The 57,671-nt window shown below is 36.9% G+C and carries 49 protein-coding genes, 4 pseudogenes and 1 other annotated feature (1 of these 54 running past the window's edge); of the genes and pseudogenes, 39 read left to right on the forward strand and 14 right to left on the reverse strand.

From position 1 onward, the window contains the following. Positions 1 to 138: 138 nt before the first annotated feature. A pseudogene (locus AO843_RS24025) lies at positions 139 to 1,500 on the reverse strand (IS3 family transposase). A 274-nt stretch (positions 1,501 to 1,774) separates the two neighbouring features. Here AO843_RS24025 and AO843_RS12360 point away from each other — a divergent pair. From AO843_RS12360 to AO843_RS12395, 9 genes are all read left to right on the forward strand, one after another. Then, positions 1,775 to 2,443: a GntR family transcriptional regulator gene (locus tag AO843_RS12360; protein WP_054611409.1), complete on the forward strand. Its 669-nt coding sequence runs from the start codon at positions 1,775 to 1,777 to the stop codon at positions 2,441 to 2,443. Continuing rightward, a complete protein-coding gene (locus AO843_RS12365; protein WP_054611410.1) occupies positions 2,427 to 3,098 on the forward strand; it encodes a DUF2848 family protein in 672 nt (223 codons plus the stop codon). The genes AO843_RS12360 and AO843_RS12365 overlap by 17 nt, the downstream gene beginning before the upstream one ends. A 17-nt stretch (positions 3,099 to 3,115) precedes the next feature. Then, positions 3,116 to 4,384 (forward strand): MFS transporter, encoded by a 1,269-nt coding sequence (locus AO843_RS12370; RefSeq protein ID WP_054611411.1) that lies wholly within the window; start codon positions 3,116 to 3,118, stop codon positions 4,382 to 4,384. Between the two features lie 5 nt (positions 4,385 to 4,389). Next, complete coding sequence (locus tag AO843_RS12375; protein WP_082389456.1) at positions 4,390 to 5,550, forward strand: nitrilase-related carbon-nitrogen hydrolase; 1,161 nt, start codon at positions 4,390 to 4,392, stop codon at positions 5,548 to 5,550. Between the two features lie 823 nt (positions 5,551 to 6,373). Next, positions 6,374 to 7,066, forward strand: a complete 693-nt coding sequence (locus AO843_RS12380; RefSeq protein WP_054611412.1) for a Crp/Fnr family transcriptional regulator — start codon at positions 6,374 to 6,376, stop codon at positions 7,064 to 7,066. A 71-nt stretch (positions 7,067 to 7,137) separates the two neighbouring features. Beyond that, complete coding sequence (locus tag AO843_RS12385; RefSeq protein WP_054611413.1) at positions 7,138 to 8,331, forward strand: adenosylhomocysteinase; 1,194 nt, start codon at positions 7,138 to 7,140, stop codon at positions 8,329 to 8,331. 216 nt (positions 8,332 to 8,547) lie between these two features. Next, entirely contained in the window at positions 8,548 to 9,540 is a 993-nt protein-coding gene (locus AO843_RS12390; protein WP_054611414.1) for a Gfo/Idh/MocA family protein, read from the forward strand. 167 nt (positions 9,541 to 9,707) lie between these two features. Beyond that, complete coding sequence (locus AO843_RS25125) at positions 9,708 to 9,836, forward strand: integrase (RefSeq protein ID WP_082389458.1); 129 nt, start codon at positions 9,708 to 9,710, stop codon at positions 9,834 to 9,836. A gap of 309 nt (positions 9,837 to 10,145) precedes the next feature. After that, positions 10,146 to 11,297 carry a copper amine oxidase N-terminal domain-containing protein gene (locus AO843_RS12395; RefSeq protein WP_082389459.1) on the forward strand — a complete coding sequence of 384 codons (1,152 nt, stop codon included), beginning with the start codon at positions 10,146 to 10,148 and terminating at the stop codon, positions 11,295 to 11,297. On the opposite strand, the gene AO843_RS25580 is transcribed toward AO843_RS12395, so the two are convergent. Then, the gene (locus AO843_RS25580) at positions 11,294 to 11,437 is read right to left on the reverse strand and encodes an IS3 family transposase (protein ID WP_156313965.1); all 144 of its coding nucleotides are present in this window, start codon (positions 11,435 to 11,437) and stop codon (positions 11,294 to 11,296) included. The two genes, AO843_RS12395 and AO843_RS25580, sit on opposite strands and share 4 nt — an antisense overlap. A 371-nt stretch (positions 11,438 to 11,808) precedes the next feature. Beyond that, on the reverse strand, positions 11,809 to 12,015 hold the full coding sequence (locus tag AO843_RS12400) for a hypothetical protein (protein ID WP_054611415.1): 207 nt from the start codon (positions 12,013 to 12,015) through the stop codon (positions 11,809 to 11,811). Positions 12,016 to 12,644: 629 nt separating this feature from the next. Here AO843_RS12400 and AO843_RS12405 point away from each other — a divergent pair. From AO843_RS12405 to recQ, 5 genes are all read left to right on the forward strand, one after another. After that, on the forward strand, positions 12,645 to 14,531 hold the full coding sequence (locus AO843_RS12405) for an FAD-dependent oxidoreductase (protein WP_054611416.1): 1,887 nt from the start codon (positions 12,645 to 12,647) through the stop codon (positions 14,529 to 14,531). A gap of 71 nt (positions 14,532 to 14,602) precedes the next feature. After that, positions 14,603 to 14,822 (forward strand) — a binding site (T-box leader). A 45-nt stretch (positions 14,823 to 14,867) separates the two neighbouring features. Next, positions 14,868 to 16,541, forward strand: coding sequence for an arginine--tRNA ligase (gene argS, locus AO843_RS12410; RefSeq protein ID WP_054611417.1), 1,674 nt, complete (start codon positions 14,868 to 14,870; stop codon positions 16,539 to 16,541). A 118-nt stretch (positions 16,542 to 16,659) separates the two neighbouring features. Then, the gene (locus AO843_RS12415) at positions 16,660 to 17,835 is read left to right on the forward strand and encodes an MFS transporter (RefSeq protein ID WP_054611418.1); all 1,176 of its coding nucleotides are present in this window, start codon (positions 16,660 to 16,662) and stop codon (positions 17,833 to 17,835) included. A gap of 254 nt (positions 17,836 to 18,089) precedes the next feature. Next, positions 18,090 to 19,193 (forward strand): TcaA NTF2-like domain-containing protein, encoded by a 1,104-nt coding sequence (locus tag AO843_RS12420; protein WP_054611419.1) that lies wholly within the window; start codon positions 18,090 to 18,092, stop codon positions 19,191 to 19,193. 7 nt (positions 19,194 to 19,200) lie between these two features. Then, positions 19,201 to 20,973, forward strand: coding sequence for a DNA helicase RecQ (gene recQ / locus AO843_RS12425; RefSeq protein ID WP_054611420.1), 1,773 nt, complete (start codon positions 19,201 to 19,203; stop codon positions 20,971 to 20,973). Positions 20,974 to 21,048: 75 nt separating this feature from the next. On the opposite strand, the gene msrA is transcribed toward recQ, so the two are convergent. Continuing rightward, positions 21,049 to 21,570 carry a peptide-methionine (S)-S-oxide reductase MsrA gene (msrA, locus tag AO843_RS12430; RefSeq protein ID WP_082389460.1) on the reverse strand — a complete coding sequence of 174 codons (522 nt, stop codon included), beginning with the start codon at positions 21,568 to 21,570 and terminating at the stop codon, positions 21,049 to 21,051. Positions 21,571 to 21,744: 174 nt separating this feature from the next. Here msrA and AO843_RS12435 point away from each other — a divergent pair, with 174 nt between their 5' ends. The 3 genes from AO843_RS12435 (at position 21,745) to AO843_RS12445 (ending at position 24,417) form a co-directional block, all read left to right on the forward strand. Beyond that, positions 21,745 to 22,695 (forward strand): LCP family protein, encoded by a 951-nt coding sequence (locus tag AO843_RS12435; protein ID WP_054611421.1) that lies wholly within the window; start codon positions 21,745 to 21,747, stop codon positions 22,693 to 22,695. A gap of 64 nt (positions 22,696 to 22,759) precedes the next feature. Continuing rightward, complete coding sequence (locus AO843_RS12440) at positions 22,760 to 23,959, forward strand: AI-2E family transporter (protein ID WP_054611422.1); 1,200 nt, start codon at positions 22,760 to 22,762, stop codon at positions 23,957 to 23,959. Positions 23,960 to 24,051: 92 nt separating this feature from the next. Then, positions 24,052 to 24,417: a cupin domain-containing protein gene (locus tag AO843_RS12445; protein ID WP_054611423.1), complete on the forward strand. Its 366-nt coding sequence runs from the start codon at positions 24,052 to 24,054 to the stop codon at positions 24,415 to 24,417. A gap of 54 nt (positions 24,418 to 24,471) precedes the next feature. Here AO843_RS12445 and AO843_RS12450 read toward each other — a convergent pair whose 3' ends face one another. Then, positions 24,472 to 25,647: an aminotransferase class I/II-fold pyridoxal phosphate-dependent enzyme gene (locus AO843_RS12450; protein WP_054611424.1), complete on the reverse strand. Its 1,176-nt coding sequence runs from the start codon at positions 25,645 to 25,647 to the stop codon at positions 24,472 to 24,474. A gap of 292 nt (positions 25,648 to 25,939) precedes the next feature. Here AO843_RS12450 and AO843_RS12455 point away from each other — a divergent pair, with 292 nt between their 5' ends. Beyond that, positions 25,940 to 26,755, forward strand: a complete 816-nt coding sequence (locus tag AO843_RS12455; protein ID WP_054611425.1) for an ATP-binding protein — start codon at positions 25,940 to 25,942, stop codon at positions 26,753 to 26,755. 47 nt (positions 26,756 to 26,802) lie between these two features. On the opposite strand, the gene AO843_RS12460 is transcribed toward AO843_RS12455, so the two are convergent. After that, positions 26,803 to 27,597 carry an enoyl-CoA hydratase/isomerase family protein gene (locus tag AO843_RS12460; protein ID WP_054611426.1) on the reverse strand — a complete coding sequence of 265 codons (795 nt, stop codon included), beginning with the start codon at positions 27,595 to 27,597 and terminating at the stop codon, positions 26,803 to 26,805. Between the two features lie 360 nt (positions 27,598 to 27,957). Between AO843_RS12460 and AO843_RS12465 the strand changes: the two genes are divergently transcribed. Beyond that, positions 27,958 to 28,833, forward strand: a complete 876-nt coding sequence (locus AO843_RS12465) for a tyrosine-type recombinase/integrase (protein ID WP_054611427.1) — start codon at positions 27,958 to 27,960, stop codon at positions 28,831 to 28,833. A 45-nt stretch (positions 28,834 to 28,878) separates the two neighbouring features. On the opposite strand, the gene AO843_RS12470 is transcribed toward AO843_RS12465, so the two are convergent. The 3 genes from AO843_RS12470 to AO843_RS12480 all read right to left on the reverse strand — a co-directional run bounded on the left by AO843_RS12470 (position 28,879) and on the right by AO843_RS12480 (position 32,204). Further along, positions 28,879 to 29,733: a transglutaminase family protein gene (locus AO843_RS12470; protein ID WP_054611428.1), complete on the reverse strand. Its 855-nt coding sequence runs from the start codon at positions 29,731 to 29,733 to the stop codon at positions 28,879 to 28,881. 61 nt (positions 29,734 to 29,794) lie between these two features. Continuing rightward, the gene (locus tag AO843_RS12475; protein ID WP_082389461.1) at positions 29,795 to 30,760 is read right to left on the reverse strand and encodes an alpha-E domain-containing protein; all 966 of its coding nucleotides are present in this window, start codon (positions 30,758 to 30,760) and stop codon (positions 29,795 to 29,797) included. Beyond that, a complete protein-coding gene (locus tag AO843_RS12480) occupies positions 30,714 to 32,204 on the reverse strand; it encodes a circularly permuted type 2 ATP-grasp protein (protein WP_054611429.1) in 1,491 nt (496 codons plus the stop codon). Before AO843_RS12480 ends, AO843_RS12475 begins: the two co-directional genes overlap by 47 nt. Before the next feature lie 75 nt (positions 32,205 to 32,279). Here AO843_RS12480 and AO843_RS12485 point away from each other — a divergent pair, with 75 nt between their 5' ends. From AO843_RS12485 to AO843_RS12495, 3 genes are all read left to right on the forward strand, one after another. Then, positions 32,280 to 32,693 (forward strand): hypothetical protein, encoded by a 414-nt coding sequence (locus tag AO843_RS12485; protein ID WP_054611430.1) that lies wholly within the window; start codon positions 32,280 to 32,282, stop codon positions 32,691 to 32,693. A gap of 339 nt (positions 32,694 to 33,032) precedes the next feature. Continuing rightward, on the forward strand, positions 33,033 to 33,995 hold the full coding sequence (locus AO843_RS12490; RefSeq protein ID WP_054611431.1) for a tyrosine recombinase XerC: 963 nt from the start codon (positions 33,033 to 33,035) through the stop codon (positions 33,993 to 33,995). Positions 33,996 to 34,050: 55 nt separating this feature from the next. Then, positions 34,051 to 34,566, forward strand: a complete 516-nt coding sequence (locus tag AO843_RS12495) for a DinB family protein (protein WP_054611432.1) — start codon at positions 34,051 to 34,053, stop codon at positions 34,564 to 34,566. A gap of 52 nt (positions 34,567 to 34,618) precedes the next feature. Here AO843_RS12495 and AO843_RS12500 read toward each other — a convergent pair whose 3' ends face one another. Further along, entirely contained in the window at positions 34,619 to 35,530 is a 912-nt protein-coding gene (locus tag AO843_RS12500) for a copper amine oxidase N-terminal domain-containing protein (RefSeq protein WP_054611433.1), read from the reverse strand. Positions 35,531 to 35,794: 264 nt separating this feature from the next. Here AO843_RS12500 and AO843_RS12505 point away from each other — a divergent pair, with 264 nt between their 5' ends. The 4 genes from AO843_RS12505 to proS all read left to right on the forward strand — a co-directional run bounded on the left by AO843_RS12505 (position 35,795) and on the right by proS (position 40,186). Then, the gene (locus tag AO843_RS12505; RefSeq protein ID WP_004230023.1) at positions 35,795 to 35,944 is read left to right on the forward strand and encodes a hypothetical protein; all 150 of its coding nucleotides are present in this window, start codon (positions 35,795 to 35,797) and stop codon (positions 35,942 to 35,944) included. A gap of 198 nt (positions 35,945 to 36,142) precedes the next feature. Then, positions 36,143 to 36,313: a hypothetical protein gene (locus tag AO843_RS12510; protein WP_054611434.1), complete on the forward strand. Its 171-nt coding sequence runs from the start codon at positions 36,143 to 36,145 to the stop codon at positions 36,311 to 36,313. Positions 36,314 to 36,702: 389 nt separating this feature from the next. Continuing rightward, entirely contained in the window at positions 36,703 to 38,418 is a 1,716-nt protein-coding gene (locus AO843_RS12515; RefSeq protein ID WP_231630135.1) for a putative bifunctional diguanylate cyclase/phosphodiesterase, read from the forward strand. 331 nt (positions 38,419 to 38,749) lie between these two features. Beyond that, on the forward strand, positions 38,750 to 40,186 hold the full coding sequence (proS, locus tag AO843_RS12520) for a proline--tRNA ligase (RefSeq protein WP_054611436.1): 1,437 nt from the start codon (positions 38,750 to 38,752) through the stop codon (positions 40,184 to 40,186). A 43-nt stretch (positions 40,187 to 40,229) separates the two neighbouring features. Here the strand turns inward: proS and AO843_RS12525 are convergent. Then, positions 40,230 to 40,884 (reverse strand): annotated as a pseudogene (locus tag AO843_RS12525) (HAD family hydrolase). Between the two features lie 474 nt (positions 40,885 to 41,358). On the opposite strand from AO843_RS12525, the gene AO843_RS12530 reads away from it, so the two are divergent. From AO843_RS12530 to AO843_RS12550, 5 genes are all read left to right on the forward strand, one after another. Further along, positions 41,359 to 42,045 (forward strand): Dph6-related ATP pyrophosphatase, encoded by a 687-nt coding sequence (locus tag AO843_RS12530; RefSeq protein WP_054611438.1) that lies wholly within the window; start codon positions 41,359 to 41,361, stop codon positions 42,043 to 42,045. A gap of 297 nt (positions 42,046 to 42,342) precedes the next feature. After that, positions 42,343 to 42,669 (forward strand): ArsR/SmtB family transcription factor, encoded by a 327-nt coding sequence (locus AO843_RS12535; protein WP_054611439.1) that lies wholly within the window; start codon positions 42,343 to 42,345, stop codon positions 42,667 to 42,669. Beyond that, positions 42,666 to 43,076 (forward strand): SRPBCC family protein, encoded by a 411-nt coding sequence (locus AO843_RS12540; RefSeq protein WP_054611440.1) that lies wholly within the window; start codon positions 42,666 to 42,668, stop codon positions 43,074 to 43,076. Before AO843_RS12535 ends, AO843_RS12540 begins: the two co-directional genes overlap by 4 nt. Before the next feature lie 120 nt (positions 43,077 to 43,196). Then, a complete protein-coding gene (locus tag AO843_RS12545; RefSeq protein WP_054611441.1) occupies positions 43,197 to 46,364 on the forward strand; it encodes an ATP-binding cassette domain-containing protein in 3,168 nt (1,055 codons plus the stop codon). A gap of 248 nt (positions 46,365 to 46,612) precedes the next feature. Further along, positions 46,613 to 46,825, forward strand: a complete 213-nt coding sequence (locus AO843_RS12550; protein WP_054611442.1) for a hypothetical protein — start codon at positions 46,613 to 46,615, stop codon at positions 46,823 to 46,825. A gap of 7 nt (positions 46,826 to 46,832) precedes the next feature. On the opposite strand, the gene AO843_RS12555 is transcribed toward AO843_RS12550, so the two are convergent. The 3 genes from AO843_RS12555 to AO843_RS12565 are packed head-to-tail and all read right to left on the reverse strand — an operon-like array spanning position 46,833 to position 50,608. Next, positions 46,833 to 47,957 carry a Ger(x)C family spore germination protein gene (locus AO843_RS12555; protein WP_054611443.1) on the reverse strand — a complete coding sequence of 375 codons (1,125 nt, stop codon included), beginning with the start codon at positions 47,955 to 47,957 and terminating at the stop codon, positions 46,833 to 46,835. Further along, positions 47,944 to 49,065, reverse strand: coding sequence for a GerAB/ArcD/ProY family transporter (locus AO843_RS12560; protein WP_054611444.1), 1,122 nt, complete (start codon positions 49,063 to 49,065; stop codon positions 47,944 to 47,946). Before AO843_RS12560 ends, AO843_RS12555 begins: the two co-directional genes overlap by 14 nt. 16 nt (positions 49,066 to 49,081) lie before the next feature. After that, complete coding sequence (locus tag AO843_RS12565; protein WP_054611445.1) at positions 49,082 to 50,608, reverse strand: spore germination protein; 1,527 nt, start codon at positions 50,606 to 50,608, stop codon at positions 49,082 to 49,084. A gap of 485 nt (positions 50,609 to 51,093) precedes the next feature. On the opposite strand from AO843_RS12565, the gene AO843_RS12575 reads away from it, so the two are divergent. From AO843_RS12575 to AO843_RS12605, 8 genes and pseudogenes are all read left to right on the forward strand, one after another. Then, the gene (locus tag AO843_RS12575) at positions 51,094 to 51,975 is read left to right on the forward strand and encodes a GNAT family N-acetyltransferase (protein ID WP_054611447.1); all 882 of its coding nucleotides are present in this window, start codon (positions 51,094 to 51,096) and stop codon (positions 51,973 to 51,975) included. Between the two features lie 147 nt (positions 51,976 to 52,122). After that, on the forward strand, positions 52,123 to 52,665 hold the full coding sequence (locus AO843_RS12580) for a glycoside hydrolase family 73 protein (RefSeq protein WP_054611448.1): 543 nt from the start codon (positions 52,123 to 52,125) through the stop codon (positions 52,663 to 52,665). 11 nt (positions 52,666 to 52,676) lie between these two features. Then, positions 52,677 to 53,025 (forward strand): annotated as a pseudogene (locus AO843_RS25585) (response regulator transcription factor); the annotation flags it as partial. A gap of 77 nt (positions 53,026 to 53,102) precedes the next feature. Further along, a pseudogene (locus AO843_RS25590) lies at positions 53,103 to 53,315 on the forward strand (helix-turn-helix domain-containing protein); the annotation flags it as partial. Further along, complete coding sequence (locus AO843_RS12590; RefSeq protein WP_054611450.1) at positions 53,312 to 54,652, forward strand: sensor histidine kinase; 1,341 nt, start codon at positions 53,312 to 53,314, stop codon at positions 54,650 to 54,652. The pseudogene AO843_RS25590 and the gene AO843_RS12590, both read left to right, overlap by 4 nt. Positions 54,653 to 54,736: 84 nt before the next feature. Then, a complete protein-coding gene (locus tag AO843_RS12595; protein ID WP_231630136.1) occupies positions 54,737 to 55,027 on the forward strand; it encodes an NIPSNAP family protein in 291 nt (96 codons plus the stop codon). 109 nt (positions 55,028 to 55,136) lie between these two features. Then, the gene (locus tag AO843_RS12600) at positions 55,137 to 56,432 is read left to right on the forward strand and encodes a helix-turn-helix domain-containing protein (protein ID WP_054611451.1); all 1,296 of its coding nucleotides are present in this window, start codon (positions 55,137 to 55,139) and stop codon (positions 56,430 to 56,432) included. Between the two features lie 292 nt (positions 56,433 to 56,724). After that, positions 56,725 to 57,671, forward strand: the 5' portion of a protein-coding gene (locus AO843_RS12605; protein ID WP_054611452.1) for an APC family permease. The gene runs 625 nt beyond the window's last position; the window shows 947 of its 1,572 coding nt (coding positions 1–947); its start codon is at positions 56,725 to 56,727; its stop codon lies off the right edge, out of view.

The following is a 57,671-nucleotide window of genomic DNA, read 5'->3' on the forward strand; positions in this document are numbered from 1 at the left end:
AAACAGAGGTATATGATGTTGAATCACAATAAAGATGTTACATTATGTATTTTATGTTTAAAATGAATTTTTCTTATTCCATTAAAGCGCGCTTTTCCGTAATTGAAGTGACCCCAAAAAGTTAAACACTATATTAAGTTAAGCAGCTATGCAGGATTGAATTCGGTATTGTACCGGACTCAATCCTTTTAATTTTCCTTTGATACGATTGTGATTGTAGTATTCGATATACAGTTCAAGCTCACGCTTGAAGTGAACCATACTCTCAAATTCTTGTATATATAATAACTCAGATTTTAATAAACCAAAAAAGTTCTCAATTACTGCATTATCTAAACAGTTGCCTTTACGAGACATGCTTTGGCTAATACCCTGCTGTTTTAAGGTGTAAGAGTATTGTTTCATTTGATAATGCCAACCTTGATCCGAATGTAAGACAGGGGCATCTCCTTCGGATAAGCAGTTAAAAGCTTTGTCTAACATTTTCGAAACAAGTTCATATGTAGGACGGTTTTAAATATTATAGGCGATAATTTCACCATTAAATAAGTCTAGTACAGGGGAAAGATATAACTTCTCGCCAAATAAATGAAATTCAGTTACGTCCGTTACCCACTTTTCATTTGGTTTTGTGGCACCGAAATCACGTTTAAGAATGTTTGGCACAATTTTACCTATCTTGCCTTTATAAGAACGGTATTTTTTCATACGTACAAGCGATTTTAAACCCAATTTTTTCATTAGCTGTTGAACTTTTATGATTGATCAGGAAGCCTTGATTACGTAATTCTAACGTTATTCGGCGATAACCATATCTTCCCTTATGGTCGTGAAAGATAGTAGAAATCAACGATTTCATTTCGGCATATTTATCAGGTTGGTCAAAGCGACTTGTCCAGTAATAATAAGTACTACGTTTTATGCCAGTTAACTTTATTAACTCTTTTACGCTAAATTGATTCCTTAGTTCATAGACTACTTTCGCCTTGTCTTTCGTTGTAATGTTTCCTTTTCTTGAACTAAGGCATTCAACTTTTTTAGAAAGGCATTCTCCATACGTAAACGCTCATTCTCTGCTTGTAATGCCTCTAAAGAACCTTCTTCGAAGATTCGATTCTTAGCTTTTTTTGGGTTATCCTTCTTCAACTTTGTATGCCCCTTTTTCTTAAGAAATAGGGAGTCTACACTTTCATTTCCAATACTAATGCGCCATTTTCTAATTGTACCTGGAGTAGGTAAATTAAAATGTAGTGCAGCCTCGAAAGAAGACAACCCATTCTCGTTCATATAATTGAGTATGTATAGTTTATCTTCAAAAGTATAACGTGTATAGCTCTTTTTAAGAGATTCTGGTCCATGGAAATGATATTTTTCAATCCAAAAATTAAGCATTTCAGTAGTAGTTAAATTGAGTGATTTAGCAATTGAAGTAAGGCTTTCATCACCGTTTTCAAAACGAGTAATCGCATCTATTTTCTGTTCAAGAGTAATTCCTGCCATAAAAAAGGCACCTCCAAATGTTAGAGTCGTGTCTAACATTTGGGGTGCAGATCAAAGCACGGAGAGTGCCTTTTAGATTAATTAGAGTTCGAAACTATCAATATTTATTTTAGGTTGTTGATTATCCTTGTATGAAAAAGTCTTTCAGTTGATATTTATATGCTATTAGAACTTTTTGAAGTTATATTATTTACTAAATTTCAATTTATAATTGACCGAATTTTATAATTGTTGTAAAATCTCTGGTATACCACATACCACGGGAGGGTGGCCGATGAAAAAAATAGAAACAGGTATGGCACTCAGAGATATAGCTTTTAAGGAAATTAAGAAATCCATTTTGAACTATGAACTATTGCCAGGGCAAGCAATATATGAAAGAGAACTTAGTGAAAAGTTAGGAATAAGTAGAACTCCTGTAAGAGAATCTCTGTCGTTGCTAGAAAGGGAAAAATGGATAATTTCAAAACCACGAGTTGGTACGTTTATTAAAGAAATTACAGAAGAAGATGTCATTGAAGTAATGGAAATAAGGATGATTTTTGACCGTTTTGCACTTGAGAAAATATGTGGAACTATTACTTTAGAACAAATAAATGTTTTAGAGAAGTATGTCAAAGAACAAGAAAATAATAGAACAGATCAGCAAAAATTTATTGAGTTGGATAAGGAGTTCCATGCTCAAATCGTTTCATTAACTAAAAATGAGCAAATAGAAAAGTGGTTTGAGGAAATTGGAGATAAGATAAGATGGTTTGGGTTAAAAGCTATAACTGAAAAATCACGCATTGAAGAAACAATTAGTGAACATAAAGAAATTATAAAAGCTTTAAAATCACAAGATATAAATCAACTATTATTAGCATCAAATAGCCATGTGGAAAATACGAAAAAAGAAGTTATTAATCAATTAAGGAGCAATTTAAATGAAGAAAATAATTAATTTACACCTTATCAATGGTGAGGTGAGAAAACATGAAATTGACATTAATAAAGTAATTGTTGTGGGTTATGGTGGAAGAAATATCGATAAAATCCAAGAACACATAGATGAATTAAAAGAATTGGGAATTGCACCTCCACCAAGTGTTCCTATGATATATCCACAAAACATAGAACAACTTAACTTTTCTAATGAATGTCACGGTAGCAAATTTTCTTCTGGAGAGGCTGAATATGTATTATTTCATGATGGACAAGAATGGTTGTTTACCCTAGGCAGTGATCATACTGATAGAGAAGTAGAAAAAGAAAATATTTTAAAGTCTAAATTAATATGTGATAAACCACTAGCATCCGATTTTTGGAGACTGAAGGATTTAATAGAAGACTGGGATACTATTATTTTACGTTCCTATGTTACTTCTAATAGTGAAAGGCTTTTATATCAAGAAGACACTTTAGAAGCACTTTTAGAAGTGGATACTTTATTAGAAAAACTGAACAAGTTAGGGGAGATAGATTTAGAAAATACAGTTATTTATTCAGGTACTGTACCTACAAAAAATGGTTTTGTTTTTGGTGAAAAATTTGAATATGAAGTCGAACAGCCGAAGCTAAACAGGAAAATAAAACATCATTATTCTATTGTCAATTAAGTAAGGGGGGAGCTTTTTTGAAAGAAAAACCAACAAAGGTTAGATGGGGACTAGCATTCTTTTTCTTTATCATCGGTGTAATCGCTTACATGGATAGATCAAACATATCAATAATAGCAAAACCGATGATGGATGATTTGGGTTTAGATAAAGTTCAGTTCGGGATGCTTGCATCATTATTCTCATTAGGTTACGCGTTAGTTCAAATTCCGGCAGGTCTATTGGCAGAAAAATTTGGCCCAAGAAAAATGGTCACTTTTGCATTAGTATGGTGGTCAGTATTTACTGGTTTAACTGGTTTAGTTAAATCTCACGGTCTATTGTATGCAGTGAGATTCTTATTTGGAGTAGGAGAAGGACCAATGTTTCCGGCAAACGCCGTATTCAATACAAATTGGTTTAGACGAGATGAAAAGGCAAGAGCATCTAGTGCTTTATTAGCAGGTTCCTATTTTGGACCCGTTATAGCCCCTATCGTCACGGTTTATATCTATCAATATTTTGGTTGGCAAGCTGTATTTTACATTTTTGGGTTGTTAGGAATTATTATAGCAGCCGTATGGTGGGTTATAGCTAGAGACTATCCTGAAATTCATAAATTGGTTAACGAAAAGGAAAAAGAATATATACTAGAAGGCAGAGAAATTGTTAATACGACTAAAGCTAGAGCACCTTGGAATACATTTTTGAAAAATTATAGATTTTGGGCAATAGGTTTGCAATATTTTGTTGTTTTGTATATCATTACGTTCTTTTTAGTTTGGTTACCTACCTACTTACTAGAAGACAGAGGATTTTCATTAAGTAAAATGGGATTTGCTGCGAGCCTACCTTGGCTAGCAATATTGATAACTGTAATGACTGGTGGTATTCTTTCTGACTACTTAGTACGTAAAGGTTTTTCAAAGCAAATATCAAGATCCTCTTTAGCTATATCAGGTTTAATAGTATTTATTATTTCAATGTACTTTGCTGTTATGACAGTATCGCCTTATATGAATGTTTTTTGGCTATCATTATGCTTGGGTTCACTAGGATTTACAGTGGTGTGTTCATGGGCGTCTGCTACAGACCTAGGAAGAAACTTTTCAGGATCTGTCTCGGGTTGGATGAATTTGTGGGGAAATTTAGGAGCATTTGTATCACCATTGTTATGTGGTTGGTTAGCAGAAAAGTTTGGCTGGAATATCACATTAGGGGTGACTGTAATTCCTGTATTCATTGCAGCTATCTTATGGTTGTTAGTGAAACCAGATACTTCATTACTAAATACACTTGAGGAGTGAGCAATATGAATTACTTAGTATTTCAAATGGAACTAGAAGTAGGAAACCCAGAAAAGAATAGAAATATCATTGAACAGTGGTTAGAAGCTAACTACTATGATGACTTAGATATTGTAGTTCTACCAGAAATGTGGTCGACGGGCTATGCATTGAAAGAATTAAAAGAAATATGCAGAGTGGATGGCAATCAATCTATTGAATTTTTACAATTACTTGCTAAAAAGTTTAATGTAAATTTGGTGGGTGGCTCGATTGCTTTTTTAGAAGGTCAAGACATCTTTAATCGAGCGATTATTGTAAATCGACTGGGTGAGATTGTTCATACATATGACAAGATGCACCTTGTTCCAATGTTAGATGAGCCAGAGTTTTTAACAGGTGGGCTTAATCAAGTTGAAGTATTTGAGCTTGAAGGTGTGAAGATGGGCGTAATAATTTGCTACGATCTAAGATTTCCTGAAATTATACGTGATTTAGCATTACAAGGTATTCAAGTACTCCACATCGTAGCAGAGTGGCCATTAGTAAGAGAAACACATTGGAATACCTTACTTCGTGCACGCGCAATTGAGAACCAAATGTATGTTGTTGCATCAAATGTAACCGGGACAAAGTTAGGTGTAGAATTCGCAGGTTGCTCTCAAATTATAGACCCTTGGGGAGACATTGTTCAAAAATTAGATCAAGAAGTTGGCGAATTAAAAGCAACTTTAAATTTAGAGACAGTCCCGCAAGTCAGAAATGATGTGCCGATCTTTAGTAGTCGTGTACCATCACTTTATAGGTCCAACCAAAGATACTTCTTAGACAAGATAGAGAAAATATTGAGACCTGAAATTGAATTCACAGACTATAAGAAATTTAAACTTGAACCAATTGAAGGGTTGGTAAAAGGGCTGTCACAAAGGGTAATTTCAGAGAATTCGTTAACACAGGAAATGGTTCGTATTTTGGAGTTCGCCCCCGGTACAGACACGACGCCTAATGGTGTTCAAATACATCATTATTGGGAAGAGTTATATGTCATTGAAGGGTCTGTCATAGATTTAACTTTAAATAAGGTTTTCACTGCGGGAATGGTGGCTTCACGTCCACCTGGTATGAAACATGGTCCATGGAAGTCAACGGAAGGTTGCGTAATGTTTGAAGTACGATACAATCGATAAAGATTAATTAAATAATAATTCCTATAATCTGTTTATTGAACTGACCCAAAATACGAGATAAATAAAAACACCTTTCGTTGGATACCAAGAAATCAACGTTGAAGGTGTTTTTCTTATGTGAAAAAGGGTGAACCTTAATTTAAAGGTTTCCCCATATTTTCTTTCTAAAATCAACATTAGAGTTTTACAAAGCCAATAATTTGAGAAATAGACATTTTGTTTATTCGGAACAATATTCTTTATCTCAAACTAAATAATTCGTTTGTACGCTTCTATCGTAGCAAAATGCATGCCTTCATGATATAAACAAAAACTGAGTAATTCTTCAATGGTTGTTAAAGTAAAGACCTGTTGACGTAGTAAATGGCTTCTCTAAAACTTCTTTTAACCGAAATTCCAATGTTTGTTCGATCCTGTCTAGTTGCTCCTCCAATAATTGTATTAGTTCTTTAATCGTTGGTAATACTTTTTCTCCACAATCAGTTGGTTTAGTACCAGTACTAAATAAATCAGAAAAGCAAGGGTTGAATGTTATTAATTGTACTTTCCAAGCTAACTTTAAAGGGATTCAAGAGAAACTCTTTTGACAATACATCATAAAAGAGCATTATGGATGTGTAAACAAATAAAAAACTAGGTACATTCGATTATTACTTTTAGCTCTCATGATTAACCAATAGGATTATTAGTGATTCAATCGTTTCTATATTTCTGGAAAAATTTTTTATTAGATCGTAATTGCTAAAAGTATTTTTAAAAACAGGACAAGTGTCCTTTTTTATCTTTTGAAAGGGTAATAAAATTCTCAATAGTAGGTGATATGATGAGCAAAATGATATTAGATCAATTCATTGATAAACATGATTGGTTACAAGAGATGTGTAGGAACATGCCAGAGGATATTAAATTGCATTGGAAAATTAGAAATTACAAAATTGGAGAACAGGTGTGCGAGCAGGACATGGAGGTTACGCATTTTTATATTTTGGTTACTGGTGAATTGGCCGTGGAAAGACAATTCACAGATGGCAATGCATATACTTTGTCGACAATGCAGCCTGGATTTGTAGTTGGTGACATAGAGATTTCTCTGAACATGCATTTTATCAATCGAGTTTACGCCATTCAACAATCTACTGTACTACTTATTGAAACAAAAATTTATAAAAACTGGGTTATGAACGACCCGTATTTTTTGAGAAGAATCAATTACCAGTTAGCAAAAAAACTATATGTAGCTGGTCAAAAAACGATTTCAAGTAATTTTCACACAGTTCGTAAAAAAATTCTTGTCTATTTCTACGATTTTTTCCAGTCATTCAGTTCCATAGCACAAGATTCCTATGTACTAGTAGTTTCTCGTGAAGATATTGCTAAGCATTTAGGTGTATCAGTCAGAAGTATAAACAGGGTCATTAAGGATTTGAAAGATAAAAAAATTGTAAGTGTAAAACATAAACGTCTTATTTTTAATGAGTATAGTCGGAAACAAATTTCGCAAGAACTAGCAGAATAGGCTGCAATATTAAACTACAGGCACAAGTTTTAACAAAAAAATATTAGATATTAAAAGGAGCGAGAATTTAAATGATTAATGAAAATACGATTACTGAAATGATAGCTACAGGCAAAAAGTCGATTTATTGGACTGAAATTAATATGAACTTGCTTCAAGAAATTAAAGAAAGCTTTCTTAAGACAAAACCTTTACAAGGTTTAACAATTGGCATGTGCTTACATGTGGAACCAAAAACAGCAGTTTTGTGTAAAACCCTTAAAGCTGGTGGTGCCAATGTTATTATAACTGGCAGTCCTGGAACCACAAAGGACGATGTGGCGGCAGCGATGGCGGACGAAGGTATCAAGGTTTACGGTCAAAGAAGCGATGGCCGAGAGGAACATTTACAAAATATTCAAAGTGTATTAAAACACCATCCTCAGATTTTAATGGATAATGGTGCTGATTTAACAAGAGAGTATATTAAGCATTATAATGCCGAAGGACTGATCGGTTGTACAGAGGAAACCACGACGGGAGCAAATCTCTTGCGAGAGGATTTAAAAGGGAAATTTCCTGTTCCCATCATTGTTATTAACGATAGTCCATTAAAACAAGTTATTGAGAACGAACATGGTGTTGGTCAAACAATCGTTCAAGGCTTTATGCGAACGACTAACTTAATCGTACCAACAAAACGATTCGTAGTTATAGGATATGGAACTTGTGGCCGTGGTGTTGCTAGATATTTACGAAGTCTTGGAGCACAGGTAACAGTGGTCGATCAGAATCCAATTGCGGGTTTAGAGGCAGCTTTGGATGGATTAAGAGTTGCTCGTTTGGAGGATACATTGGCATACGGACAAGTATTTATCACTGTTACGGGACGTCCTAACATTATTTTAAAAGAACATATCGATAAGATGAACGACGGTGCCATTCTTGCGAACGCAGGACATTTCTCATGGGAAATTGATTTGGAATATTTAGAAAGTGAAGCTGATACAATTGATAGACTAAGCCCTGATATCGAACAGTTTACGATGAAGGACGGTCGTCGAGTTATGTTACTCACTAAGGGTGAGATGTTGAACCTGGCTCAAGAAGGTGGAGGCGGAAATCCTGTGGAAACGATGGATTTAGGGTTTGCTTTACAGGCGTCTTCTGTATTGTATTTGGTAAAACAGCACGCTCAAATGGCAACAGGGCCACAGCCAGTTCCTCACGAGGTGAACATCAAAGTGGCCAGTAACATGTTAAAACAGTTAAGTCTTCCATTGTAAAATAAAGCATATATCCATTTTATAGCATCGACTTAGTTTAATATTTTTCTAAAAAAACTTATAATCAATATAGAACATCAAAAAAATTAAGGAAGAATGAAAGCTGTTCTGATTTTATCACCTTAAAGTAAACATTGTTAAATAGGCTACAGTATTATGTAGTTAAGATTGGACACAAATAACCATTAAAAGAATAGACAAATAGGAGCGATTAAAGTGAAAAAAGCCAATCTTTGTTTTATAGGTGCAGGTTTTCATGCATCTACAAATATTTATCCTTCTGCTATAGAAGCAGGAGCGGAAATACAAGCTATTTCGACACGAAATATCGATCGTTCTAAAGCTGCTCTTCAACGCTTTGGAAGTAATGGTACACCCTATGATGACTATAAAAAGATGTTAGAAAATGAAGACTGCGACGGAATTGTTGTGGTTGCTCAGCCTGAAGATCATCCTTCTCTAGTGTTAGATTGTATCAAAGCTGGGAAAAATGTATTTGTAGATAAACCTCTTGGGATGAGTGCTGAAGAAGCTGCTGAAATTGCAGATGCTGCTGAAGAAGCAGGTGTAGCATTAATGGTTGGATTTATGAAACGCTATGCTCCTTGTTACACAAAGTTAAAAGAGTTAATTACAGATGGCAAACTGGGTACTGCGCGTTCATTTCAAGCAAGATTTGCAGTGAACAGTACACCATTTTGCAAAAATGAAGAACAATTTATGAAGTTTGCTGCTATACATATTGTTGATCTTGTACGTTATTTGTTTGGTGAAATTGTACAAGTAACAGGTTTTAAAAATAATGACAATGAGTGTATCTCTCAGAGTATTTCATTAAAGTTTGAAAATGGTGTCGTTGGTAGTCTTTATTTTACAGGAATGACGGCTTGGTCGCGTGAAAGTGAAAATATGCTTGTAACGTTTGATAGCGGATTTGTTTTTGCAGATGAAGTTAATACACTTACAATTCATAAATCACAAACATTTGATAAACTACCATGGAAATCTCTTGAAGAAGCAGACACTGTATTTACACCATCTGCATCACCTATGTCTGGAACCTATAGAGACCTTTATTTACGCGGTTTTGTTGGAGAAATGGCTCATTTTATAGATTGTTGTAAAAATGGTAAAAAGCCAATTTCAAATGGACGTGATAATGTTAATACAATGGCACTCTGCGATCTTATTCTGTCTAAGTTGTTGTAGGAACCCTATTATGGGTGTTTTTGACCTTTCACTCGAAAAGGAGAAATAAGAAAAAGAAGCAAGTTTCCCTTTTTGGGACTGCCCCCAACAGTATAGACAATAATAAAAGCATCTTCGATTGAATAAGGGTTTAGATACCTAAACTTCAATTAGGAGGTGTTTTTTCAATGAGTACAAGAGTGAGTTATCCATATGAAATAAGAATGAAAGCCATTGAGATGCGACTAGCAGGTATATCAATGAAACAGGTTTTAAATGAATTAAATATACGGCATAGAACACAGGTGGAAACATAGATGCGTTTGTATAAAAAATGGAGAAACACAACCTGTAGGTAAATAATATACGTTCCATAAAGGTCTTGAATATGAGAGTGAACAAGCAAAATTGGAAGCTGAACATCCTTGTTAACACTTTCAATTTTTTCGTAGGTATTACCAAAATAGTGGTATACAGAACTATAGATTCAGGTGATCAAGGTAACTAACCGTGGTGTAGCAACTACTGATGAAAAAGTGTATAATTTATATAAATAATCCTTATATTGGTTATGTAGACGTATATGCATCTCTAACATAAGGAAATCATCGTTGAGGGGTATAAGAATGAGGATTAGAACCATCATCATAACATTATTAACTTGTTCATTGATCTTGCCTTTTAGTCAAACTGCTCAAGCAGCAAATCTTAGTGAACATTATTATGACATTACAGATAATGATCTTAATAACAGTATCATTATGTCGCCTGAAAGCTCAAAGGCATTTGTAAATGGTGATCTGGTTTCAGCAGTACAGCCAATTGTAAAAGATGGAAGAACCTTAGTACCACTTCGATTTATATCCGAAGGGTTTGGTGCAAAAGTAGATTTCGACGTTAAAAATAATACTATAACTATTAAATATTCTGATAAATCAATAACCTTGAAAATAGGGACCAAGGCTATTTATGTTAATGGTCAACATATTCAAATGGACGTTGCTACAAACCTTTATAATAATTCAACCTATATTCCTTTAAGATATATTGGTGAGGCTTTTAATAAAAAAGTAGTATATTTAAAGAATGAAGACATACAACCATATAGTTTGATTATTATAAGGAATATAAATGCTCCAGAGCTTGAAAATCTTAAACTTTTACGTATTTGTGAATGGCTATTTCAAGGGAAATCAATTGTCTATAGTGATCGTTTTATGGCAGTGATCAAAGAAAAAGGTCAATTATTCTTTAGTAATTATTATTCTGATTTCGAACCCTTTGTTTATCAGGAATTTGTTGAGGACAAAAATATCGTTAAATTAGGGGATATATGGTTTAAAACAGATAGGGGCAATTTTTATTTGAACTACGCTTATGCGACTACAAGAGAATTTATTTTATATTATGTGGATGGACAAGCTATTACAAGAGTAGCCATTGAAAAAGCACCGATTAAGGCTGTGAAAGCTTATCAGAATAATGTATATTATCTAACAAGGTATGAGCGAGGTATAGCAAATCCTCATGAAACGAGTAACTTAAAATATGCAACACTAAAAAATGGGCATTGGGTTTCTGATTATTTAGGCATGCCTGGATTTTATTATGGTTTTGATACTTTAGGTAATTCATATAACTGGAAAATAGATGATAAAGGCATCTACATTTTTGGTTATAATAGATTTGGAGATTTAAGCTCATCTGAAAGAAAAACTACTTTTGGTAATTACAGGGTAGACTTTAGTGGTCATAATCATGAGGTAGTGAACCCTTAAAGTTTGCGTTTTGATGATGCAACGAAATGGCTGGTTTGGGTTCGGTATTGTGCGGGACTTAAGCCAGTCAATTTTTGCATAATCCGTTCGTTATTATTGTAATCGGTGTATTTCCTCCATTTGATGCCAACTCTTCTAATCCAGTTTGCTTGGGACTCCTGCTAATCACACTTCAATGGCCTACACACATAATGTTTTTATGCGCTCCATACCTATGCCTGTTTCTTTAAGGAACAAATTTTAATTCTATTCAAAATTGCATCCTCGTAAATTATGGGTTGGTATTAAATTTTCAATTTTTTGTTTGTTTATAACAACCATCTTAGTATTCTTTAGAGCAATTTAACAAGACAGTGAGCATGGATAGGGGAGAAGGGGTATATAAGTTGTCTGAATGGCACTACTTTGTATATTTAGGGAGACCGGAATGGTTGAGAAATCATAACAAAAGGACTTGTGTGCGATTTTACTCACAAGTCCTTGAATGGTGGAATGTTTTATAGTAGTGCACTTAAATTTTATTGCGTTTCTTTTTAGTATGAACCTTAAACCAAATAAAATATAAGATATTAATGAGTGATAAACCTAATGAAACAAACCTATTTTGTTCATAGGGTAAAATAATAAAAAGGATAATAGCTACTATAATTGCAGGTAATACTGTGTAAAACCAGACTCGCACTGCTTTATTATTAAAAGAAACTTCAAATCGCTCCAAACCATCACCTCATCTATTAACCATACACACATTTTTGTTCAGCTAGTTGAAAATTCTATCTTTATAGAAATCATAACATAGCAAAATTCTAATTGGAAGGTAGATGGTAAATGTAGGACTAAAGAGATGAATTGCCATTTGCTAAACATTAACTGAATAAAGATGTAGTGAAAAAAATCTTTTTTTGCTGTAACTTTCTCCGAAGTTGATACGTCTACATAGTAGTGCATTTAACTATTTTTGAGAAAGAATAGAAAAATGACATCATTTACCATGGGGATTTTAGTTGCATATTGACAAAATTATCGACTAAAATAATACTGAATGTTTTTTTTGTCGGGTGAAATTCTATCCCGATCATCTACTGGTGCCCACAAGCCCATCCCCGTTTTGAATGCCAATTATAAGTAATGAACCTTGTCTGCAAATCGGAAAGAAAATATCCCAAACCTCTATTAAGATGGTATACATTTATCCTTTGCGATAATTTCATAGGAAAAGTTCTGTAGAAAATTACATGCCTTGTGGTAGTAGGCAACGGAACAAATAGGACATTCAGCTCTTTAATGAGGTGGAAATGATGATAGAATAAACATGTTATTGGAAATATTAACTACCGGAGGTATATTATGGGTAAAGGCTTATTAAGGACAGCCACTGCTATCGTAGTAGTTTTACTTGGGTTTGGAAGCTACTATTTTATTAAAGAAATAACGAACTCTATGGCATACAATAAATTAGTGGATGAGTATAAAAAGCCAGTACCAATTAACAATATAGAGTCTGAATATGATGTGATTGTCATTGGTGGTGAGCCTGAGGGTGTCGCTGCAGCGGTTGCTTCAGCACGTAATGGGGCTAAAACATTATTGGTAGAAAAACGAGAAGAATTAGGTGGATTATTTACATACGGTATGCTAAATTTCCTGGATATTCCACGTGATGGTCGTAATAACTCCATCAGTGAAGGTATTTTTAAAGAATGGCATGAGCTTGTTAGGGGCAATGATGCTTTTGGTATCGTAGGGGCTAAGGCTGCGTTTAAAAAGCTGATCGATGAGGAACCAAATCTAACATTGTCGGTGCAAACAGAAGTAGTCAAAGCGAATCTTCAAAAGCAACAACTAACGTCTGTTGAGTTGAAAAATGAATACGGTACATATGTCGTAAAAGGAAAATCATTCATAGATGCTACACAGGATGCGGATTTTGCTACGATGTCTAAAGTTCCTTTCTTTGTCGGAGGAGAGGATATAGGGATTAAGGATAAACGTATGGCTGTGACATTAATGCTTCATTTGAAAAATGTCGATTGGGATCAAGTGAAAAAAGCGGCTAATTCAGAAGTATTTGGCGGTGCTAACTTGAATCATACCGTGATGTGGGGTTTTACAAAGCTACATGATGAATATAAACCATTGCAAGAGGGTACAAGATTACGAGGGTTAAATTTAGCGCGAGTTGATGATGAATATTTTATTAATGCTTTACAAATTTTTGGAATTGATGGCTTGAATGATAATTCGAAACAGGCTGCCATTGCTGCGGGTAAAAAGGAAACACTGCATGTACTAAAATATTTACAGGAAAACTTCCCTGGATTTGAAAAAGCAGAAATTGTCAGCTATCCAGAAGAGCTATATGTACGAGAAACGAGACATATTTGGGCTGAATATCAATTACCAATGGCCGATATTTGGCAAAATCGTGATCATTGGGATAGCATTGGGATAGCCTCCTATCCAGTAGACGTACAAGCACAAACACCTCATGATTATGGTTATGTCATTTCCGCACCAAAGCAATATGCCATTCCATTCCGATCTCTAGTACCAAAGGAAATTGATGGCTTACTTGTCGTTGGACGTTCTGCAGGTTATTCTTCACTTGCAGCGGGTAGCGCTCGTATTGTCCCAACAGGTATGGTGACAGGTGAAGCCGCGGGGACAGCCGCAGCACTAGCCCTTAAACAAGATGTAACTTTTAGAGAAATGAGCAAGGATAAAAAGATAATTGCTTCCTTAAGAAAGCAGTTAAATAAACAAGGTGCCTATGTCGATTCATTTTCTGTAGACTATCCTTATGAAGGCGAATGGTATGATAAAGCCATTCAAACATTAGTTAACTACGGTCTTGTTGTAGGTGGTTATGATAATGAATTAAAGGTCGACAGTAAAGCAACGAAAATTAAGTTTGCTAAAATGTTCAAAGAAAGTATGATACGAGCAGGCAGAGAGAGTACAACCGACAAGAGCGACAAGCTGGAAATTGTCATTAACAAAGTGTATAACACTGGAGATGAAGCTATTACGAGAGATGAAATGGCGCAATATTTGGCGGATGTTCTCATTGGTGAATCCTCTGCAAAAAGCTGGGAAAGCTTGATTGACAAAGGGATTGTTACTGAAAAAGTAGCGAAAAAAATGAAAGACAATAAACAACTGAAATTAAAAGAGATGTATGCCGTCATGGCAGATGTCATTCACTATGTAGAAAAGGAACGTTCCTCTAAATGAGGAGCGTTTTTTTTGACAAAAAAATGATTGACGCCAAGAAGTAACTCCTGTAAAATATTTCGAAATAATAGAAAAATTCAATGAAAAAGAGAGTAATTGGTGGGACTACTGGAAAGCGAGTTAGGGATGGTGTGAGCCTAACACAGAAACCATGAATGAAGCGCACTTTGGAGAAGGTTCTCGAACTAATAGTAGAGAATAGCGGGGCGTCACCTCGTTAACAATGGAAAGTGGTCATGATGAATGGCAACTAGAGTGGTACCACGGGATAACTATGCTCTCGTCTCTAATTATAGAGGCGAGGGCTTTTTTTATTGAATTAAAAGGAGGATATAAATGAATAAACAAATTGCCGAAAGTATTGCTGCAATCGTAAATCGTCAGTTGTCAGCTCAGGACGTTGAACAATTATTAGAAAAACCAAAAAGTTTAGATGTTGGTGATGTGGCATTTCCATGCTTTGTCCTAGCTAAAATATGGAAGAAGTCACCTCAACAGATTGCAGCTGATATGGCGGGTCAATTGCAAAATGATATTATCCATCAAGTGCAATCCGTAGGTGGTTATGTCAACATCTTTTTAGATCAAGCAAAAGTGACGCAACAAGTATTGAGCCGCATCATGCTGGAACAACATAATTACGGTACAAATCAAACAAAGATGGGAACCGTAGTCCTAGACTTTTCTTCTCCAAATATTGCTAAGCCGTTTTCCATGGGGCATTTACGTTCAACTGTTATCGGTAATGCTTTAGCAAATATTGCCGTGAAAAACGGTTATCAAGCCATTCGTATCAATCATTTAGGGGACTGGGGCACACAATTTGGTAAACTCATTGTTGCTTATCAATATTGGGGTGATAAACAAGCCATTACAGCATCTCCAATAGAGGAGTTATTAAAGATTTATGTCAAATTTCATACAGAGGCAGAGCAAGACCCAGCTCTGAATGAAAAGGCACGTGCTGCCTTTAAAGCATTAGAAGATGGTGATTCAGATGCGCTAGCGTTATGGCAATGGTTCCGAGATGTATCATTAGATGAATTTCAGACTATCTATCAGCTATTAGGCATTAATTTTGATGCGTTTACAGGAGAAGCCTTTTACAATGATAAAATGACACAAGTTGTGACAGAACTACAAAACAAAGGACTCCTAGTGGAATCGGATGGTGCATATGTAGTAGAGATGGAGGAGATGCCTCCTTGTTTAATAACGAAAACAGATGGTGCCACACTGTATGCGACACGTGATTTAGCTGCAGCCTTTTATCGTCAACAACATTACCAACCAAACAAAATTTTCTATGTGGTTGGCAATGAACAGTCCCTTCATTTTAAACAATTATTTCAAGTAATAGAAAAAATGGGGCATGCCTGGGCGGAGGATTTACAGCACGTACCATTTGGGATGATGTTGAAGGATGGTAAAAAAATGTCCACCCGTAAAGGCAAAGTGGTGTTATTAGCAGATGTGCTAGCAGAGGCGATTGCGACGGCCAAGCGCAATATAGAAGACAAAAACCCTCATTTACAGCAGAAAGACCGTATAGCACAACAAGTAGGAGTTGGAGCGGTTATTTTTAATGATTTAAAATACCATCGTCTAAACGATATTGAATTTTCCATCGAGCAAATGATGAACTTTGAAGGAGAAACAGGGCCCTATGTGCAGTACACTTATGCACGTATTTGTTCCATTTTGGTAAAAGCTGAAGCACCATCTCAGATTGTGAAATTTTTGTCATTAGGACAACAAGCTTGGCCAATCGTTTTATTATTGGAACAATTTCCTAAAGTGTTGGCCACTGCTTTTAATCAGGCTGATCCATCCCTAATTGCAAAATATGCATTACAGCTGGCACGTTTATTCAATAAATATTATGCTCAACAAAAAATATTAGCGGACGATGCCAACCAAGCTTCACGTTTGGCGCTTTGTCATTGTGTAGCATTGGTCTTAAAAGAATCATTAGCTTTATTGGGTATTGAATCACCAGAAAATATGTAATGAAAAGTCATTTTAAGTGAAGGATCCAGTCATTGACCAAATATAGAAAACATGGTAAAAGGATAGAGGAATAAAAGTTAACTCTTCCATTGAGTGGCAGGAGAGAGGATCAAAACAAATGGCTAAAAAACAATGGAATATTTCACTCATCTTAGTAGTGGTTAGTATATTTTTTGTGGCACTGAATATGAGACCCGCAGTAACGGGGATAGGACCCCTCTTTAATGTCCTGATGTCGGCCTTACATGTATCCAATACCAGCATGAGCTTTCTCACGTCTATTCCCGTTTTTTGCATGGGCTTATTTGCTCCTATTGCTGTACCCATTCAACGCAAGCTTGGAACAAAATCAGCAATCATGCTGTTAATGGTTATTCTCATCGCAGCGAATGGGCTACGATTTTTGCAAGAAAGCTATTTTTTACTGGTCATCACTAGTTTTGCGGCAGGCTTGGCCATTGCCATGATTGGCCCTATACTAAATGCGTATATCAAGAGAAAATTTCCCCAACGTTTTACGACTGTTATTGGCATTTATTCATTTGGTATTGGCGTAGGTGCCACTTTAAGTGCAGCGTTGACTGTGAGCTTTTATCATACATTTAGTAATAACTGGACGTCCGCACTAGGGATGTGGGCCTTGCTGGCAATTGTCGCGCTTATAATTTGGAGCTGGGCTATCCCAAAGAAACAGGGTGAGGATGTTCAAGAACTGGCTAATAGTGAACAGGCCCGTAATCCTTGGACAACTGGGCGTGCTTGGTCGATCTTATTGTATTTTGGTTTACAAACATCGTTGTTTTTCTCCATGATGTCGTGGCTCACACCGCTTTTACAAGATAAAGGCATGACGCTTGAAGCAGCGAGTATGATGCTGACGTTTATGTCCATTATACAAATGATCGGTAATATTGCTGTGCCGATACTCATGGAGAAATGGTCAAGTCGATTAGTATGGATAGTGGCATTAGGATGTTTAGGGGTAATTGGTTTTACATTATTATGGCTTTCGTCTGGTACTTATTTATGGCTGGCTGTATTCTTAATCGGCATTGTCTTAAGTGGACTATTTCCGATTGGCTTGTTGTTACCGCTTGATGAGGCCAAAAATGATCAGGAGGCCAACAGTTGGTCATCGATGGTGCTTGCAGGTGGCTTTATGTTAAGTGCAATCATCCCGATTATGATTGGCGTTTGTTATGACATGACAGGCAACCATACATGGACATATGTCATTTTCTTAGCATTAATGGGTGGAATAATCGCCACAACATGGCTATTACGAAAAAAATAATTCGAGAAGACATGCAAATCATCACGCATGTCTTTTTTGATGAAAAATATTTTGAGAACCTAAAATCCATCCATTCTCACAGCAAATCGGGACATCCACAAATTTTTGTAGGTAGAATGAAATAGAACTTAAGCGATTACTGTGTTTTACTACTAAGGTTAAATTAATAATATTATTATGTAAACTTGAAACATCCCAAGTCCTTGATTATGATAGACAAGAGAGAAAGTTGAAAAGAAAGTTTTGGTGAAGGTATGTATAAAAAAATGCTCGTAATAGGAGCTGCTGCATTACTAATGACAGGTTGCGAAAGTCAAATAGGTGCAGGCTGGTTTCAAACAGAAAAATCAGAGGTGTCGACAAAGGAGACAAAGGACAAACAAGAAGAAAAAATAGTGCCAGAGGTCAAGGTGATAGGTGAGCATGGAGTAGGTGCAGGCATTATCATTCGGCAGGAAGATGATCAACTTTATATATTAACAAATGGCGCACTTGTTGCCTCAAAGCCAACTGCCCTCGTTCAATTTGGTCAGGACAAGCTAGTCGAAGCAAATGTTCATTATATGTCAACTGCTCATAATGTTGCCCTTTTGCAAGTAACCTCTCATGCGAATGTACAGGTACCAAAAATGTATGAAGGGGAGCTAAATCAGTTGGCAGTTTATGTAAATGGCTTACCCTATACCATTCAAAAATATCAAGATAAAATAGCTGCCTATTACATTGATGTGCAAGAACAGCTGCCTTTAGGAAGCCCTGTGATGGAGGCGGAAAATGGGGCCATTGTGGGTCTTTATTTTAATCGACAGCAGCAAGGAGAAGCACAGCCATACATAATGCCAATAAAGGAAATTCAACCATTTTTGCAGAAGTGGTTGGAGGATGGCATGAAAGCAAGTGTACGCCTATCCCAATCCCAAAATTTATATTCATACATTGAACAGGGTGACAAAGAAGCCGTACAGCATGCTATCGACCAATACGGTGAAAATATTTTTGCCTATAATATAGATGAAATCAAACTTTTTTTAGATACATTTCATAAGCATTTAAAAGGGGCTGTGACTATTCAAGATGCAAGTGTCATGGAGCCAATTGTAGGATCAGAGGAATTGCAAGACACCTTGGCTAGCATGGTTGCCTACTATGCCTCTAAACAGGCTAAAATTCATTTCTCTAACACAGACATTCAAGATATCAGTATGGAAGGTCAGCGGCTTAAGGTTCGAGCTAAAACCGAATATGTATTGACCAATGCCGCTGGACAGGAGGCACTTGCCCATTCCATCATGCTTTATGAAATTATGAAAAATGAACAGGACGAGTACAAGCTATTACGTCTAACTACTGAGGAGTGAACTTTGCATGGAACAAGCGAGACAAATGCTACAGCATCATTTTGGCTATGAAGCCTTCCGGCAAGGACAAGCCCAAATTATTGAACAAACATTACATGGACAATCAAGCCTGTGTGTGATGCCAACAGGTGGAGGGAAGTCCATTTGCTATCAGATTCCGGCGTTAATGCTTGAGGGGCTAACAATCGTCATATCGCCACTCATTTCTTTGATGCAAGATCAGGTGGAAGCTTTACGAGCAGCAAACATTCCTGCTGCCTATATAAATAGTACATTAACAGCACAAGAAGTGGATGAAACGATGCAGTTGGCTAGTGCAGGATATTTAAAACTACTATATATCGCACCTGAGCGACTCGAAAGTGCTTCCTTCCTTCAAGCATTGTCATATTTATCTGTACCCTTAATCGCGGTTGATGAGGCACACTGTATTTCACAATGGGGTCATGATTTTAGACCAAGTTATCGCTCTATTCAAAAGCTCTTTACACTGTGGTCGCAGAAGCCAGCTGTTTTAGCGCTTACTGCCACTGCGACACCAGCTGTCTGTGAGGATATTCGTCAATTATTAACGATTGAAGAAACTGCAACAGTGATGACAGGCTTTACACGTGATAATTTGGCCCTCACAGTCTTAATTGGTGAAAATAAAGAACGCTATATTAAAAATTACCTACTTAAAAATAAACAGGAAGTTGGTATTATTTACGCCGCAACAAGAAAAGCGGTCGACGCGATTTATGACATGCTCAGTCGTGCAGGAGAAGCAGTAGCCAAATATCATGCTGGGTTATCAGAGGATCTGCGAATGGCAGAGCAGGAACGCTTTTTAAAAGATGAGGCACGTATTATGGTGGCAACTAACGCTTTTGGTATGGGGATTGATAAAAGTAATGTGCGCTTTGTATTGCATTATCAAATGCCTCGGAATATGGAGAGCTATTACCAAGAAGCGGGGCGGGCTGGTCGAGATGGCCTACCAAGTGCCTGTATATTACTGTATGCTTCAGGCGATGTCCAAACTCAACGTTTTCTCATTGACCAATCACAAGATGAGGCACGAATACCACAGGAATTAGGGAAGCTTCAAACAATGGTCGATTATTGCCATACAGAGGGCTGTTTACAAAATGCCATTTTAGCGTATTTTGGTGAAGTACAAGAGGAGCCTTGTGGTCGTTGTAGTAATTGTAATGATGGTCGTACTGTGATGAATGTGACTGAAGATGCACAGAAAGTCCTGGCTTGTGTTGTACGGATGGGACAAAAATTTGGCAAGACGGTGGTGGCGCAGGTATTAATCGGCTCCAAAAATCAAAAAATAACCGAATTTGGTTTTGGACGTTTATCTACCTATGGCATATTGAAGGGACATTATTCATCTAAAGATGTCTCAAACTTTATTGAATTTTTAATTGCTGAAGGCTTATTAGCTGTGAAGCATGGCACCTATCCAACGATTTATGTATCAGCAGAGGGCAAAGAAGTTCTACTAGGGCAACGACAAGTGATGCGTAAGGAAGCAGTTACGGTTAAGAAACTGGTAGATAATGATCCTTTATTTGAACATTTACGGGTGTTGCGAAAAGAAATTGCAGATGAAGAGAAAGTGCCACCATTTGTTGTATTCTCCGATAAAACATTGCGCGATTTATGTGATAAGAAACCTACAGTGCTGGACGATTTACGCCAGGTAAGTGGGATTGGTGAAGTGAAATTTGATAAATATGGCAGGCGTTTCTTTGAGGCTCTGCAATCGTTTTTAGAAACATCCAACTAGGATAATTTGGCGATTAAGCACGTATTTTCACAAAAAAGAGGTGTCTCAATTAAATGTTGAGACACCTCCATTTGTTTATTTATCCCAATGTTTAGTAATAAAGGCATCACGCCCTGAAATGGCACGGTCTTGCTGATAGTGATCAGCTTCTTTTTTATAGTAATCTTGGTGGTAGTCTTCCGCTGGATAGAAGCGTTCGGCATCACGAATTTTGGTTACAATAGGTTTATCAAAGCGTCCACTAGTGGCAAGTTTTTCTTTAGAGGCCTCGGCGATTTGCTTTTGTTCATCCGTGTAAGTAAAGATGGCCGTTGAATAGGACTCTCCACGGTCATGAAACTGTCCAAAAGCATCAGTAGGATCGATTTGCATCCAATAAATTTCTAGCAGTTGTTCGTAGCTAAAAATGGCAGAGTCGAATTCAATTTCGACTACTTCTAAATGACCAGAAGTCCCTTTCTTCACATCTTCGTATGTTGGGTTTTCTAAATGGCCACCCATATAACCAGATGTGACTTTATGTATACCATCCCACTCGACGAATGGTTTGACCATGCACCAAAAACAACCACCAGCAAATGTAGCTTTTTCTATCATGTAAATCATCCTTTCTTTTGTGAAAATATTATAGCATTATTTGACGGAAAAACTGAGCATTTGGGTGTAAAATAACAATGAGATAGAAGATGATAGGACTTTTATCAGCCAAATGAAACTTTCCAGCTAATCAATCGTTACATTAACTATAAAAAAATAGAGGAGTTAGTCATTATGGAAGAGCAAGATTATACAAGACGCTCACAACGTCCTAAAAAGCGAAGACTACGTAAAGGAAGAGCATTTTTCACATTACTATTACTCTGTATCATTGCCATTGTTGGTTACTCTATTATGCAGTATCGCAGTGGACTGGAACTTGCCAATCAAACGCAAGTCGAGAAGGAAGACTTTTCGGGTGATACGATAAAAGACGACATTGAAAATTATTTAATCCTCGGTGTCGATACACGTGGGGAGGAAAAATCTCGCACAGATACGATGATGGTATTATCTTGGAATAAATCAAACAATGATATTAAACTGGTGTCCTTTATGCGGGATATTTATGCGGATATCCCTGGCTATCAATCCTATAAGCTCAATACAGCTTATTACTTAGATGGTGTACAGCTGCTCAAGGATACTTTGACAAATATGTTTGGCCTACCGATCCACCATTATGCACTTATTGATTTTAAAAATTTTGAATCGCTGGTAGATATTTTAGCGCCAAATGGTGTGGAGATGGATGTAGAGAAGGATATGTCCGAAAATATTGGGGTAGAGTTAAAGCAAGGTGTTCATCACTTAAATGGACAGGAATTACTAGGTTATGCACGATTCCGTCATGATGCGGAAGGTGATTTTGGTCGTGTAGCGCGTCAGCAAAAAGTCATCGAGGCTTTAAAAAATGAGCTTATAACACCTAAAAATGTGTTGCATTTACCAAAATTCGTAGGGGCAGCACAAGGCTATATCACAACAGATTATTCTTCTGCTGAAGAAATGCAACAAGTGCTTAAATTGCTATCAAAAGGCAAAGTGAACATTGAAAAAGCAACGATTCCAATTGAAGGTAGCTATCAATTCCAAAACTTTAGTCATGCAGGCGATTCGATCGTTATAGATGTAGAACAAAACAAAGCCTTTTTAAGTGATTTTTTAGGCATTTCATTGGAGTGATGTTTCGCAAAAACCAACATTATCCTGTAATATAAAGGTAGAGCTTTTGGATTGGGGTGGATATATGGAAAAAGAAAGACCAAAAGAACGTTCAAACCTGTTAGCAACTAAGTTTATTCGTTTCTTAGGTGGTAGAAACCTGTTATTTACGCTGGTTATTTTATTATTAGTTGCATGTGTTATTTTTATGTTTAATCAAGTTTCCTTTATCTTTACCCCGCTTCAAGTATTATTTGAAGTAGTCATTTTACCGGGAGTACTTGCTGTCATTGGTTACTATTTATTACGCCCTTTGTTAGCGATGCTTGTACGATGGCGGATCCCAAGAATATGGGGTATTTTAATACTCTACATTGCAGTAATTGGTGTCATTACATTACTCGTAGTACTGGTCTATCCATTTTTACGCGATCAATTCACCAATCTAGCACAGGAATTCCCAGAGTATTTCGTGGCATTTACGCAAAGCATTGTTGAATTCCTAAATCATTCACGTTTTAATGAGTACTTAGAAAATAGTAGTTTCAATTTTGATGAAGTTCTGAATAACTTCACGACGGATATGGTGAAGACTGTCAAGGATTTGGCTACCAATGTTGCACAAGGTGTGGCATCTGGTATTACTGGCTTCCTATCAACGTTAACAGGCATTGTTCTATCGCTTGTAACAGTTCCATTCATTTTATTTTATTTACTAAAAGAGGGCGAAAAGTTACCGAAATTTATGTTAAAAGTTTGCCCACCACGTATGCGTAAAGAAGTTACTGAGATTTTCCATGATATGGACAAGCAAATTAGTTCTTACATACAAGGGCAAATTTTAGTATCTATGTGTATTGGAGCAATGGTTACGATTGGCTTCTTAATTATTGGTATGAAATATGCTTTATTGCTCGGCTTCCTTGCCATGATTACAAGTGTGGTGCCTTACTTAGGCCCCGTCATTGCGATCACACCAGCCGTCATTATTGCTCTCGTCACATCCCCTTTAATGCTGATTAAGCTAGCGATTGTATGGACAATAGTTCAGTTAATTGAAGGGAAATTCATTTCTCCACAAATTATGGGGAAATCACTCAGTATCCACCCGATTACGATTATCTTTGTGTTATTAACGGCCGGCTCGCTATTTGGTGTCCCTGGTGTTATTTTAGGGATTCCAGGATACGCAATCTTTAAAGTGCTTGTTACTCATTTATTCAAGCTATTTAAACAGCGCTATAATCGTTATGAAGACGACGTTCATCAAAAATATGATGCATGATAAGAAACAGCAACTGTCAATTGGCAGTAGCTGTTTTTTTTAGTTGTGTGATATCCTATTAGTAGATTCATCAAAAGGATGGGGGAAAGGAAATGTCATACATACCGATTAATATACAAGAAAAATTAGCGAAATTTCATGAGCACTGGTCGCCAAAAGTTATTGCCGAAATGAACGATTATCAATTCAAACTCGTCAAAGTATTGGGTGATTTTGTTTGGCATAAACACGAAGATACAGATGAAGTGTTTATCGTCATTGAAGGTGAGCTAATCATCGAATTCCGCGACGGGGAAGTAAAATTACGTGAAGGAGAAATGTTTGTGGTCCCACGCAATGTTGAACATAAACCTTACGCTGAATCGGAGTGTAAAATTTTGCTGGTAGAACCTGTTGGGGTCGTCAATACTGGCCAGGAAAAATCAGCGCTGACTGCTGAAAATGATGTTTGGATTTAACAAGTAAAACCCTTCTAACACAAAGTTAGAAGGGTTTTTATCAGTTGCTAAAGCTTATCTTTGTGGTATTAATTGTACCTGGGCTAATCGATCAACAGCTTCCTGGAGGATTTCTGCTGGTTGAACCAATGCTAAGCGTAGATAACCTTGTCCTGCCGTTCCAAACACGGTACCAGGAACAGTAACAATGCCGACCTGTTCAATCAATTTAAAGGCAAGCTCTGTGCAGTCAATATCGTATGGATATTTCGCCCAAACGAACATGCCACCATTGGAAGGGGCTGCGTCCCAACCTAATGCTTGTAAGCCATTCATAAGTGTTCTATGACGCTCTGAGAAAGTTGCTCGTAGGCTTTCCGTTATTTCTTCAGCGTGATCGAGAGCAACCACTGCTGCATCTTGAATAGGCTCAAAAATACCGAAGTCTAAATTCGATTTTAATTGCTTTAAAATTGCGATCATTTCAGCATTCCCTGCAATATAGGCAATACGGGTTCCTGCAAGGCTAAAGCTTTTGGAAAGTGAGTTAATTTCCATACCTACCTCTTTTGCACCGGGAGTAGAAAGGAAACTGATCGGGCCATCGCCGGTAAAATAAAACTCAGAATAGGCAGCATCATGGAGAACGATGATGTTATATTTTTTTGCAAACGCAATGACTTTTTCAAAATATGCTAAAGATGGCATTGCCGGTACTGGATTTCCAGGTAAGTTTAAAATCAATAGCTTTGCTTTTTGGGCAATATCTTCTGGTACAGCCTCTAAGTCAGGTAAATAGTTGTTGTCAGCTGTTTGAGGCATGTAGTAGGGTGTTGCACCAGCTAAATGAATGCCTGCGTCATACGCAACGTAAGCTGGATTTGTGGATAGCACAATGTCTCCTGGATCACAAAAGGCCATTGGAAGGTGCACTAAGCCTTCTTGAGAGCCAATGGTTTGAATGATTTCTGTAGCAGGATCTAATTCAACGTTGCTACGGCGCTTATAGTAGCGACTAACTGCCTCATAAAAACGCTGTGTACCTGTCAGTGTATAGCCATATGATTCAGCTAAACCTGCTCGATAAGATAGATGCTCGCGAATTTTGGCATGAGGAGGAAGATCCGGGCTTCCTAAGCTTAAGTCAATCAGGGTCATGCCCTTTGCTTGCTGCTCTCTCGCAAAATTTTTCAAATCTCCGAAAATTGCTGGTGTAAATAATGACATTTTTTTAGATGGTACGATTTTCAAGACTAGTACACTCCTTGTAGTTGTATAACAGAATAGTAGTTCACATTTTATCATACTAAAGCACAGAAAGGGACAGATATTCTGAAAAAAGAAAATATTTATATAATGAAGAGGATGTGCGTATAGGCTAGCGAAAATAGATTGCCTAATGTTGGGGAAATCTACTGTAAATACCGTAAATGTAGAAGTTGTATTATACTTAACATAAAGTTTTCGGAGGGGAACCTTGTTGCGAACCGATTGGTCAAACAACAAGATAATGAGAAGTTAATTAATTAGGGGGGAGAGGGCTTTGAAGGTTTATTCGTTAAGTGGACCAAGTGGCACAGGAAAAAGTACAAGTGCCCTATCTTTTGCCCATAAGATAGGGGTACAGGCGATTATTGATGATGGATTACTCATTGTAAACGGCGTGCGAGTCGCAGGAGTTTCTGCCAAGTTTGAAAAAAATACAATTACCGCTGTACGGCGTGCCATTTTTTCGGATCAGGAGCACCGTGAGGCTGTAAAGAAAGCGCTAGCTAGCCATCGTGTGGAGTCTATTTTGCTTATTGGGACGTCCACGAAAATGACAAACAGTATTGCCAAGCAGCTGGAGCTGGGACCTATCGAGCATTATTATGATGTGGAAGATGTTCGTTCCTTTAAGGACATTCAAAAAGCTCGCTTTATCCGCCAAACGCAAGGGAAGCATGTGATGCCGATTCCCTATCGACAAGTGGAGCAAAATTTCTTTAAACGACTAGTGCAAAGGGGGATGGAGATTTTTTCAACAAAACGTGAAAAGATTGGGGAAACAACCATTGTTCGTCCTGATTTTCAACGGGAGTATATTGAAATTAGCAAGCATGTATATGTCCAGTTGCTTACCTATTGCTGTCAAAAACACGATTTTGTACAAAAGGTGGAGCAAGCCCAATTTGTGCTAGGTGATCAGGTCCAAGCCATATTGACCATCCAGGTAAAGTTGCCGATTGATTATCCATTAGCAGCACGTTTATATGCCTTACAACAAGATGTGCAAACGGAGTTTTATCAGCATTTTGGCTATGAATTGGATGCAATCCATGTTCATGCCAAGTCAGTAATACAAAAGAAAAAGTCATAAAAAAACAGGTACTCCTGTCGCGCCTTGGCGAAAAGAGTACCTGTTTTTTATTTAGGTTGACGCGTAAACTGTGGCTGGCGCTTTTCAACGAATGCCAGGCAGCCTTCTGTAAAATCACTACCTACAAATGGCGTGGAGCCTTGCCATAAGGTTGGAACACTATCTAAACATTCTTGGACGGATTGCTTCACCGCCAGTAAGGATTCTGGTGACATTCCCGCCACAAGCTTACCCATGCGGATCATGTATTTATTTAAATCCTTTTCAGCTACTAGGTAGTTGAGCATCCCGTGCTTATAGGCTTCCTCTGCTTTAAACATTCGCCCCGTAAAGACTAAGTCCTTTGTTGTGGCAGGGCCAACGAGTTGTACTAAACGCTGAGCAAATTTATTATTTAAGGTGATGCCTAATTTACCAACAGGAATCCCGAGTTTCGCTTTGTCAGAGCCAATACGGATGTCGCAGGCTAACGCCAATTCCAAGCCAGCACCCATCGCAGGACCGTTAATGACACCAATCGTAGGTATCGGCAAGCGCTCAATTGTGGAAATGGTTTTTTCCATATGTATAAACGCCTCCTCAGCCTTATCGAGAGAGATGGCATTAAATTCTTTAATATCGGAGCCAGCTGTGAAGTTTTGGCCAGAGCCTCGTAAAATAAGTACTTTATTTTTCGGATTATCTAATACTTGTTGGGCAATTTTTGCTAATTGATCCCACATATTGGCGGTTAACGCATTCTTAGCTTGTGGACGATGGATCGTAATAATGGCTAGCCCAGCAGTTTCTTGATATATGATTTTTGCATCTTCTGCTTCCAGTCGAGTCGTCTTTACTTGCATATCAGAGAGCCTCCTACATGTTCGTATATACCATTATTATATAACACAATGAATGATAAACACGAAATTATACGAATTTTCATATAAAATTGCATTGTTATATAAAAATAGATGGAATAGATAGCATTTGTTCTACAATAGGGGAGCGGAATTTACTATTGTAAGAAAGCAAAAGATGTGAGAAACTAGTACGCGAACATATGTTTTTACTTACGTAAGGAGCATTTAAATGAGCGTAGCAGTGATGAACCTTAAATACAGATTATCCGACATTACAAAGTAAAAATAGAAAAAGAACATACGCACCCAAAATATAGTAAACTATAATTATAAAACGCTCAGCATACAAGGAGGGAACTTGTGATCACACTTAAGGATGCATGGAATAGTTATGTATTACTGCTGCAGTCATTAAAGAAAAGTGCAGCCACTATGAAGCAGTACAACATGGATGGTCAGCACTTTTTATCGTTTGCCCATGAAAAAAAATATTTGTATGTCGATCATCAAATTCATGAGTTATTACAAATTTATTGCGACTATTTAAAGGAAACTTACAGCAATATCAATACATTTAATCATAAAATAGCAACTTTACGTGGTTTTGTAGACTTTATTTTCTTACGAGAATGGGTGGAGCCTTTTGATTATCAACATATTTTACAGCCGAAGAAAAGGAAAAAAGAGGCGCTACAAGTACTGACAAACAAGGAAATCGGACAAATTGCTAATGTTTGGCCAATTTATTTTCAATATGCAAAAACACAGGAGCATGCATGGCTGGCGAGACGCAATGGTAGTATTGTTCAGGTTTTGATGGAAACAGGTTGTAAGCCCGCAGAGCTTGTACGCATGAAATGGGCTCATTTTCATAAAGAAAACGCAACTCTTTATATTGCTAATCGAAATGGACGTCGTGAAATAAAGTGTTCGTCCATACTAATGGACATGCTTGCACATTATAAGGAAGAAACAGAAGACATGCATGAGCAAGAAATAGGGGAATGGGTGTGGGTGAGTGAGACAAGCTTGACAAAGCCGATTACGACAAAGACAGTGGAACGTATTTTTCAAACGATGTCAAAGGATATTGGAAAGAATGTGAGAGCGACTGATTTGCGATATACCGTTATGCAAAGGGCTTTCCAACAGGAAAAAACGCTTGAACATATTCAGCAAGAAATGGGCTATGTCCGCAAATGGGTGCTAACAGAAAGACAGCAACGCCTTGAATAAAAAAAGTGCAGCAATCGCGTTTTCTTGCCATTACTGCACGTCTCATTACAAATGATTTAATGCTTTGACACTTACTTTGACCGTTAAATCATGTTTGCCTCCCGAATAAACCCCTTCAACTGGGCTTATATCACTATAATCCCGACCAATACACAAAATAATATGATTTTCTAATACTTCCACATTATTTGTGGGATCAAGGCCAATCCAGCCAATACCTGGTATCATTACTTCTACCCATGCATGTGTCGCAATATCGCCGATGAGCGCTGAATTTTCATCGACATATAAATAACCACTAACATAACGAGCTGGAATTCCTTTAGAGCGCAATACACCAAGCATAACATGAGTGAAATCCTGGCAAACTCCACGCTTTAGCGCAAAAGCCTCACTGGCAGTGGTTGTAACATCTGTTGCTGACGGGTCGTATTCAAAGCTAGAATATAAGTATTGCATTAAATTAAGCGAAAAGAGGACTGGATTTTCAGCATGACCAATTGCATGAAAAACTTCCTCTAATTGTTGGTCTGTCATAAACGTAAAATGAGTTGTCTTTAAGTAAGGAAGATAATGTTCGTAAAATAGCTGTGAGTGAAAAATTGTCTGCATTTCGGGTGAATATTGAATTCGATGAATAAATGGCGCACGCTGGATACTTACAATTGACGATGTATGAATTTCGAGTACTTGATGCTGCTCAGGAATATAAAATGAACCTACTGTATTTCCCCAAATATCCGTATGTTCACGGGTAAGAGAAGACGGGGTAATCGCAATTCGATAGGATAACAAACGTTGACGCTCGTCACTGCGCGGCTTTAAGCGAATTGTATTCAAGCTTTGATCGACTTCAGATTCGTACTGAAAAATATTTGTATGTTGAATTTCAAATTTCATCGTGTCCGCTTCCTTTTGCTTACTGACTTGCCTGTTGACAGGGAGCTGTGATGGTTTCCTTTCAAGGTTGTACGCTGGGTTCATATAAATGATAGATTGTCGAGAATGTTTCGCTAAATGCTATCCATTGACTCAATCTTTCCTCCATTATTATGATGGCTTCCTCAACGTTCATTGACCAGAAATCAATATGATCAATTGCTAAGACAAAGCTTTTGATGGTCGAATGAAGCGTTAAAAATCTAGGCGACAAAGGATCATGTTCGATAGCTGTAATGGCTTCTTCCATTTTCTTCAGACAAAACATGACTGAGCAAGGATAATGCTCATCTTGTAATAAGTATCGAATGACCGACAATAGATTTGTTTGGCGATACTTCTGCAAAAATGATTCCTTTGCGGCTGAAAGCTCCAACAAAAATGTGCCATCAATCTCATTAAGTGAAAGGCGTGTCATTTTCTGTTGTTCGAGAATTATTAATGTCATCCGAATTGTTTTTTCTGCTCGTTCCAACCATTGCCCAATCTGCATGAAATAAAAGGGGAGATCCCGATCCATCGTGCTCTCGATCAGGCCAGTCACCATCCATAAAGTCTTCCGAACTTCCTGTAAAAACGCTTGAAGATCAATTAATGGGATAGGCCGATCCATTGTTAGTATGGCCTGTTGCTTTGTTAAATAAAAGGTATTTTGTATTTCCCATAGCTCTGCTGGTATACTATCTCGCGTAACCCGCGCATTTTCTCGAATTGCCCTTAACGTAACATGGAGGGCGTTGCCATTTTTCTCAGAAAACAGTAAATAATCAATCAATGGGTTAACACGTATAGCAGTATAATTGGCTAAGTACTCCTCCTTTGATGCGCAAATATTTAAAACAGCTTCCCAATGATCAATATAATCATGTTCCTGTCCAGATTGCTCCAACATATTCAACAGCTGTACCTGTAATATATGTGCATTGGTTTGTGTGCGTTCACTATACCTTGCCATCCAGTATAACGCGTCGGCTACTCGACTCAGCATGCTGCAACTCCTCCTTTAATATCCATGTATCCTTAGCACCACCGCCTTGTGATGAATTCACGACTAGTGATCCTTCTTGTAACGCCACTCGAGATAAACCTCCTGGCAATACATAACAATCCTCACCCTTTATGACATAAACTCGTAAATCCACATGGCAAGGATAGAATCGCCCATTTTGAAAGGCTGGCGCTCTGGACAATTTGATGGTTGGTTGGGCAATATATTGATAGGGATGTTTCATAATTTTTTCCTTAAACAAAGCGATTTCTTTTTCACTTGCATGGGGGCCAATCAGCATATCATAGCCACCAGATGCACTTACATTTTTAATGACTAGCTCCCTAATATGCTCCAGCACCCATGCTCGTTGCTGATCATCTTTTAAATGATAAGTTTTCACATTCGGTAATATCGGCTCTTCCTGTAGGTAATAACGAATCATGTCAGGGACATATGCATACATCGCCTTATCGTCTGCAACACCGTTGCCAACAGCATTTAAAATGGCCACATTTCCTGCTTGATAGGCTTCCATTAGGTGAGGAACACCTAATAAAGAATCTTCACGAAATGCAACTGGATCTAAAAAATCATCATCGATACGACGATAAATAATATCGATTTGCTGTAAACCGTAGATGGTTTTCATATAAACTTTCAAATCCTGCACTACTAAATCGCGGCCTTCTACCAGTTGAATCGTTAAATGCTGGGCTAAAAATACGTGATCATAATAGGCTGAATTGTACATACCAGCTGTTAGCAGCACAGCTTTTGGTTCCCGCTCTTCTGTCATAGTGGATGGACGATGTGCAAGAAGGGCTTTTTTCATATTAGCCATCTGCTTATCAAGAGATACTATTGTATGCTTCGAGAAAAATTCAGGATATACCTCCTTCATTACATCACGATTTTCAAAGACATAAGAAATGCCAGAAGGATTCCGTAAATTATCCTCCAATACAAAATAATCACCATTTTCATCCCGTATTAAATCGATACCAGCTAAAAATATATGATTGGCTATTGGCACCTTGAGCCCCAGCATGGTTAATGAGAAGTATGGATTGTTTTCGACAAGCTGTCTAGGGATATGGCCATCACGAATGATCCTTTGCTGATCATACACATCTTGTAAAAAAAAATTTAGCGCTTCCACACGTTGTTTGACACCTGCCTCAATAATTGCCCACTGAGATTGAGGAATAATAATAGGTACGCAATCAAAGGGCATGGTACGCTCGGTTCCATCTTGTGCACCATAGACAGTAAATGTAATTCCTTGTCTAAGAAAGCTTGCTTGTGCTTGGCGATATTTCTCTTCAAGTTGCTCCTGCGAAAAAATGGATAACTTATGATGAAAAGATCGGTAATGAGGCTTTGGTTGATTGCCATCAAACATTTCATCGAAAAACAGACTAGAATCATATAAATTCATCATATGGATCCCTCCGAATTTAAGTAGTGATAAAAACATGTTACACTGTGTGTAAATACATAAAAGGAGCTAACAATCATGACAATCATTAATTTAATGCAAGCTTATGAACTCGATAAACTATCTAAATTAAATTATTCAGACGAGGAAATATTAGGCGCTTTACGAGCGGGGAATGTATCAGCTTGGCAGGAGCAAGTACCAAACTATGAGTTTAGTGAAACAATGGCACTTTTCCAGGTAGGAGAACAAGATTTCTTAGATGCGTTACATGGCCATTATCGAATTAAGTATGTAACATTGCCTGGCATCCAACGTTTATTGCACCTGCGCTTTAACCTTGAAGAAGGAGTGGATTACCAACTTTTAGAAACTGGTATCCAACACTTAACGTGTGATGAGGAAACGGTCACAAGACTTCAGCAAATGTTATCGACAAACTGGTTACTAACAAAGCAAGCCGATAATAAGTACTCGGTTTTTGTAAAATAATCATTTTATCCAAATAATTCCATGCGCGTTGTGAGACGAATCGACATGGACAGTTATCCGTCTTACTTTTTTTCGAGGCGTCTCACAAAGTAATAGAAGTATACTAGATTTTAATATTCTTCGAACGTGAACTTTATGCCTAAAAACCAACAACTGTCATAAATCTTTTCTTATTTAGATAGAAGATCCCCTATAAAAAAGGGGATCTTTTTTTATGAACACAAAACAGAACTTTTGTTCCGAAACTCTTAAAAAAGGCATATTTTTTCAATAAAGTTCCCAAATTTATATTTGGGAACGTTTTTTCATGGTAAAATAGAGCAAATAGGGGTGATGTGCATGCAAAAAACGAAGCAACCAAAATTCATGAAGGATTTTCTTGTGTATTTAACAACCATAAAAGGAAAGTCACAGCGCACAAGAAAAGAGTACGAATATGATTTGACTTTATTTTTCCGTTTCCATAAGGCAGTTCAGGAAGATTTGGATACAGAAAATTTAGCAGCCATTGACATTGCCACAACTACAATAGATGAAATTCGCGAAATTACATTGGAGGATCTTTATTACTTTATGGAGTACTGTGAGGTACAGCGTGGAAATTCTGCTGCTTCAAGGGCACGGAAAGTGGCGACATTAAAATCCTTATTCAAATATTTAAAAGGCAAACGGAGACTTATTGAGGAAAACCCGGCAGAAGAATTAGAAACGCCTAAAATTGGCCGAAAAAGACCCATCTATATGAATCTTCAGGAAGCCGAACAATTTATCGATGGAATACCTGCCAATCAAGCATCACCAAGAAATTACTGTATGATGATGTTTTTCTTAAACTTAGGAATTCGGGTGACGGAGCTTTGCCAGCTCAATCATACATCCATTCAAGGACGCTATTTAACTGTTGTCGGGAAGGGCAATAAGGAGCGTACTGTCTATTTGAATGATAGCTGTATGCAGGCACTCGCGGACTATGAAAATAGTGGGAAAACACCATATAAGGGGGATGGGGATGAGCCCCTTTTCGTCTCACAAAAAGGAACACGCTTTACGCGACAAACTGTTGCCAAAATTGTGAAACGTATTAATCAGCAATCAGGTCTTCAAAAGGAACGACTGACACCCCATAAGCTGCGCCATACCTCTGCAACAATGATGTATAAAGCAGGAGCAGATATCCGGAGCTTACAGCATATTTTAGGGCATTCAAGTGTAGCAACCACTCAAATTTATACACATATTGAAGATGAGCAGCTACAACATGTTTTAGAAAGTAACCCATTTAATATTGTGCGTGAAAGATGACTTTCATCCAACAGTGTCGAATATATAGAGGTATAACGAATGAAAGGGGTAGCGTATGATTTTACAAATAAAAGATCAACTCGATGCCACAAGGGCACAACTACTTCAGGAGATCAAACTTTTAAGTGATACTCAATTTAACGACAAACCAGACGAACAAAACTGGAGCATAGCACAAATCTGTCATCATCTTATTTTAGTAGAGGAAGCCACAAGGAAGGCTGTTGCATGGGGCTTAAAAACACAAGAACAGTCATCTCCGGCTCGAATGGATCTGCGACATTTGTTAGACCGTACACGAAAGTTCCAAGCACCAGCCATAGTGGAGCCTTCAGAGGATACTTTCCACGTTCAAAAAATGCTAGAATTATTAGCAACAACGAGAACAAATTTCCTTACTTTTTTAGAAACTCTTGTGGATACTGAGATTTTAGCGAAGCACTCTGTTAAGCATCCTGCTCTTGGTGAATGTCCACTCGATCAATGGATTGAGCAGATTTATTACCATGAACAGCGGCATATCCAGCAAATTCAGGAAATAAAAAATAGTTGGCCACAAGTACAAAATTAATTTTAAAACCCATCTATCCATGAAGCAGATAGATGGGTAATTTATTGTACATTTATTTTTGGTCAGGCAGCTTCTGTATCAGATCTGAATAAACGCTCATCTTGATTTCCTTTTCCACAGAAAGTCCTTTCATATCATTGTAAATCGCTCCAGCTGTCCCATCATCATTTTCTGAAAAGGTTACATTGCCATGATTATAAGGTTCCATGATTGGGTCTGTATCCAAACTAAAGTCGGGTGAAATATTCCCAGCTGCTATTGAGGGTACTCTTCGCTCCCGGAATAACTGTCCGATAGCGATTGCTTGACCATTTTTGATTTTCACGAATGTAAACATACCATCAAGTAAATAATACACATCTGCTCGACCAATAGGGAAGGCATAACTGTGTATGCGATAACCCAGAAATGTCCCTAGTGTCTTGAAATTCGCCATGATTGGAAGGGAAATAGCAGCTTTTCGTGCTGCTTGCAGATCACCCTGATACAGTATTGACGAATCAAACGAATAGTCTTTGGCATTAATAAAAACAAATTTACGAATGGTTTCAAAATATATGTTGTATCCCAATGATTCTGAGACAAATCTTAGCGGAACAAGCATACGGCCATTGCGGTTTAGAGCAGGAACTTCCATTTGTATCACTTTTCCATTTTTTGAGGCGGTGCTGCTATCTGTAGTAATTTTCAAGTAATCTCCATCTTTGTTTTGTACGGTCGTCACTTTAGTCTTAGGGTTAAAACTATATGAAAGACCAAGCGATGCAAGCGCACGGATTGGGACAAAAAGACGGTTATGTTCCATCAGAGGATGAACATCCATCTTTATAAATTCGCCATTGACAACAACTTCGATCGGTCTAACTTCCACATCTGGTTTAGCAAGAGGATTTGCAAGTGCAGACGTATTTGCTATAATCCCAAAGCCAAACATTAGTATAAATCCCACAAAGATCTTCTTCATATGTATTTCCTCCATCCGAAAAGGTAAAAATATTGTTTAAAATCCAACATCATTTTACCATTTAATGACTAAGAAACATACATATTTTGGATGGTTATAAAAGCATAGCCAAAAGTATAAATGGAATAGAACAAGCGTCTTTTTTTCAAACTCAACAGGATTTTTTCTGTCATAAGCTCTTGACGTCACACATAATCTGTTATATATTAAATAAAAATAAAAACAACTGTTATAAAACAGTTTTCAACCGAGGAGGAATTTTTAATGTCAAAGTATCGAGATGGTTATGAATTTTATTGTGAAATGTGTGAGCGTTATGGATTAGAACCAATTTCTTTCCGCTATTATGTATTACAGTTATCACAGCAACAGCTTTCTGCCTATAACATGCAAGCAAAACAATTAGGAATTTAAAAGGATATGGTGATAACGGAAGCCGACGTGAATATTTTATGAAAAGCCCAGCCATACTAAACAAAATGGACTGGGCTTTCGTCATTCAAAAAGAGATTTCAGAAAATTCTTTGACCTCTAAAGTAGACTGTTATTATCTATATCAAACAACTGTTGTTAATTCAAGGTGAAGTCGTAAAGCGAAAGGAAGTAATGAGGATGACAGATTATCGAGAAGGCTATGAATTTTACCGACATATATGTGAGAAACATGGATTAGAGCCCATAAATTTTCACTATTATATTTTAAATTTATCTCAAGAGCAGTTAAATGCATATAATGAGCATGCTAAAACATCGGGAGGATCAATAGAATATGAGGTCTCATAGCTATTAAAATGCCTTACTGCTAAAATCTGACAGTAAGGCATTTTTGTGTAACATAAAATTAACAAATCGACAATCATATAAGTTGCCATCTTTGTATTTTGTATTTAATAGATAAATAGCCTAAAGAAAGCACTTTCAATAGTACAAAAGTATTCAAAAACCTTATAATTAGACAGTTTTAGAGTGTTAATGATAGCCATTTTTTGACTTTATTATCAAAAACTATAAAACGTAGCTTTGAATGTTTTGATATTTGGGTTGAATTAACTGCTTTTCTAAGACTATAATATAATTACATAAAAAAGGGCGATATACCACAACTTTATACCTCGCTGTAAGATAAAGCAAAAGTACCAAACCCTTCATATTTTAATGAATGGAGAATGAAAATGATGAATATCACGCCTAGTAGTAATCAAATGAACTACAGTCTTAAAGAATTACAAGATATTTTTTCCGCAATGAATAGTTCCATTATTGTGGCTATTACAGATCGTACTGGCAAAATTACTTTTGTTAATGATCATTTTTGTAAAATTTCGAAGTATACGCGTGAAGAATTAGTAGGCCAAGATCACCGTTTACTGAACTCAGGCTATCATCCTAAATCTTTCTTTAGAGAGATGTGGAGAACAATCGGTAATGGTGAAATGTGGAATGGCGAGGTGTGTAATCGTGCGAAAGATGGCAGTTTATATTGGGTGAAGACAACTATTTTCCCATTCCTTGATGAACAGGGAAAGCCTTATCAATATATCGCTATACGTGTCGATATTACAGCGCAAAAGGACATTAAAAAAATTACCCACATAGCCTATCACGATGAATTAACAGGGCTACCAAATCGTCGTAAATTAGAACAGCGTTTAGAAAATGAATTCCATCAATCTCGACGTACAGGAGAAAAGTTTGCGTTATTTTTCATTGATGTGAATCGTTTTAAACACATTAACGATGGGCTTGGTCATATTATCGGCGATATGTTTTTAGTGGAAATGTCGAAACGTTTGCGCAATGTTGATTATACTTCTAATTCATTCTATCGTCATAATAGTGATGAATTTGTCATGATTTTAAATGATGTTAGTCGCATAGAGGAAATGGCCAAAGAAATTATTAATGTCTTTAATGAGAGCTTTGTCGTAGATAGCTATGAATTTTATGCAAGTATCAGTGTTGGTATTAGTATTTTCCCAGATCACGCAAACTCTGTAGAAGAGTTATTGAAAAACGCTGATATTGCGATGTATGCAGCTAAATCTACTCGGGGCAATCAATATCGCCTCTACCGTGACAATATGGATGAAGCGAACGATAAATGGCTTTTATTAGAGACGAAATTGCACCAAGCTTTAAAAAAGGATCGCTTGGAATTACATTATCAGCCAAAAATTGATTTAAAAACGGACACAGTTATTGGTATGGAGGCATTACTGCGCTGGTATGATCCGGAATTAGGGCATATTCCGCCAGATCGTTTTATTCCGTTTGCTGAAGAATGTGGACTGATAAATGATATTGGGGTATGGGTACTGCGGAAGGCATGTGCACAAGCTCGACTTTGGAATGAATCCCATAAACTAAGATTACGTGTTGCTGTTAATATTTCACCGATTCATATAAGTACATCAGGCTTTGTAGATATGGTTAAGGAAATCATTGCAGAAACAGACATTGACCCACATTTATTAGAAATTGAAATTACGGAAATGAGTATGCTTGATTATACAGAGGATTTAATTAATACTATCAATCAATTGCGAGCTCTAGGTATTACGATTTCTTTAGATGATTTTGGGACAGGCTATTCATCGTTAAATTACTTAAAAAAATTCCCTGTGGATGTCCTTAAAATTGATCGTGCTTTTGTTCGTGATATCGTTCCTGAAAAATCAGGTATCGCTATGATTTCCGCTATGATTTCTTTAGCACATGCCCTCAACCTACAAGTTGTTGCAGAAGGGGTCGAGGAGGAAGCTGAATTAAACGTACTTCGGGAGCATGGTTGTGAATTTGTACAGGGCTATTATTTCAGTAAACCTCTATCTGTAGAGGATTTTACGAATTTAATCGTACAGTCTTTCACTGATAATTCCAATTATTGATTGCTATTCCTGAATGATTTTGCTAAAGTGAAGTTTAATAAGAATTACAATTTGTTGATGTGGCCAAGTAAGTAAGAATTGTGAAACAGAAAATATAGCACATGCTGAGAGCTATAGCACCGCTTCTTTACTGAACACCTACCACGGAGAAGTTATGAAAAACATAACCGAGTCGTTTTCGTTATCAAACGCTAGAGGGTTTTAAGCTTTGCTTAAGGCTAAATTCAAGGTGGTACCACGTCGATCCAGCACAAAGACGTCCTTTTAACAAGGACAGCTTTGTGCTTTTTTCATGATTCAACAGATAGTAGAAAAAATGGAGGTCATTACAATGTCAAACCAACTAGAAGATTTTTCAAAATGGTACATCGAAACCATTCAAAAAGCAGATTTAATGGATTATACACCAGTTCGTGGCTGCATCGCCTTTAAACCGGATGGCTATGAAATTTGGGAGCATATCCAGGAGGCTATGGACCGTCGCTTTAAAGAAACAGGCCATCGAAATGCGTATTTCCCAATGTTAATTCCTGAATCATTCTTCCAAAAAGAAAAAGATCATATTGAAGGATTTTCACCTGAGCTTCCTTGGGTGACAGAGGCAGCAGGAGAACAATTAGAGGAACGCTTAGCACTTCGTCCAACATCGGAAACGATGATTGGCCATCTCTACTCAAATTGGATTAAAAGCTACCGTGATCTACCTGTCCTCATTAACCAGTGGGCAAATGTCTTCCGCTGGGAAAAGAAGACACTACCTTTCATTCGTACTTCAGAATTCCTCTGGCAGGAAGGGCATACAGCTCATGTGGATGAGGAAGATGCACGTAAAGAAACGATGCAAATGCTAGATATTTATAAAGAAGTGGTGGAACAAGTCTTAGCAATTCCTGTCTATGACGGACAAAAAACGCCGTCTGAACGTTTTGCAGGTGCTGTCGATACGTATTCTATTGAGGCTATGATGAAAAATGGTAAGGCTGTGCAAGCAGGTACGTCCCATTATTTAGGCACAAAATTTGCAGAAGCTTTTAACATCAAATATTTAAATAAAGCAAATCAGCACGAATATGTACACACAACATCATGGGGGACATCTACCCGTTTAATTGGTTCTGTTATTATGGTGCATGGTGATGAGCAAGGGCTAGTATTACCACCTCGAATCGCACCAACACAAGTGGTCTTAATTCCAGTGGGACCATGGAAAAAGAATCCTCAAATTATGGAGCAACTGGATGAAATTTTTGCAGCTTTAAAAGCGAAAGGGATACGCGTACGTCTTGATGATTCAGACCAATCGCCAGGCTTTAAGTTTAATGAATGGGAACTAAAAGGAGTACCTGTTCGCATTGAATTAGGACCTCGAGACCTTGAAAACAATCAAGCCTTACTGATGGCACGAGATGAAGATGAAAAACAAACAATTGATTTATCTCATGTTGTGACAGCCATTGAGGAAGAACTAACAACGATGCAAACACGTTTACTAGAAAAAGCTCGTCAATTCCGAGATGCAAACACTCATACGACGATTGATACTTTACCGCAATTACAGCAGCACATTGAAACAGCAAAAGACAACGGCACGATTCCAGGCTGGGTACTTGCTGGATGGTGTGGGGAAGATACATGCGAGGAAAAAGTGAAGGAAGAAACGAAATACACAACTCGCAATATTCCATTCAATCCACCAACAACGAAAACTACTTGTATCTGCTGCGGAAACGAAGCGAAACATACAGTTTGGTTTGCCCAAGCATATTAATAGTACGTGAACCCCTGGGCGAAAACTCAAGGGTTTTATTCTTCTATGTTAAGTAACTTAATAAGCTCAAATGAATGAATCTCGGCATATGGCTGGATATCAGTGTCATTCTTGCTCTTAGATGGATTAAACCATATACCTTTTATATTTGCTTGTTGACAACCACCAATATCCTTTTCTAAGTCATCTCCAACGAAAAGGGTATCCTCTGGATTTACATGAAGCCTATTTAAGGCAAATTCAAAGATGCGCTTGTCAGGTTTACGCCATCCTACTTCGTCAGAAATAATGATTGTATCAAAACAGTGATCCAAATTCGTGTGAAATATTTTGGCCTTTTGTCGTTCTACGGAGCCATTTGTTATAATGCCCACTTTTACTTGCTTCTTTATAGAATTGATAATCGTTATCGTATCTTGGTTTATAGAAAAACATTGAGGAAAATGATGATTCCAAAAGTCTTGAATAGCATGGCGGGGCATTTTATATCTTGGTGGAAACTCATCAAAAAGTGATGCCAAAACCTTTGTTTTATCGTTTTTGCCAAAATCCTTCTTATCATACTCTTTAAATTTTTGTCGCATGTCATTTTTTATGGAATGATCGACATCTATATAACACTTTTCTACCAGCATGAGAAACAATTTATCTACTGCCATATCTCTATTAAGTAGGGTGTTATCTAAATCAAACAACATGGCTTTACAACTGTTCAACTTCCTTCACGACCTTTCCTTTGATTAAGCATTCTTTTATTAGAACCTTCGCTTTCTTGATAATAGTAGATGGCAACGTATTTAATAGGAAATACGCTAGCTAGCTTCATCATCTCCCCGTCAATCATTGCAAGTTGTCCATATATTTGTTCAGCGTTAAAGACTGCAGTGACTTCATCTCCATTTGGATATTTATGTTAATCCGAATGACTAGATAATCCGTTTTCTTCAAACAGTTCACGTTTAGCAGTATCTTCCAGGTTTCATCGCTCCTTCAGGCAAGAGGCAGGCCCAACAAGCTGATATCCTCAGCTAATTACACTTTAACATATATATCCAGAATTCTAGCATACTTGTGATAAAATAAAGATGTGATTTTCAAAATTCGACATTCATTCAGTTTATCAATGATGCTAGAAAAATCTATCTTGATGTACAGTAAAAGGAGAAAAAGAAATGATGGAAACAACAGGCTGGAAAAATAACGCACAAGATTCTCAATTCATTGCTTCATTTAGTGGTGGAAAAGATAGTGTTTTAGCTTTATATAGAGCAACAAAGGTTGGTCGGGCAATTGGGCTCATCGTAATGCTGGAGGAAGAAGGGAAACGTTCTCGGTCCCATGGCATGCCACCTGAGCTTATACAGGCCCAAGCTAATTCTATCGGATTACCGCTCTATACGGCTGCGGCAAGTTGGGCAGATTACGAAAGTGTATTCATAGATCTTTTAGAAAAGGCGAAAAATCAAGGGGCAGAGGTATTAGTTACGGGTGATTTAGATATGCCCGCACATGGTTGCTGGCATGATGAGATCACAAAAAAGGTTGGATTACGGCTTGCCATGCCATTATGGGAGATGAATCATCGGGAAGCTGTTGATGAATTTATTCACTTAGGATTTGTCACGATGATCGTTACGGTCAATTTATCATTAGGCATGACAGTGGAAGATTTAGGACGAGTACTTACACCTGATTATATAAAAGAACTTGAAGCCCGAAACATCGACCCTTGTGGGGAAGGTGGAGAATTCCACACAACCGTCATTGATGGACCTCTTTTCCAATATCCCATCACTGTTCGTAAATGTCCGATTGTTAGAGATGGAGAATACGCATTTTTACCCTTGGAACTTGCATAAAATATAAATCTAATTTTAACTTTAATACAAACATCGATAATCATGACGTTCATCTTTGTGAAACTATGATGAACGCATTGTGACGTGTGCTGCATGTAATAACAAAGGCTGGATGTTTATAGTTCATAATGATGAATAAAAAGAACAAAGGTGCTCCCCTTTGTTCTTTTTTGTATTTCGTTCAATTCATAGGTATAGAATCTATAATAAAATGTCCAAAATAATAATTGACCAGACACTAAATGGTGTCGTATAATTAAGACACCAATTAGTGTCCTATTAGAAAGGGTGGTGGTTTTGAGTAACAATCATCAAGAGCGTGACATTTTTGGAGCCATTGCTGATCCAACAAGACGGCAATTGCTAAATTTGTTAGCTAAAGCAGATGAGTTACCGCTTCACGAATTAACAGCTCAATTTGAAATGGGGCGTACTGCGGTATCTAAACATTTAGCCATCCTGAAAGATGCCGACCTTGTTATTGCTCGAAAAGAGGGTAGAGAAACAAGGTATAGGCTAAATGCGGCTCCATTGAAAGAAATACAAGATTGGGTATCAATTTATGAAGGTTTTTGGAAAGAAAGAATATCAAAATTACAGTTACTATTGGAGGAAAAAAAATGAAACCAGATGTATCATTAGATTTCAAATTTACAAGTTCGATCGAGCAAGTATGGCATGCTTTAACAGATTCGGATACACTTGCAAAATGGATCTGGAGCAATGACTTTCAACCGATTGTCGGCCATAAATTTCAGTTCCGTGCGGAGCCAAACGAATGGTGGGATGGCATTGTCGATTGTGAGGTACTTGAAATAGAAAAGCCTCATAAATTATCTTATACTTGGAAAAGTGCTGGCGAAACGACAACAGTAACTTGGACAGTAACACAGGAGTCTGATGGTACGACTCAGTTACACCTTGATCAAGGTGGATTTAGTGAAGAGACAAAAGCTCGTCAAGGAGCAATTGAAGGAGCTAAATACGCTTGGACAAATATGGGCAATCAGCTTGAAAAAGTTTTAGCCTAGCAATCGAATCATCCTTTATCAAAAAGAGCGCAATTCCTTATTAAGAATTGTGTTCTTTCTTTTTCAGAAGGGCGACCTTATGAGGCCATCTGAAATAATAAAACGCGGAAGGATCATATAATGAAAATTAATCAACTAATTGCCAACAATATCAATCGTTTAGATGTAGCCTTACCAGAAGATCAATCCCTTGGCATTGCTGGCTTGTCTGGCTCAGGGAAAACCACCTTTTGTCAAACTATCGGTGAAGAATCCAAAAAACGCCTTGTTTCTTTATTACCGAAAGCTGAATATCAATATTTATTTCCAGCAATTATGGAAACCAATTTTAGTGCCATAAAAATGGAGGATATGCCGTTAGTTCTTTTTCTTGGGAAATCATCCATTTCTACGAATCCACGTTCAACAATTGGTACACATACGGGTGTTTTTAAAGAAATTCGTGATCGATTAGCGGATGAGTTTCATCTATCTCCTGAAGTTTTTTCCTTTAACAATGCATTAGGCTGGTGTCCAGCGTGTAAAGGACGTGGCACGACGAAGAATGTAGAATGTAAAAAATGTCAGGGAAAGCGCTACAGCCCAGAAGTAGTACAGCATCAACTAACATTAAGAGGTGAACGATATAGTATTTCGGATATCCATCAATTAAGTATTGAAACCATCTATTCTTTATCAACGGAATTAAAGCTTAGTGAAGAGAAACAACATATTCTTCAAAATATTATTCAAATGAACATTGACTATTTATCATTAAATCGGATAATGGGGACTTTGTCAGGAGGAGAATTAACAAGACTGTATTTGGCTGAGTTTATGGCAACGAGCGAAAATACCGTGATTATTGTGGATGAAATCTCAGTGGGACTTGACCATGACACCCTTTTAAAAATTTTGGAGCAAATTCAACAATTGGGCTCTAAAAATCAAATTTGGCTTATTGACCATTCAGATACTGTGCTAGATACAGCTGATAAGCCACTATTCTTTGGACCAGGGAGTGGAAAATACGGCGGTAAAATCGTGGAACAATCTCCTCGACCTCAGCCCATCTATTGGGAATGGAATCAGGTAAAACCAACAGCCTTTTATCAATTTCGAGACCTACATTGCCGTAATATTCAAATAGATGAAATAGAAATTCCTCAAAATCGACTTGTAACCTTTACTGGGGAATCTGGCTGTGGGAAATCAACACTGGTTAATGAATGTATCGCAAAGGATTTTGTAAAACGCTATCCAAAAGATAAACTAGTGATGGTTGGGCAAGATCGTAACCAATCCATTACGAGCCGATCCACCATTGCGACATTCCTCGATATTAAAAAGAAACTGACCAAATATAGTGAGGAGATCGATGATATTTTTCAACGTTCGATTGAAGATATTATTGATGAACTCCCAAAGGAAGATATTGCGCATAAACGTTTAAGCTTGCTTATAAAACTTGGACTAGGCTATTTAACGCTAGAAAGAAAAACACAATCCCTCTCAACGGGTGAATTCCAATGTGTGCACCTAGTATCAGAGTTGTTCGCGAATTCTCGAAACCCACATACGTTATTTATTTTTGACGAGCCCTCCAAAGGGTTATCACAAAACATTTTAAATCAATTTATTGACAGTATCAGGGATATACTGAAAGACGAATCGATCTCTATTGTGATGATTGAGCACAATGCCTATATGCTAGAGAGCTCTGATTTTATAGTTGACTTTGGAAAAAGACAGCAGGAGCCTGTGACACATCTTGACGTGGTTTATCATGAAGCGTATTTTAACCAACCCAATAAATCAAAGAACACACCTTCACTACAAATCATGTCCACACTCGCATCGAAAAATGGCATCCATTACTTAGAAGACAATCCTATTAGCTATTTTAAGCAGGCTGAAAATATCTACAAAGGGGGTATTTTAAAAAGCTTATCTTCAATGGCACGCCTTATTTATGGTGAATATGAATCGCATAAGATTGCTCCTGTTGTTGCCATTGACCTTGAGAGACATTTATACAGCCAATATAGTTTCCTGTATGAAATAGGTGGCCTTATCAATCACATTGTCGCTGCGCATCCAACCAATAAGGATACGAGAAGCTTTGATTTCTTTAGCCAAGAAAACCATTGTCCAAGCTGTTCAGGGCGATTACAAATTGAAAAATTTGATTTTGACTTAGTCTTCCAAGATAAAAATGTCCCGTTTTGGGATGGCTTATTACATCCAGACGTGATGGAGGTTCTAAAATACTATCAACATTCAAAATTGGAGTTCCTTTTTGAAGAGATTAAAAAAGAGCTGGGTCAAGACATCAGTAAAAGCTACAATGACATGACCGAAGAAGAAATGCATACATTTTTATATGGATATTGGGACAAGTCATTTTATGATAAAGCAACGAAATCCTCGAAGAAATGGGAAGGCTTTAATTTTATTATTGGCCGTTATATCGTCATTTCCAAATCCATTATTAAAGAGCAAATGAAAGAAACAAGAGAAATGGTGCCTTGCCCAATCTGTCATGGTTCGGTCCTTAATCACCATAAGAAATTACGCTTTGGAAACACGGATATTCGGGAAATTATCCATCAGCCGATAGATCAGGTCATTAATATTGTAGGCAATTTACCACAACTTGAAAAAATCCAGGAGATTGTAGGCAGCGACGTATCATTGATACAGGATGTTTCGCTACTGCCGAGACAAACGCAAGTATCGTTGAAAATGCTGGAATTAGAGCTCGCTAGCTTTGTTGGGTATGAAATCGTTCTACAAAATACATTACCTTTCTGGGACAAAATTAAAGACAATATTGCTTTCATCAGCCGCAAAAATCAAGTAACCATTTGTGATTTCGCCAATATTAATGAAACGAGAGAGGCAATCATTGATAAGTATTTCACGAATGGCAAATATAAAAAGCTAACATATGTTTATGAAGCTTTCGGCTATAAAAAAATTGTGACGCAAATCAATAAAGTAAAAGCAAGTCATTCATGCCCATTCTGTAAAGGGAAAAAGGTCCTTACTGAAGATGGGTTGCATGATGGCGTCTATAAATTAACTGTCCCATGTGTCAGCTGTGGCGCAAGTGGTATTAATGATGAGGGGCAAAAGGAAATCATCGAGGGCATTGCTGTGCATACTTGGTTAACTGGTACAGTAAGGGATGTTGTAACAGAAGGCAACCAACTGGAAGCAGTAGCCCAAATTCCTATTTTTAACCGTATTCGTGAGTTGAATAAACAAGAAATGATGGCAGTTTATCAGTTCCTCGAACATAATTAATTCAGCTTCAGACATACACCCATTTGTAAATTGCAGATGGGTTTTTTATATTTATCTCATTTTTCCATAAAAGTAAACGATCAGTGTCGTCTTTGACAGATGAACCGTACTATAAGGATAGGTTGATTGGTAGTAAAAAGGAGGCGAGTCTTTGACAAAAAAAGTGTTGTTGTTCGGGGATATTGGCATTGACGATACTATTGCATTAATCACTTCTAGGAAGTCCCGTCCATGATGCCTTAACACTTATGGCAACGATGTATCCGGAGATGTTCATCTTTGCGTCTTATCCAGTAACCGTTGTCGACAAATTAGATGGGCCTGCTAGAGGGCAAAGTATTGCCGAAACACGACCCTATGAAAATTTAAACAATGGCGAAAAGAAACATCGTATTGCATTTGATATCCATTATGACATGTTCTTTCATAATTTTATGTCCATACTGACAGGCCGTGAATAGGCTTTACTCATTCAAAAACGCCATCTCGTAAGATAACAAATTTGACTTTCACATTCACTTTCATGTTTTTATACATCTCATGCCATTTATCTTTGGTCAGATTGGAATGCCTTACAACGCTTCTATACTTCTCACCAAAGCCAAAAATATCTGATTCCACTTCTTGACTATGGGCAATTATTCTTACTATTTCCTTGGACATTTTTTTTTCGATTGCTTTTTCTAGTATTTTTACACTTTTTGGATCTCCAAGATTGATGTCTGGATATACCTCTAATACTCTTGATCGAATGTTGATGTCTAGGTCAAACTCTGGTGTAGCGGCATTAACTAATTTCATTTCTCTTTTTGAATGTATAGCATCAAAAGCAATAGTTATTTTGTTTGTAGATTTTTGAAGTATTTGGGATGAAACATCTTCTTTTTCCAAAACCGCTTCATATAAGCCCACTTTAAATGTATCTCTGACAATCCTTACATAAAAACTGTCCCTTGCAGAGAGCGAACTAACCATTTTGCCACCTTTAAAGAGAGCTACCCCACTAAGCTCAACTAACTCACCATCTCTTTTAATTATAGGCATTGCTAAATCTTTACCAACAGAATAATAATCATGTGCTATTTGATGGAGCGTGGCCGAAATCATATATTCTTGTTTCACATTTTGCTCAATTAGTCTGAAAATATGCTGGCCAATGTCCTCGATATTTTTATATTCATATTTCAATAATGGTGCTGTTTTGCCCTCCACCACAGCCATATAGATACCATTGTTTACACTAGCGTTTTCTAGGTTTGTATCTATGTAGTAACGAAGATCATCTTTTGCCAAATCTTCACCAAACAAAACAACCCTCATTTGACCAACCATGATCTTTTTAGAAAGCTTTCGGTTCGCTTCCATTCGATTACCTTTACTTGTGTCATTTTCTGTTGTCAAAACTTCCACTTTACTTTGGAATTCAGGATTGACTTCACGAATAACCGCTGTTGTAGCCATTTTATGTTCTGTTCCCACATCATAGCCGACTAATGTGGTTAAACCTACTTTATCTAAAATATTTGTCTGGATACATCCATATAAAAAAGCAAACGGTATTAGAACAATAAAATAGCGTCTAAGTTTGTTCATTTTTATGCACCTTCTTTGATGTGAAGTTCTTTTTCAGTATGGCCAAGATCCATAGCAATATAGGGTAGACAAAGATAACGTAAAATGCTATGTGTCCAAATACTGTGTTAATTGCATTGATCTGTATACGTGTTTGAACGATTATCGTACAGATGAAAACAAAGAAAGAGAATAGCCAAACAAACGTTGTACCGCGTATATTGACTAATCGAATCGCTCCACGATAAGCAGCCCATAAATACAGACACATATTCGGTATAATAATTAGCATCCAAAAACAAACGGCTACAAATTCAAAACGCTCGATAAAAGGGAAGCTAATAAAACTAAATAATGTCAATGTTGCCCAGATTGTTTTCAAAAGCTTTCCCTCACTATAATAGGTAATCGATACCATCATGACGGATAAATAAATAAAAGTTGTAAACAGTAAACCTAAATGAACGGGTTTTCTGACATTTTTCTTGTCTTTTACAAATGGGTAAATAATGTTTAAGATTTCAAAGCCAATAATGGTAAAGGTCATCGAATGTGCGCCTTTTAAAATGGAACGAACATCATTTTCTAAAATAGGTAGTAGACTTTCTGCCACAGAATACTTTAAAGGAAAGGACAACATCGGGAAAATCCATAAAGAAAGTACAATACTAAAAAAGGAAACACCCACAATCACTCGAAGTCCACCAGTAAAGGCATAGATAACAATAATCAATAAAGTTGCTGACAGAAACCATGTACCAATACTAGGAAATAACCATACCTGTATCACTTCAATATAATTTCGTAAAATAGAAAAGAAAGCTATAAAACAATATAAGATATACAAAGCATTCAATAAATTGCCAATCCATTTTCCAAAGATGTCTTGTTGGATTCCATATAAATCATTGGAGCCGTAGATCTCTAATGTTTTAATCATACAAAAGGTGACAATATGCGAGGCAATTCCTGCCAGGAGAACTGAAATCCATGCATCCTGTCTTGCATCTTGATAAATAACTCGTTGAAATCCCTGTATACCAACCCCGACTTGAGCGCCATGCACGACAAAAAAAAGCAAATAAGCATTGATCATATCTTTAGGGCTAAGTTGTATAGGATTTTTCATTTATTTCACCTTCAGTTCAACTTTTTTCCGGTTTTACAGGCTCAGGTTCAAATTTGTTCTTATCTTTTGGTCTAGTTAGAGAAGTTCTTTTCGCTGTTAATGGAATAGGCATTCTAATAAGACTATCCCGCATATCTTTCATCCTTGGTGGATAGAAAGGAGACATATACGGAGCACCCAAGCTAGTTTGACGTAAAAGATGTATAAGAATAAAACAAAAAGCTAGCATGATGCCATAAAAACCCCAAAAACCTGCAAGAATAATAATCGGGAATCGAATAAGACGAATCACATTGCCCATCATATAACTTGGTGATGTAAAAGATGCTAGCGCACTTAAAGCAATGATAATCAATAAAATATTACTGGTAATACCTGCTTGAACGGCTGCTGTTCCAATAACAATACCGCCAACGATACCAATCGTTTGTCCAATTTTAGTTGGTAGTCTAGCTCCGGCCTCTCGTAGTAGTTCAATAATAAACTCCAAAAGTAATGCCTCGAATATTGGAGGGAAAGGTACCAAGGCTCTGGACTCACTTAATGGAACTAAAAAGGCTTGCGGAATGACCTCATAGTGAAAGGTTACAGCTGCAACGTAAAAGGGTGTTAAATAAACGGATAAAAAGAAGGCTGCAAGCCGTAATAAACGAAGAAAGGTGGCAATTTGCCATCTTAAGTTTTGATCCTCCTGACTTCGAAAAAACTCTGTAAATGCCTGTGGGCAAATGATGGCCATTGAGCTACCATCCACAATTACACCCATTTTGCCATCTAAAATGGCATCACAAAACCTGTCAGGTCTTTCTGTCAACAGCATTTGCGGGAATACTGACAATGAATTATCATCAATCATTTCTGCCAAAACGGCACTATCAAGTAGCTCATCGATATAAAGATCTGTGATTCGTTGGCGCAATGTATTGACCATTTGATCATTAGCAATGCCATTCATATATAAGAGTGAGATAGTGGTATTGGTACGCGTGCCGATTTTTAGTTTTTCATTACAAAGGTTAGGACTGACTATGTAGCGACGGATCAAAGAAATATTCGTAGTTAAACTTTCGTTAAACCCAACCTGTGTCCCAATTACTTGTGATTCATTTTCAGGTGCTGATAATGCTCTGGATTCTCTAGTAGCGATATTGCCTATAAGAACCTGTGGGTAGCCATCTATATGAATCACCACAGACCCATTGACCAACGATTCTACTGTTTCCTGTAGTAGATTGGATTTTACAATTTCAGGAATAGAAATAGTCATTTCAATGGCTTCAGGCGTTTCTTGAGGGTTGTTCAGCAAATTAGCGATAATGTCATTGTTTAATGTCTGGTCATCAACTAAATTATCTATATAAATAAGCGTAATGTTCGGTGGAATAGACTTAATAATTAGATCAGCTGGATTATTCGTAGCACTTTTGATTGACTGAATAAAGTGATCTGTTGTAAGGGCAACCCTAACGAGACTTTCTTTTTCTTTAGGTGTCTCTTTTTCTAATAGTGGTTGCTTTTTATTGAAAGGTAGTTTAAATTTCATGTTGAATGATTGGCTCCCTTCATGGCTTGCCTCGTTTATAGATTTAACAAACATAGGGTATTCTATACTTATTTCATCCATATTCAGGTTTGGACATCATCAAGCTTCAACCAAATATGTTAGACAACATTTAACAAAATGTGGTAGAGTAGTAGTATTCTTAAAAACAGTAGGGAGATTAGACATTTATGCTAAAACTAATTATCGCAAATTAAATTCCAATGAATTTAATAAAAGGGCTATTCTATAATTTCTTGTGAAGTTATAGGGTTTATTTAGTATGTCCCTTTTGCGATAAAAAAGAGAAGCATAATCATGTCTGATCCATATAAACAGGTAACATGGTAGCCCATAAGTGGTTAGCATTATACCTGTATATAACAAAGGACTTTATGAGTTTGTTCTCATAGGGTCTTTTTCTGTTTTTAGGAGGTGGTTATTCCCATTATAAATAGCTGTGAACATTTAATTTGGAGGGAATAGACGTGGAACAATATAAACTTGTAAGTAATTATCGACATGATGAAAAATTGAAAGATAGTTTTAATGATTTAGCAATTAAAACGTTTGGCTTAGATTTTCGAGGGTGGTACAACAAAGGTTATTGGAATGACCAATATATTCCTTATTCATTCGTGAAGGATGAAAACGTGATCGCAAATGCTTCTATTTATAAAATGTCGATACGAATAAATGGCGAGCGAATGAACGGGATTCAGATTGGTACGGTGATGACTGATGAAAATTATCGCCATCAAGGTTTGGCTAAGCAGTTGATGCTGCATATTCTCAAGGAGTATGAAGGTGCCTATGATTTCATGTATCTTTTTGCTAATAACACGGTACTAGATTTTTATCCGAAGTTTGGCTTTTCTCGAATCCATGAAAGTGAGTTTAGCTTAGACCTTACGAACAAGCCTATTCAACCGAAGAATGCTAACGTTCAACAGTTGACAATTGAACAGGATCTTGAACTTCTAGAAAATTATGCGAAAAAACGCGATACCCAATCGAGTATGATAGAAGTTGAGCAGAATGAAAGTCTATTAATGTTTTATTTTACATTAGTCTTTCCTAATGCCATATACTATCTAGAAGATTTAAAAACAATTGTCTTAATGGAGGAAGAAGAAGGGGTATTAAATATTTACGATATCATCTCCTTGCAGTCCATCAATGTGGAGGAATTGTTAGCCAGTATTGTGAAGGAAACAACCCAAAAAGTAGTATTTTATTTTACACCGGAGTTTACGATGGAAGGCATGACTGCAACAATCTTGCCAAATGATGATGATGCTTTATTCGTGCTTTCGAAAAAGCCTATCCTGCAAGGGAACTTTATGTTTCCTTTAACATCGCATTGTTAATTGGAAGAGGTTGAATTACTCTAAGCGTTAGCCCGTACCTTATCAGGTGCGGGCTATTTTTTTGCACCTTATAATGTTTTGTCAAATTACTGTAACATTACTGTTTTACGATACTATCATCAGTTTAATCGAAACGAGGAAAACACAATGAAAAAAATCGTAATTATATTACTTGCAGTTATTGTTGGCCTGTATATGGCTAAGCTATTTGGACAAGGCAATAACGATGAAATTGAATTTATCGATGACATAGCACCTGTAGTTGTTGCACTAAGTCAACAAACTAAGGAGATCTTGCCTAGTGTGATTATTGCACAGGCCATATTGGAATCGAATTACGGCAAAAGTGAATTGGCTCTTACTGCAAATAACCTGTTCGGTATCAAGGGCAGGTATCATGGAAAGTCCGTTAAAATGCCAACGGTTGAATATCAAAACAACAAAAACTATACGACAGAAGCAGAATTTCGAGCCTATCCTGATTGGAAAAGTGCATTAGAGGATCATCGTCAGCTATTATTAAAAGGGACGAGTTGGAATGAACAGCAATATGAAGAGGTCCTAGCTGCCTCAACTTATCAAGAAGCAGCCTATGCCTTGAAAAACAGCAATTACTCAACAGATCCTTTATATCCCGAAAAATTAATTGCTATTATTGAACAATATAATCTGGGGAAATATGATAAATAGGAGTTTCATAAATGAATATACTCATTGCAGATGATGAAATAGAGATGTTAAAGATTTTACAAAGTTATTTTCAAAGAGAAGGATTCACCGTCTTTATTGCTACAAATGGTGAAGAAGCACTTGCCATCTTTTATCAAGAACAAATTGATTTAGCCATTTTAGATTGGATGATGCCTAAAATAGATGGGATTATGGTTTGTCGTGAAATGAAAAAAACACAAAAAATTAAGGTGTTAATGCTTACAGCAAGAGACGCTGATGAAGACGAATTTCAAGCGCTATCAGATGGAGCAGATGATTATGTCAATAAACCCTTTTATCCAAAGGTACTCATCATGAGAGTGAAAAAATTACTTCAAATAGAATCCATCCAGCATATAAGCGACGTATCATTCGATATCGTCAGCAAACGTGTTTGGCGAGCAGGGACAGAAATAGAGTTAACTAAAACGGAATTCGAGCTATTAAGAGTATTTAGCCAACATAGGAGACAAATCTTGACGAGAGATCAGCTACTGGATTCTGTATGGGGATTGGACTATATTGGTGATCCACGTACAGTTGATACACATATTCGACGTTTGAGAGAAAAAATAGGAGAGGACATCATCCAAACACACAGAGGTATTGGATATAGCACAAGTGTATGAAACAAAAAATCGGCACAAAATTAACCATTTTTATCACATTAGTTGTCATTTTCACGTTTACCATCTCTCTTGTCGTAAGCCAATTTTTTCTGCCCAAATATTATCTTTATCAGTTAAATAAAAAAGTCGCAGATGCCTTTGATACGTATCAAACGTTGGATGATGCTAGCTTAGTGGAACGACAATATGATGTCACGATCATAGCTGTACCTCTTGAAGGTTCCATCAATGATCTCAACGAAAATTTAAGGCTTCAACTGGCGAGGGAACACATCGCGCTTAATAAATTTTGGGTTTCTGAAGAAGTGCTACAAGACGTAGCTGAAGATAGAACAGTAGGAAAATTGTATGATCAAGGAAAACAGAAGTCTAGCTTTCTGGTGCATTATACGAAAGAAGGAAATCAGCTCGTAGCAATTGGAGCCTCTATGGCTCATTTTACGGATATTGCTTATTTTATAAATCGTTTTAATTTAATGTTTCTGCTATTGAGTATCTTAGTGATTATTACTCTGACAGCCCTATTATCTCGTAAGTTGACCAAGCCATTAAATGAGCTACAACAAGTTGCAAAAGAAATAGGGGAGCTTAACTTTCAACAGACTAACATTCGAACGGGTGATGAAATCGAAGAATTAGCGAAAAGTATTAATAAAATGAGTGAAGCACTTGAATCAGCTCAAGAAATATTAACACAACGAAATCTGGATTTAAAGCAATTTATGATAGGATTAACACATGAGTTGAAAACACCTCTTGCTTTGATTAAAGTCTATTCAAGTGGACTAGAAGATGGCATGGATGATGGAACGTATGTAACGGTTATTCATAAACAAGTGGATCGAATGGAAAAAATCATTACAGATATGCTGTATTTTGCGAAAACGGAAGAAAACGATTCAAAAACATTAAGCTTTGATCTTATTGAGCTATTAAAAGAAATCATTCAAAGTTATCAGCCTATTCAAGGTGATAAACAGATTGTTTTTCAATCTGAAGTAATTGAATTTATGCTGAACACGGAGCAAGAGAAAGTTCATTTTGTTTTAGAAAATTTGATTAATAATGCCGTAAAATACACAACTGGTCAGGAAATATACATCCACTTCTATTCGCATGGAAGGTTAGAAATTAGGAATGATACCACACTTCTAGATATCACAAAAATATGGCATCCATTTTATGTTGGAGAAAGTTCTCGAAACAAGCACTTTTCAGGTACCGGGCTAGGTCTAGCTTCCGTGAAAAGTCTTGCGGAGCAATTAGGATATGTGGTTGAATCTACTCTTGTTCGTGGGAAAATAACGTTTAAAATCGATTTTCTGAATAAAGAGTAGTACCTTACTCTATATGGTAGAGTAAGGTTTTTATGCTATGATGGGAAAAAGGTTGTTAGGAGGATTAATATGGTAACATGCTAAGTGAAATATATAATTGACCCATATAAAATAAAGGAATTTGAAGTATATAGTAAAATGTGGATTCGACTGGTGAATAAATTAGGCGGTACGCATCAAGGTTATTTCCTTCCATATGAAGGGGCTAATAATATCGCTTTTCCGTTATTTACTTTTCCAAGCTTAACTGCACATGAAGCTTATCGTGTAAAGACAACTATAGGCACCGAGTGTCTAGATGCTTTTAGATATGCTGAAGAAACGAAGTGTATTCTTAGTTATGAAAAAAGCTTTATGCGCCCTGTCTTTGAATGAATAAATTTACATACATCTTAAAACTTTTAAGAATAACAAAAGTAATCGAGACTATTTGGCAGTCCTTTATTTAATTATATTGATAAAAGCTTTTGATGAGGAGGAAGTAATGTATACAGTTGGAGTGATCGGTCCTAAATCTTCTGTAGAACGAATTATAAAATTAGGTCAAGAATATGAAATGACGATGGATTTCGTCGCATATCCATATCAAGATTTTCATGAAACCGTAAATATCGTCAAAGAAAATAATCACGCTGTTGATGTTTGGTTTTTTTCTGGTCAAATTTCGTATATTGTTGCGAAAAACACGTTAAATTCAGGTGAGAATTTAGTATATATTCAACATACAGAATCTGGAATTTATAAATGTCTGTTACATATGGGCTTTTATCAAGGTGAATTTTTGAACAAGGTAAGTATTGATGAAATCACGACATCTCACTTGGAACAAGCCGTAAAACAATTAGATTTTGCGCCAAAAGAAATCTTTGTCAAAACCTTTGATGTAAACACCAGTATAAAGGAATTAATTGATTTTCATATAGATTTATGGAAGCGTGAAAAAACTGCTGGTGCTTTGACTTGCTTCGAAGCAGTCTATTTAGGCCTTAAGGAGACAGGCGTACCGGCTTATCACATATCAACCACAGATATGGAGGTTCGCCAAACACTACGAATACTTGAAGAAAAGCTTAGAACTTTCTATTTTAAAGATACTCAAATCGGTGTCCAAATTATCGAAATTGAACATTTCGATAAAATATCTGAAAAAGCGAAAAGTTCTTACCATTTGCAGTATTTAGAATTAAAGTTAAAAGAAACCTTGTTGAGGTTCTGTGAGCAGCTAGATGGCTCTTTGTTAGAAAAGGGAAATGGCAGGTATATCATTTTTAGCTCTAGGGGAGCTATTGAACGAAAAATTAAGGATTTACAGAATACCATATATCAACTTTCACATGAATCTAATACAACTGCCACTGTAGGAATTGGTTATGGGGTAACTGTTCATTCTGCGGAAATCAATGCACAACGAGCTATTCAACTGTCCAAAGAAAAGACAGAGCAATCGATAGTGATTGTACAAGAAAATGGTACAATTATTGAATCAGTCGGTGAGGAAGATGAAGTCAGTTTTTCGTATCGTATCAACGATGATATTTTATTAGACAAATTAAAAAAAGCGAAAATTAGTTTAAAAAATTACAGTAAATTATGTGCACTTATCAAAAAAATGAACTGGCAAGAATTCACCATTAAGGATTTGGCAGCACATCTTTATTGGGATGAAAGCAATGCCAGACGTATTTTAACAAGTCTAAGTGAAGTAGATTTAGTAGAGTACACAGGAAAAGATGCGCAAGTTTCACGAGGACGACCAAGTAAAATCTATCGTTTGAAATGACCATCATAAATAGATGGTTGTTTTTTTTTGTAAAAAAGTGTTGAAAAATTCAAACGATTAAAATAAAATCATTTTAAGGTAAAAACCTTTTAATGACCTTTAAATATTTTTATCTAATAAGTCGTGTGCAATGATATCTATTCACCTAGGAAGGAGTATTATCTACATCAATTATCACATCTAATTGCACCCAAGGGTGAAATAATTTGTTTTTTCTCCCTGCCTTCATATAAGTAAAGAGTCAAAATTAAAAGGTCATACCAATATTCTCTTTTCAGAGAGGGGAACATTCATGAGTCAAGAACAATATTTGAAAAAGAAAATGGGGTTTTGGTCACTTACAACACTATCACTAGGGGGAATAATAGGATCTAGTTGGCTCTTTGGACCATGGGTAGCTGCTAAACTAGCTGGTCCTGCAGCCATTCTATCTTGGATCATTGGTGCGTTTGTTATCACACTCATAGCGCTTGTATATGCTGAGTTAGGAAGAGTAAAGCCTGAAACAGGGGGATTAGCAAGATACCCACTCTACTCACACGGAAAAATGCTTGCTACTGTGACGAGTTATTCAATCTGGTTTGGCTATTGCGCGACTGCACCGGTAGAATCATCTGGTGTTATTCAATATGCCAATCAATTTTGGCCAGGATTATATGATGTAACGAAAGAGCAACTGACGACATCAGGGATCCTAGCAGCTATGGTTTTAATGGTATTTTTTGTTGTTTTTAATTATTTTGGGGTGAAATTATTTGCTGTCACAAACAACATTATTACGACAGTAAAGTTTGTTGTGCCAGTACTAACAATTATCGCCTTTTTTATGACTGGTTTTCATACCGAGAATTTTTCAAGTCAAGGTTTTGCGCCAAATGGCTATAGTGCCGGATTAAGTGCGATTTTAACTACTGGTATATTTTTTGCTTATACTGGGTTTGGCAATGTCATCATGATGAGTGGGGAAGTGGTCAACCCTCGTAGAAATATTCCACTCGCGCTCATTACTTCTTTAGGTGTTGCAGCAGTTTTGTATGTATTACTACAAATTACGTTTATCGGTGCAGTTCCCACAGAAATGTTAGCAAATGGGTGGAGTGGAATTAAGTTTGATTCACCTTTTGCAAATTTAGCGATGATGGCCAATATGGTTTGGTTATCATGGATTATTACAGCTGATGCCATGGTATCGCCAACGGGCTCAGCTCTTACTTATACAGCAGGAACGTCAAGACATGT

This window comes from Lysinibacillus sp. ZYM-1 (assembly GCF_001308875.1).
Lineage (GTDB): Bacteria > Bacillota > Bacilli > Bacillales_A > Planococcaceae > Lysinibacillus.

Coding starts and splice junctions, on each gene's coding strand:
- AO843_RS12360 (WP_054611409.1), top strand. CDS start 1,775: ATGAAAAAAATAGAAACAGGTATGGCACTCAGAGATATAGCTTTTAAG.
- AO843_RS12365 (WP_054611410.1), top strand. CDS start 2,427: ATGAAGAAAATAATTAATTTACACCTTATCAATGGTGAGGTGAGAAAA.
- AO843_RS12375 (WP_082389456.1), top strand. CDS start 4,390: ATGAATTACTTAGTATTTCAAATGGAACTAGAAGTAGGAAACCCAGAA.
- AO843_RS12380 (WP_054611412.1), top strand. CDS start 6,374: ATGAGCAAAATGATATTAGATCAATTCATTGATAAACATGATTGGTTA.
- AO843_RS12385 (WP_054611413.1), top strand. CDS start 7,138: ATGATTAATGAAAATACGATTACTGAAATGATAGCTACAGGCAAAAAG.
- AO843_RS25125 (WP_082389458.1), top strand. CDS start 9,708: ATGAGTACAAGAGTGAGTTATCCATATGAAATAAGAATGAAAGCCATT.
- AO843_RS12395 (WP_082389459.1), top strand. CDS start 10,146: ATGAGGATTAGAACCATCATCATAACATTATTAACTTGTTCATTGATC.
- AO843_RS12405 (WP_054611416.1), top strand. CDS start 12,645: ATGGGTAAAGGCTTATTAAGGACAGCCACTGCTATCGTAGTAGTTTTA.
- argS (WP_054611417.1), top strand. CDS start 14,868: ATGAATAAACAAATTGCCGAAAGTATTGCTGCAATCGTAAATCGTCAG.
- AO843_RS12415 (WP_054611418.1), top strand. CDS start 16,660: ATGGCTAAAAAACAATGGAATATTTCACTCATCTTAGTAGTGGTTAGT.
- AO843_RS12420 (WP_054611419.1), top strand. CDS start 18,090: ATGTATAAAAAAATGCTCGTAATAGGAGCTGCTGCATTACTAATGACA.
- recQ (WP_054611420.1), top strand. CDS start 19,201: ATGGAACAAGCGAGACAAATGCTACAGCATCATTTTGGCTATGAAGCC.
- msrA (WP_082389460.1), bottom strand. CDS start 21,570: ATGATAGAAAAAGCTACATTTGCTGGTGGTTGTTTTTGGTGCATGGTC.
- AO843_RS12435 (WP_054611421.1), top strand. CDS start 21,745: ATGGAAGAGCAAGATTATACAAGACGCTCACAACGTCCTAAAAAGCGA.
- AO843_RS12440 (WP_054611422.1), top strand. CDS start 22,760: ATGGAAAAAGAAAGACCAAAAGAACGTTCAAACCTGTTAGCAACTAAG.
- AO843_RS12445 (WP_054611423.1), top strand. CDS start 24,052: ATGTCATACATACCGATTAATATACAAGAAAAATTAGCGAAATTTCAT.
- AO843_RS12460 (WP_054611426.1), bottom strand. CDS start 27,597: ATGCAAGTAAAGACGACTCGACTGGAAGCAGAAGATGCAAAAATCATA.
- AO843_RS12470 (WP_054611428.1), bottom strand. CDS start 29,733: ATGAAATTTGAAATTCAACATACAAATATTTTTCAGTACGAATCTGAA.
- AO843_RS12475 (WP_082389461.1), bottom strand. CDS start 30,760: ATGCTGAGTCGAGTAGCCGACGCGTTATACTGGATGGCAAGGTATAGT.
- AO843_RS12480 (WP_054611429.1), bottom strand. CDS start 32,204: ATGATGAATTTATATGATTCTAGTCTGTTTTTCGATGAAATGTTTGAT.
- AO843_RS12485 (WP_054611430.1), top strand. CDS start 32,280: ATGACAATCATTAATTTAATGCAAGCTTATGAACTCGATAAACTATCT.
- AO843_RS12490 (WP_054611431.1), top strand. CDS start 33,033: ATGCAAAAAACGAAGCAACCAAAATTCATGAAGGATTTTCTTGTGTAT.
- AO843_RS12495 (WP_054611432.1), top strand. CDS start 34,051: ATGATTTTACAAATAAAAGATCAACTCGATGCCACAAGGGCACAACTA.
- AO843_RS12500 (WP_054611433.1), bottom strand. CDS start 35,530: ATGAAGAAGATCTTTGTGGGATTTATACTAATGTTTGGCTTTGGGATT.
- AO843_RS12505 (WP_004230023.1), top strand. CDS start 35,795: ATGTCAAAGTATCGAGATGGTTATGAATTTTATTGTGAAATGTGTGAG.
- AO843_RS12510 (WP_054611434.1), top strand. CDS start 36,143: ATGACAGATTATCGAGAAGGCTATGAATTTTACCGACATATATGTGAG.
- AO843_RS12515 (WP_231630135.1), top strand. CDS start 36,703: ATGATGAATATCACGCCTAGTAGTAATCAAATGAACTACAGTCTTAAA.
- proS (WP_054611436.1), top strand. CDS start 38,750: ATGTCAAACCAACTAGAAGATTTTTCAAAATGGTACATCGAAACCATT.
- AO843_RS12530 (WP_054611438.1), top strand. CDS start 41,359: ATGATGGAAACAACAGGCTGGAAAAATAACGCACAAGATTCTCAATTC.
- AO843_RS12540 (WP_054611440.1), top strand. CDS start 42,666: ATGAAACCAGATGTATCATTAGATTTCAAATTTACAAGTTCGATCGAG.
- AO843_RS12545 (WP_054611441.1), top strand. CDS start 43,197: ATGAAAATTAATCAACTAATTGCCAACAATATCAATCGTTTAGATGTA.
- AO843_RS12550 (WP_054611442.1), top strand. CDS start 46,613: ATGGCAACGATGTATCCGGAGATGTTCATCTTTGCGTCTTATCCAGTA.
- AO843_RS12555 (WP_054611443.1), bottom strand. CDS start 47,957: ATGAACAAACTTAGACGCTATTTTATTGTTCTAATACCGTTTGCTTTT.
- AO843_RS12560 (WP_054611444.1), bottom strand. CDS start 49,065: ATGAAAAATCCTATACAACTTAGCCCTAAAGATATGATCAATGCTTAT.
- AO843_RS12565 (WP_054611445.1), bottom strand. CDS start 50,608: ATGAAATTTAAACTACCTTTCAATAAAAAGCAACCACTATTAGAAAAA.
- AO843_RS12580 (WP_054611448.1), top strand. CDS start 52,123: ATGAAAAAAATCGTAATTATATTACTTGCAGTTATTGTTGGCCTGTAT.
- AO843_RS12590 (WP_054611450.1), top strand. CDS start 53,312: ATGAAACAAAAAATCGGCACAAAATTAACCATTTTTATCACATTAGTT.
- AO843_RS12600 (WP_054611451.1), top strand. CDS start 55,137: ATGTATACAGTTGGAGTGATCGGTCCTAAATCTTCTGTAGAACGAATT.